The following is a 54,677-nucleotide window of genomic DNA, read 5'->3' on the forward strand; positions in this document are numbered from 1 at the left end:
TCCGGCTCTGGCGCGGTAAGCCGGGCGGGCCGTCTGATGCGGACCGCCCGAACGCACCAGCTCCCGCGTCTGACGCGGTAAGCCGGGCGGGTCGTTTGATGCGGACTGCCTGGAACGCGCCAGCTCTCGGCTCCACCGCGACAAGCCGGGCGGGTCGTCTGACCCGGACTGCTCAGAACGCACCAGCTCCCAGCTCACCACGACAAGCCGGGCGAACCGTCCGACCGGACGGCCCAAAACCACACCAGCCCCGCAGCCGAACGACACCGCCCCCGCCGCAGAACGAACCCACCCCCAAAGCCAGGTACCCCAGGCCGAAAGCAGTGGCCTGGGGTACCGGACAGGGGAACGGGATCAGACGTCGTAGCGGTCCGCGTTCATGACCTTGTTCCACGCGGACACGAAGTCCACCACGAACTTGTCGGAGGCGTCGTCACTCGCGTAGACCTCGGCGACGGCCCTGAGCTCGGAGTTCGAGCCGAACACCAGGTCGTTGCGCGTGGCGGTCCACCGGACGGTGCCGGTGGCGCGGTCGCGGCCCTCGAAGTTCTCCTGGTCCTCGGTGACCGACTTCCACTCCGTCTCCATGTCGAGCAGGTTGACGAAGAAGTCGTTGGTCAGCGTCTCGGGCTTCTCGGTGAGCACGCCCGCCTTCGAGCCGCCGTGGTTGGCGCCCAGCACGCGCAGGCCGCCGATCAGGACGGTCATCTCCGGCGCGGAGAGGCCGAGCAGGTTGGCCCTGTCGATCAGCAGGTACTCCGACGGCAGCGGGGTGGCCTTGCCGCCGAAGTTGCGGAAGCCGTCGACGACGGGCTCCAGGACCGCGAACGACTCGGCGTCGGTCTGCTCCTGGGTGGCGTCGGTGCGGCCCGCGAGGAACGGCACCTCGACGTCGTGGCCCGCGGCCTTGGCGGCCTGCTCGATCGCCGCGGCGCCGCCGAGGACGATCACGTCGGCCAGCGAGACCTTCTTGCCGCCGGTCTGGGCGTTGTTGAACGCCTCCTGGACGCCCTCCAGGGTCCGCAGGACCCCGGCGAGCTGGTCCGGCTCGTTGACCTCCCAGTTGCGCTGGGGCTCCAGGCGGATGCGGGCACCGTTGGCGCCACCGCGCTTGTCGCTCTGGCGGAACGAGGAGGCGGACGCCCACGCCGTCTTGACGAGCTGCGAGATCGAGAGACCGGTCTCGAGGATCTTGGCCTTCAGCGCGGCGACGTCGGCGGCGTCGATCAGCTCGAAGTCGCGGACGGGCAGGCGGTCCTGCCAGATCAGCTCCTCCTGCGGCACCAGCGGGCCGAGGTAGCGCTGGATCGGGCCCATGTCGCGGTGGGTCAGCTTGAACCACGCGCGGGAGAACGCCTCGGTGAACGCCTCGTGGTCCTCCGCGAACTTGCGCGAGATCGGCTCGTAGATCGGGTCGAACCGCAGCGCGAGGTCCGTGGTCAGCATCATCGGCTGGCGGTTGAGCGTGCCGTCCTCGGGGTCGGGCACCGTGTTGGCGCCCGCGTCGCCCTTCGGCTTCCACTGGTGCGCGCCGGCCGGGGACTTGGTGAGCTCCCACTCGAAGGCGAACAGGTTCTTGAAGAACAGGCTCGTCCACTCGGTGGGCTTCTGGGTCCAGGTGACCTCGAGGCCGGAGGTGATCGCGTCACGGCCCTTGCCGGTGCCGTGCGTGCTGATCCAGCCGAAGCCCTGGGCGTCCATCAGCGAGCCCTCGGGCTCGGCGCCGACCAGCGACGGGTCGCCCGCGCCGTGCGCCTTGCCGAAGGTGTGGCCGCCGGCGATGAGGGCGACGGTCTCCTCGTCGTTCATGCCCATGCGGCCGAACGTCTCGCGGATGTCGCGGGCGGAGGCCAGCGGGTCCGGGTTGCCGTTCGGGCCCTCGGGGTTGACGTAGATCAGGCCCATCTGGACGGCCGCGAGCGGGGTCTCCAGCTCGCGCTCGCCGCTGTAGCGCGAGTCGCCGCCGAGCCACTCGGTCTCCGGGCCCCAGTAGACGTCCTCGTCCGGCTCCCACACGTCGTTGCGGCCGCCGGCGAAGCCGAAGGTCTTGAGGCCCATCGTCTCCAGGGCGCGGTTGCCCGTGAAGATCATCAGGTCGGCCCAGGAGACCTTGCGGCCCCACTTCTTCTTGACCGGCCACAGCAGACGGCGGGCCTTGTCCAGGTTGCCGTTGTCCGGCCAGCTGTTCAGCGGAGCGAAACGCTGCATGCCCGCGCCGGCGCCACCGCGGCCGTCGTGGGTGCGGTACGTGCCCGCGCTGTGCCACGCCATCCGGATCATGAACGGGCCGTAGTGCCCGAAGTCCGCGGGCCACCAGTCCTTCGACTCGGTCAGCACGGCGTCGACGTCGCGCGCCAGCTCGTCGAGGTCGACGGTCAGGAATTCCTTGCCGTAGTCGAAGTCACCGCCGAAGGGGTTGGCCTGGACCGGGTGCTTGCGGAGGATCCGCAGGTTGAGCTGCTTGGGCCACCAGTCGCGGTTGCCGCCGCCCTCGGTGGGGTGACTGCGCCGGACGTGCGCGACCGGGCAACCGCCGGCCTCCTCCTCGTTCAGCTCGCTCACCTTGGCGTCAGTGCTTTCGGACACAAGAATCCTTCCGGATGTTCAAGAACTTCTCGCGGCGGTCGTGCACTCGGGGCACGTGCCCCAGTAGATGACCTCGGCCTCGTCGATGACGAACCCGTGGTCATCGGATGCGTCCAGGCAGGGCGCATGGCCGACGGCGCAGTCGACGTCGGCGATGGCGCCGCACGAACGGCACACGACGTGGTGGTGGTTGTCCCCGACGCGCGCCTCGTAGCGCGCGACCGAGCCCTGCGGCTCGATGCGGCGCAGCAGGCCGGCTCCGGTCAACGCGCGAAGCACGTCGTAGACGGCCTGGTGGGAGACGGCGCCGAGGTTCTGCCGCACGACACCGATGATCGAGTCGGTGTCGGCGTGCGGGTGGAGGTGCACCGCGGACAGCACGGCGATCCGCGGAGCCGTCACCCTGAGTGAGGCGCCGCGCAACATGCGCTCGAAGTCGGAAGCGGTGGGCACGACACCCAGCCTGCCGTCTTTTCTGGAGTCAGTCAAGTTAATGAATGATGCAATTCACCTGAACCGGTCATCGCCGCACGGCGGACAGCGCGTCGGCCAGCCGCCGCACGCCCTCGGCGAGCACGTGCTCGGGTGCCCCGCCGTAGGTCAAACGGAGAAAACCGCCCGGCGGTTCAGCGGCGAACCAGGGTCGTCCGGGGAACACCACGACGTCGCGCGCCGCGGCGGCCGTCGTGAGGTCGAGCTCGTCGACGTCGCCGGGCAGCCCCGCCCACAGGTGCAGGCCGCCCGACGACCTCGCGACCTCGAACTCGGGCAGGTGCTCGCCGATCGCGCGTGCCAGAGCGTCGCGCCGGGACCTCAAGGACCGCTGGAGCGCGCGCAGGTGCCGGCGCCAGGCCGGGGACGTCACGAAGTCGATCGCCGCCTCCTGCAGCGGTCCGGCGACGTACAGGTCCTGCCTCGACCGGGTGTTCTTCAGCCGGGTGCCCGCGGGCCCGCGGGCACCGATCGCGGCGACGCGCAGCCCCGGCGCGGCGACCTTCGTGAGCGAGCGGACGTAGACGACGTGGCCGTCGGTGTCCTGCGCGGCCAGCGCGGGCGGCGCCGTGCCGTCGACGGTGAGGCCGCGCGCCCAGTCGTCCTCGACCAGGAACGCGCCGGCGGTGCGGACGATCCGCATGACCTCGCCGCGCCGCTCGTCGGACAGCACGCCGCCGTGCGGGTTCGCGTGCAACGGCTGGCAGTAGAAGAGCTTCGCGCCGGTGCGCTCGAACGCGGCGTGGAGCAGGTCCGGCCGCACCCCGTCCTGGTCCGCCGGCACCGGCACGACCTTGAGCCCGGCGTCGCGAGCGGCCGCTGTCGCGCCGAGGTAGGTGGGCGACTCGACCAGGACGGCGTCGCCGCGGTCACCCAGGCCGCGGAACACGGTCGCGAGCGCCTCCTGGGCACCCGCGCACACCGTCATGTCGCCGCTCCTGAGCTCGCCGCCCGCCTCCTTCGCGAACCACGCGCGCAGCTCCTCCTTGCCCTCCACCGGAACGCGGCCCCACGAGGCGGGCCGGCGCGCCGCCCGGCTCAGCGCGGCGCCGAGCGCGTCCACCGGTTGCAGGTCCGGGTCGAGGTACCCGCTCGACAGCGGGATGGTCTCCGGTTTCGGCACCGCGACCAGGTTGGCCACCAGGTCCTCGCCGGGCCTGCCCTCGCCGAGCGCGACGGCCTGCCACGACAGGTCGTGGCCGCTGCTCGTCGTCCGCGGGGCGACGAAGCTGCCCCGGCCCGGCCGCACCTCGACGAGCCCCTCGGCCGCCACGCGCCCGATCGCCTGCTGCACGGTCGCGGGAGAGGCCCGGTGCCGGGCCATCAGCTCGCGCACCGACGGCATCCGGTCGCCCGCGCGTCCCGCCCGCGCCGCGGTTCGGAGGTCCTCGATAACGCGATTGGCTGCGTTATCCTCGTTCATGAGAGCCAAGAGTAACGTTACCGTGCCAGCGGGGGTAACACTCGGCGCGCTGGGCGTGCTGGGCTTCAGCTTCTCCCTGCCCGCGACCCGCTTGGCGGTGGCAGGGCTCGACCCGTGGTTCGTCGCGTTCGGACGTGCGCTCGTCGCCGGTGTCCTCGCGATCGGCTACCTGGCGTTATCGCGCGCGCCGCGCCCGTCGGTGGCGCAGGTGGGCCGGCTGGTCGTCGTCGCCGCGGGCATCGTGGTGGGCTTCCCGCTCTTCACGTCCCTGGCCCTCACCACCCAGACCTCGGCCCACGGCGCGGTGGTGATCGCGGTGCTGCCCATGTCCACCGCGATCTGGGCGGTCCTGCGCGCCTCCGAACGACCGCCCGTCGCGTTCTGGCTCTCCAGCGGCGCGGGCCTGCTCGCGGTGCTGGCGTTCGTGGCGACCGGCGGGGGCCTGTCCGGCTCGTTCGGCGTCGCCGACCTCTACCTCGTCATCGCGGTCGTGCTGTGCGGCTTGGGATACGCCGAGGGCGGCGCGCTCTCCCGCGAGCTGGGCGGCGCCAGGACCGTCTGCTGGGCGCTGGTCGTCTCGTTGCCGGTGACCATCCCGGTTTCCGTGGTCACAGCGGACTTCTCGCGCGCCACGACGGTCGTGTGGCTCAGTTTCGGCTACGTGGCGCTGATCTCGATGTTCCTTGGCTTCTTCGCCTGGTACGCGGGCCTGGCGGCGGGCGGCGTGGCCAAGATCGGCCAGCTCCAGCTCGCCCAACCGGTCCTGACCCTCCTGTGGTCGGCCCTGGTCCTGGGCGAAGACGTCGGCTGGCCCGCGCTGGCGACCGCCGCGGTCGTCGTCGTGTGCGTGGTGCTGACCCAGCGCAGCCGGGTCGCGTCGACGAGCGCCGCCACCGCCGAACCGGTGCGCACCTGAGGAGACCGTCGGCGGTGTGACCGATTTATACTCGGTTCCCTGGGTTCTGGGGCGTCTTCGGGTTCGGGGAGCCTTCGGCTTTGGGGGTCGGCAGTGGCGACATCGAACGGGCTCTTCAAGATCGTGGACGCGCTCGCGGAGGTGCGGCGCTCGTCCGGCCAGCAGTACGACACCTTTCGCGTGCGGGGCAAGGTGTTCGGGTACTACTGGCCGCGCACGCAGACCGTCGGGCTGAAGCAGACGCTGTCCGAGCAGCAGGCGCTCGTGGCCGAACGGCCCGACGTGTTCGAGGAGCAGTTCACGTCCGGCGGCTTCGGCTGGGTCGTCGTGCACCTGGAGGGTGTCGACGCCGACGAGCTGCGGGAGCTCGTCTTCGAGGCGTGGCGGCTGTCCGCGCCGGACGACCTCGTCGCGCTGGTGCCGGACCTGGCGCGATGACCAGGGTCAAGTTCGAGCTGCCCGCCGACGACCTCGCGCGCGCGACGAGGTTCTACCGCGACGTCTTCGGCTGGTCGGCGCTGGAGCTGCCGTTCGGCTACGTCCTGGTGGACGCCGACGGCGACGAGGTCGACGTGGCCGACGCGGACGGCGGGATCTCGCCGCGGACCGAGTTCGTGCGGGGGCCGGTGCTGATCATCGACGTGCCGAGCGTCGACGGGGCGGCGCGCAGGGTCGTGGAGGCGGGCGGCAAGCTGCTCAACGCCAAGGAGCGGGTGGGCGACCACGGGTTCTCGCAGTACGTCGAGGACACCGAGGGCTCGGTGCTCTGCCTGTGGGAGTCGGTGCGGGACCCCCGGGAACCGCTCGGCGAGGCCTGAGCCGCGTCGCCCGGATGCGGGCGGGTCAGCGGAAGAGGAGGCGGGTGATCTCGGTGCTCGTGGCGCGGCCCTCGTCGTAGCCGCCCTGGCCCTTGAGGTCGTTCATGATCGCGAGCGTGTACCGCTCGGCCGGCCCGACGAAGCCGACCGAGTTCACCACCCAGCCGCTGTCCTCCTCCGCCCAGCCGTTCTTCGCCCCGGAGTCCGGTCCCCAGACGCCCCACTGCTGCTCGGGGCCGACCTCGCGCATCTGCCCCACGAGGTAGGCGCGGTCCTCGGCGGGCACGGTGTCGAGGACGTGGTTGATCAGCCGGTCGAGGTCGTTCGTCGTGCACTTCTCGAAGCCCCAGTAGGGGAATGTGGCCGAATAGCCCTTCTGTGCGACTAGTTCGGTCATGCCGTAGTTGGCGAACGATGCGTTGAACGTCGTCCCGCCGTACCGCCTCCACAACGTGTCCGTCGCGTCGGCGTCGGAACTGTGCAGCATCGCGGTCATCAGCCGGCGGTCTTCGTTGCTCAGCCTGATCTTGCCCGCGCGGTGGCGCTCCAGCAGGTTCACGGCGATCGCGAGTTTGATCGTCGACGCCGTCCACGTCAGGTCGCCCGCGTTGCCGTTGCGCCACATCGCCCCGGACTCGCGGTCGCGCAGGACGATGCCGACGCTGCCCGGCCTGGTCTCGGCGTACTCCTGGACGGCCTTGATCCGCCTCTGCAGCTCGCACTCGAACCCGCTGTCGGGCATCGGGCACAGGTCGGGGGCCGAGACGAGGGGGGCGGCCGCCGGGGTGTGCCGCGGAGGTGCGACGGCGGGTGGCTCCGTGGTCGCGGCCTGCCCGCACGCGCTGAGGGCGAGCGCGCACGCGACAAGGATCGGACGGAGCATGCGCCGCACGCTAGGGGGCCGGTCGGCGGTAGTCGACCGCCAACCGGACGCGTGGGTCATTCCGCCGGTGAAGTAAAACATGTTTGACATGATGTCAGCTCCGCTTTACGTTGGCGATGTCAGGTTTCTTTGACATCAGGAGCGGACCGTGGCGTTCGAGGAGAAGCGGGCGTGGGCCTTGGCGGTCATCGCCGTGGCCGGTTATGCCGTGTACCTGGTGCTCGTGCTGAGCCGCGCGGACGGACGGCCGCTGACCGAGACGCCGTACGTCGGTGCGCTGCTGTGGACCACCGGGCTCGGCATCGTCGCCGGGATCGTGTCGGGGATCTGGTTCGGCGTCGCCTCGCGCAACGAGGGCCTCCAGGTCGACGAACGGGACCGCGAGATCGGCCGGTTCGGCGACCACGTCGGCCAGTCGTTCGGCGTGATCGGTGGCATCTCCGCGATGGCGCTCGCGATGGCGGAGGCTGCGCACTTCTGGATCGCGAACGTGCTCTACCTGGGCTTCGTGTTGTCCGCGGTGCTCGGTTCCGCGGCGAAGATCGCGGCCTACCGGCGGGGTATGCGGTGAAGCCCACGAAAGTCACGAACTCCATCCGCGCGCTGCGGTTCGCGCACGGCGAGATGAAGCAGGCCGACCTCGCCTCGGCCATCGGTGTGACGCGGCAGACGCTGATCGCCATCGAGCAGGGCAAGTACTCGCCCTCGCTGGAGGTGGCGTTCAAGATCGCCCGCGTGTTCGGGGTGTCGCTCGAAGAGGTGTTCCAGTACCCGCAGGAGGAAGACGGATGAAGGCTGTCGTGCAACGAAGATACGGATCGGCCGCGCTCGGCGAGCTGCCGGTGCCCGTCCCCGGGCGGGGTGAGGTGCTGCTGGAGGTGCGGGCCGCGGGCGTCGACATGGGCACGTGGCACCTCCTCACCGGGAAGCCGTACCTGGTGCGGGCCGTCGGGTTCGGGCTCCGCGCGCCGAAGTCGCCGGTGCTGGGCAGGGATGTGTCCGGGGTCGTGACGGAGACCGGTCCCGGTGTCACGGAGTTCGAGCCCGGCGACGAGGTGTTCGGCACGTGCGGGGGAGCGTTCGCCGAGTACGCGGTCGCGCCGGTCGCGCAACTGGCGCGCAAGCCCGCCGGGCTCTCCTTCGCGCAGGCGGCGGCGGTGCCGATCTCGGGCGGGACGGCGCTGCAAGGGCTGCGCGGAGTGCAAGCGGGACAACGGGTCGCGGTGCTCGGTGCCGGCGGCGGTGTCGGGTCGTACGGGGTGCAGATCGCGAGGGCCCTCGGCGCGCACGTGACCGGTGTGTGCAGCACGGGGAAGGTGGACCTGGTGCGGTCGTTGGGCGCCGACGAGGTCGTCGACTACACGGTCGCGGACTTCACCGGCACGTACGACCTCATCCTGGACTGCGGCGGTAACCGGCGGTTGTCCTTGCTGCGCAAGGCGTTGACCCCGCGCGGCACGCTGGTGCTGGTCGGCGCCGAGACCGGAGCACCGCTGACAGGCGGGTTCGAGCGGGCGCTGCACGCGGCGGCGTTGAACCTGTTCGTGTCGCAAAAGCTCTTGCCGCTGATGTCGGCGGAACGCGGCGACGTCTTCGACGAGCTGCGGGTGCTCATCGAGGCGGGCGCGGTGACACCAGCGGTGGAACGGGAGTTCCCGTTGTCCGAAGCGCTGGACGCGGTCGACCACGTCCACTCGCGACGGTCGCGGGGCAAGGTCGTCGTCACGATCTGACCGGAGCCCCCCTCGCCGTTGGCGATGCCGCCAACGGCCGGTGGGCGGCGGTCAGCGCGCGTGCGGCAACGGGAAGGAGTCGACCTGTGGCAGGTCGTGCCCGAGCCGGTCGCGCTTGGCCGTCAGGTACGCGATGTTGTGGGTGTTCGGCGGCATCAGCAACGGCACCCGCGAGGCGACGGTGATGCCGTTCTCCTCCAGCGCCGCGATCTTGTCGGGGTTGTTGGACATCAGCCGCACCGACTGCACCCGCAGGTGCTGGAGGATCCGCGCGGCGGGCGTGTAGTCGCGGACGTCGACGGGCAGCCCGAGGGACGTGGCCGAGTCCAGTGTGTCCATGCCGGCGTCCTGCAGCACGTGCGTGCGAACCTTTGCCACCAAACCGATTCCGCGGCCTTCGTGGCCGCGCAGGTAGATGAGGATCCCGTTGCCCTCGCGCACGATGGTGTTCAGGGCGGCGTCGAGCTGCTCGCCGCACTCGCACCGCATCGCGCCGAAGATGTCGCCGGTCATGCACTCGGAGTGGATGCGCACCAGTACGTTCTCGCGCAGTTTCGTCTTGCCGTAGACGAGGGCCATGTGCTCGTGACCGTCCGCGCGGAACGCGACTGCGCGGAAGGTGCCGCGGCGGGTCACCAGATCGGACTCCGCCACGTCCTCGTCGTTGAAGGCCTGCTCGAACATCTCGGGTCCCCTCGTCACCAGGCGCCTCCCGAACGTGGTCATCTACGCTCGGGTGGAGATCGCACCGTAACCCGACCGCACAGCGGAGGTCATCCTGTTCAGCATCACCGTCCGCGATCACGTGATGATCGCCCACAGTTTCCGCGGTGAGGTCTTCGGCCCGGCACAACGTCTGCATGGAGCAACGTTCCTGGTGGACGCAACGTTCAAACGGGCGGAGCTCGATTCCGACAACATCGTCGTCGACATCGGACTCGCGACCCAGGAGCTGGGCAAGGTCCTGGCCGCGTTCAACTACCGCAACCTGGACGAAGAACCGCAGTTCGCGGGCATCAACACCTCGACGGAGTGGCTCGCGAAGCACATCGCCGACCAGCTCGCGGACAAGATCGCCGAGGGTGCTCTGGGTGAGGGTGCTCACGGCATCAATGCGATCACCGTCACACTCCACGAGTCCCATGTGGCGTGGGCGAGCTACGAACGTGCACTTCGTCCTTCCGGCTGACGCCGGGGATCCGGGCAGTCCCAGCGGCGGCAACGTCTACGACCTGCGCGTGAGCGCGGGCCTGCACCGCCTGCCCGTCGCTGGTGACTGGCCGCGTCCGCGCGACACCGCCGCGTTGGAGCACGCGCTCGCGCGGATCCCGGACGGCGACGTCGTCCTCCTCGACGGCTTGGTCGCGTGTGGCGTGCCGGAGGTCGTCGTCCCGCACGCCCGGCGGCTGCGGCTCGCCGTCCTCGTGCACCTGCCGCTGGCCGACGAGACGGGCCTCGACCCGGCGATCGCCGTCGTCCTGGACGAGCGGGAACGGCAGGTCCTGCGGGCCGTGAGCGCGGTCATCGCGACCAGTCCGACGGCGGGCCGCGACATCAAGGCCAGGCACGGGCTCGACCACGTCCACGTCGTCGTCCCCGGCACCGATCCCGCACCGCGAGCGCGGGGCACGGACGGCGTCAGCCAGTTGCTCTGCGTTGCGTCCATCACACCGCGCAAAGGCCACGACCTGCTGATCAGCGCCTTGCGCCGGATCGGCCACGACTGGCGGCTGAGCTGCGTGGGCCCGCACCGGCCGTTCCTGGCCACCCTGCCGCGCGACGACCGCGTGAGCTTCCCCGGTCCGCTCGCCGGTGAGGCGCTGACCAGCGCGTACGCCCAGGCGGACCTGTTCGTCCTCGCCTCCCGCAACGAGACCTACGGCATGGTGGTCACCGAGGCGCTCGCGCACGGTCTGCCGGTCATCGCGAGCTCGGTTCCCGACGCGCTCGGGGACGGCGGCCTGCTCGTTCCCGCCGGCGACGAAAAGGCGTGGGAAGCTGCGCTGACGCGCTGGTTCGAAGATCGGGAGCTCCGGGCGGAACTGCGGGCCAGGGCGCTCGCGCGCCGGGCTGTTCTGTCCACTTGGGACGAGTCCACTCAGGACCTGCGGAGGGTGCTGGCTAGTCTGCGGCCATGACCTTCGCCCCGGAATGGCTGGCACTGCGCGAAAACGCCGACGCGGCCGCGCGCTCGACGGAGCTCGTGGACGTGGTCCGCGAAACTCTGGTGAACCGGAACCCCCTCACCATCCGTGACCTGGGTTGTGGCACGGGATCGATGGGACGATGGCTCGCCGGGAGGCTCGGCGGCGTGCAGCACTGGGTGCTGCACGACCGCGACCCCCGGCTGCTCGGGCTGGCGCAGGCCAGCGTGAGCGCCATCGGCAACGTCACCGCCGAGACGCGCGAGGGCGACCTCACCGCGCTCCGTGCCGCCGACCTCGCGGGCGCCGACCTGGTCACGTGCTCCGCGCTGCTCGACCTGCTCACCGCCGAAGAGATGAACGCTCTGGCCGCTGCCTGCGTAGGAGCACATGTGCCCGCACTGTTCACGCTCTCGGTGGCCGGCCGGATCGAACTCGACCCGGCCGAGCCGCTCGACGCCGCCTTCCAGGACGCGTTCAACGCCCACCAGCGCCGCGTCGTGGACGGCCGGCGTCTCCTCGGACCGGACGCCCCGGCCGCCGCCGAAGAAGCCTTCGCGGCGCTCGGCGCCTCGGTCCGTTCGGCACAGAGCCCCTGGCACCTGCACGCCGACGCCCTGCTGGGCGAGTGGCTGAAGGGCTGGACCGGCGCCGCGGCGGAGCAGGAACCCGCACTCGCCACCGAGGTGACGGAGTACCTGCGCCGCAGGTCGACGGCCTCCGCGGTGGTCCACCACGTCGACCTGCTCGCGATACCGAGGACTGCCTGATGAAGAAGTTCTGGCCGTGGCTTCGCCTGCTGCTGGCGGCGGGGATCCTGGTGGGCCTGGGCGTTCGCCTGGGCACCGGGGCGTTCCTGGACGGGCTGCGCGCGATCGACGCGTTCTCCGTCGCCGCCGCGCTGGCGATCGGGTTCGCGACGACGCTGCTCAGCGCGGGCCGCTGGGTGCTCGTCGCGCGCCGCCTCGGCCTGTCGCTGTCCGTGCGGGCCGCGGTGAGCGACTACTACCGGGCGCAGCTCGTCAACGCCGTGCTGCCCGCGGGCGTGCTCGGCGACGTGCACCGCGCGGTCAACCACGGCCGTGAGCAGGGCGATGTCGGACGCGGCGTGCGCGCCGTGTTCTTCGAGCGCTTCGCCGGCCAGGTCGTGCTGGTCGGGATCGGGCTCGCGGTGCTGCTCACGCACCCCGCACCCGGTCTCGACCTCACCGTGGACGGCACCACCGCCGCGCTCGTCGCGGCGGGGCTGGCCGGCGCGATGGTCGTCGGCTGGCAGGTCGGGCCGGTGCGCCGCATGCTCGTGCACACCCTCGCGGACGGGATCCGGCTGCTGTCGCTGAAGACCTGGCCCGCGGTCGTCGCGCTGTCGGCCGCCGCCGTCGCCGGGTACGTGGCGCTGTTCGTGGTCGCCGCCCGCGCCGCCGGCTCGGACGCCACGACCACCCAGCTCGCCCCGGTCGTCGTGCTGGCACTGCTGATCATGGCGATCCCGGTCAACATCGGCGGCTTCGGCCCGCGCGAGGCGTTCCTCGCGGTGGCGTTCGGCGCCGCCGGGCTGGGCGCCGGGCAGGGCTTCACCACCGGCATCGTCTACGGCGTGCTGGCGCTGGTCGCGGCCCTGCCCGGCGCGGTCGTGCTCTTCCTGTCACGCCGGACCGGGGCCGAGCAGAGCGGCGTAGTGGCCGAACGACTCGACGAGCCCCGCGAGCAGGAGCTCGCCCTTGCGCGCTGACGCGAGCGAAGGACGCCCGACGACGCCGGACTCCGTGTACGGCGCCAGACCCAGGGTGAGCATGTGCCGCCGGTCCTCAGCCAGGTGGTCAGCGGATTCGTAGCCGGGACGGACGAGATCGGGGTGGGCGTGCAGGAGGATCGAGGTCTCCAGCTCACCCGCGTGCATGTCGCTGTACGACGAGGTCTCGATGCCGGCCTTCTCCCGCGCGAACGCCCAGTCGTCACGTCCGGGGAACAGCGCCAGCCCCTCGCCCTCCTGCACGACGTTCGACAGCACGTAGTTGCCGCCGTGGCCGTTGACCAGGACCAGGCCGGTGATCCCGGTGCGCCGCAGGGAGTCCGCGATGTCCGTGACCACTGAGATCAGGGTGCTCGCGGAGATGCTGACCGTGCCGGGCCAGCCGGCGTGCTCCTGTGAGCACGAGAACTGGATCGGCGGCAGCAGCCGGACCGGGTGCGCCGCGGCGATCTCCGCCGCGATCGTCCACGCGATCACCGAGTCGGTGGCGAGCGGCAGGTACGGGCCGTGCTGCTCGGTGCTGCCGACCGGGAGCACGGCCACCCGGTGGTCGCGGACGTCGGCCGTGGTGTCACTCGGGAACATGGCCCTGACCGTAGTCAACGCGGTGGCACAGCGCCGGGATCGCCCCGTCGGCGAGCTTCGGCATGACGTCCGGCAGCTCCTCGAACGCGCTGGCTCCGGTGATCAGGGCGTCGAACCTGGCGTCGGCCAGGAGGTCGAGGGCGAGCGCCAGGCGTTCGGCGTAGGTGCGGTCCGGGCGGCCGACCGAGCCGACCTGGCTGCTGCGGATCGTGAGCCGGCGCGAGTGGAAGAACTCGCCGAGCGGCACCGAGATCTTCCGGTCGCCGTACCAGCTCAGCTCGACGACCCGCCCCTCCGGTGCGAGCAGGTTCAACGCCGTGGTGAGGCCCGCTTCCGACGCGCTGGCGTGGAAAACCAGGTCGCAGCCGTCGAGCGCGTTGCCCGGCGAGGAGAAACCGACGCCGAGCCGGTCAGCCGTAGTCTGCCGAGCCGGGTCGGCGTCCACGAGCTGCACGCGCGCGCCGGGGAAAGACGCGAGAACGGCCGCGATGCTCGACCCGACCATGCCACCACCGACCACCGCGATCCGGTCGCCGATCAACGGCCGCGCGTCCCACACGGCGTTCACGGCCGTCTCGACGGTGCCCGCGAGCACCGCACGCGCGGCGGGAACCCGCTCCGGCACCACGGTCACCGCGGTTTCCGGTACCACGTAACGGGTCTGGTGTGGATAGAGGCAGAACACCGTGCGTCCGCGCAGATGTCCGGGCCCGTGTTCGACCACGCCCACGTTGAGGTACCCGTACTTGACCGGCCACGGGAAGTCGCCCTCCTGGAAGGGAGCCCTCATCACCGCGTACTGGTTCTCCGGCACCCCACCGCGGAAGACGAGGGTCTCCGTGCCCCGGCTCACCCCGGAGTGCAGGGTGCGCACCTCGACCTCGCCGGGACCGGGCCCGTCCAGCGCGACCGGCCGGAGTTCCCCCTTTCCGGATTCGTTGAGCCAAAACGCACTCGCCGTACGTGTCACTGACAACACCTCCGCCGCACGAAGTCACCAGGAGCACCTGATGATCACACTTCAGCACACCAGGACACCTGTCGTAGTGCGGGAGCCCGCCGGCTGGGCCGTCGCCCAGGTGCTCGGGCTGGGTGTGGTCGCGGCCACCGCCGGTCTCGGGCCGCTCGGCTGGGCCGCCGGGCTGGCCTACGGGTTCGCCACGTGGGCGTTCCTCGGCTACGGCATGCAGCGCCACCGCGCCTCCTCGCTCGGTCCGGCCGACCGGGTCACGCTGACCCGCGGCCTGCTGGTCGGCGCGGTGACCGCGCTGGTCGCGGACCGCGCGGGCCAGGACGTGCCGGTGGCGCTGGTCGTGACGCTCGCGGCGGTGGCGTTGTCGCTCGACTGGGTGGACGGGCAGGTCGCGCGGCGCACCGGCACCTCGACGCCGCTGGGCGCGCGGTTCGACATGGAGGTCGACGCGTTCCTCATCCTCGTGCTGAGCGCGTACGTGGCCGTCCACATGGGCCCGTGGGTGCTCGCCATCGGGCTCATGCGGTACGTGTTCGTCGCTGCCTCGTGGCGGTTCCGCTGGATGAACGCGCCGCTGCCGGCCAGCTACGCGCGCAAGGTCGTCGCCGCGGTGCAGGGCATCGTCCTCGTCGTGGCGGCCTCGGGCCTGCTCCCGTTCGCGGCGGTGCTCACCGGTCTCGCGCTGGCGTCGCTGGTGTGGTCGTTCGGTCGCGATGTGCTGTGGCTGTGGACCACCGCGGCGGCGCCGGTGGGAGGATCCCGGCATGTCTGAGCAGACCTCAACCGCGGCGAAGGCAGGCAACGTCGTCGTCTGGATCCTGCAGATCGCGCTCGCCGTGCAGTTCTTCCTGAACGGCTACGCGTTGTTCACCGACCAGTTCGTCGCGAAGTTCGACGACATCGGCTTCGGCCAGTGGTTCCGCCACCTCACCGGTGTCCTGGAGATCGCCACCGCGATCGGCCTGCTCATCCCGCGCGTCTGCGGCTTCGCGGCGCTGGCGCTGGCCGGGATCATGGGCGGCGCCGCGCTGACGGAGATCTTCCTCGTCACCAACGGCGGTCTGGACGACGCGGTGATGCCGATCATCTTCATGGTGTGGGCGCTGGTGATCGCGGTCTACCGGCGCGAGCAGGTCCTCGGCGCGCTCAGGCCGGCGAGGAAGTGATTTTCGGGAAGTAGCGCAGCACGGCGACGTCCCCGACTTTCGCGACGTCCTCCAGGTGGAATCGGCGAGCCGGTCCGCCGGGGAATTCGGCTGGATTCACGAAACGCGGGGCCGTCGCCTGCCCGATCAGCATCGGGGCGACCGCGACCCTGATCTCGTCGGCGAGTCCCGCTTCGAGGAACGCCGTGTGAATGCTCGTGCCGCCTTCGACCATGAGCCTGCGCACACCGCGTGCGCCGAGATCGTCCAGAATCTCGGAGAAATCGCTGAAGGTTTTCGTTTCGGCGAGGTGGCCGACGGTCGTCGTCGCGCTTCGCGAGTAGACCAGCCGGGCACCGCCGCAGTGCCAAAAGCGCAGCTCAGGGTCCAAGTTGCCACTTCTGGTGACGGTGACCCGCAGGGGGAACTCCGGTTTGCCCTCGGCCGTTCTGCGCGCCCGTCGCTCCGCGCTGTAGACGAGCAGCCGCGCGTTGTCGCGGCGCAACGTCCCGGCTCCGGCCAGAATCGCGTCCGACTCCGCGCGCAACCGGTCGACGTGGTCGAAGTCCTCGGCGTTGGAAAGCGGAAACCTCTCGGTGCCGCGATCGTCGATGTGGCCGTCGATGCTGACGGCGACGCTCAGCAGAACGTGCGGGCGGGTCACGGGCCCGATGGTAGTGCAGTTGAACCGGACCCGGGCCTCCGCGCGTTTCCCCCATAGGTCAGGAAAGGGGAAACCGGTGAGGACGTTGTTGCGCCGAACTGGCACGGTCTTGGCGGGCCTGTTCGTGGTGGTCGTGCTCACCGCACCGAGCGACCTGGAGGAGTTCACCTTCGAGGCCTTCCTGCGGGTGCCGCTGGAAGGCCTCGTCGGCGTCATGGTGCTCGTGCTGCTGCCGGACCGGTGGCGCAAGCCCGCGGCCGTCGCCGGCGGTGTCGCGCTGGGCCTGTTCACCGTCGTGAAGATCATGGACATCGGCTTCGACATGGTGCTCTACCGGCCGTTCGACCTGGTGCTGGACTGGCCGCTGCTGGTGCCCGCCGTCGACTTCGTCGACGTCACGTTCGGCCGCTTCGCCTCGGTGCTGGCCGTGGTCCTCACGGGCGCGCTGGTCGCAGGGATCGTCTGGCTGACCGCGGTGTCCGTGCTGCGGCTCGGATCCGCCGCGGCCGGTCATCGCCCGGTCGCCGTCCGCGCCGTGGCGCTGGCGGCCGTGGCGTGCGTTTCGCTCGCCGTGCCGGGGGTTCCGGTCTACTCGGACGCCGCCGCGACCTCGTTGGTGGACCACGCGCGGCGGTTCCAGGCGGGGCTGAACGACCGGGAGGTGTTCGCGGCGGAGGCGTCGGCCGACGCGTTCCGCGGCCAGTCCGGCTTGCTGTCCTCGTTGCGGGGCAAGGACGTCGTCTTCACGTTCGTGGAGAGCTACGGCAAGTCCGCGCTCGACCTGCCGGACGTCGCCGCGAAGCTGGACGACGGCAACGCACGGCTGAGGTCCGCCGGGTACGGCGCCCGGTCGGCGTACCTGACCTCGCCGACCGCCGGTGGCGGGAGCTGGATGGCGCAGGCGACGCTGTTGTCCGGGCTGTGGATCGACAACCAGCAGCGCTACCGCAACCTCGTGGCGAGCGACCGGCTGACGCTGCCGCGGGCGTTCCGCGAGGCGTCGTGGCGATCGGTCGGCGTGGTCCCCGGCATCACGCAGGCCTGGCCGGAGGGGGACTTCTTCCACTACGACGAGATCTACGCGGCACAGGACCTCGGCTACGCCGGCCCGCGGTTCGGGTACGCGACGACGCCGGACCAGTTCACGCTGGAGTCGTTCCAGCGCAACGAACGGTCCCGGCCGCACGGCCCGGTGATGGCCGCGATCCCGATGGTGTCCTCGCACGCGCCGTGGTCACCGACGCCGGACTTCGTGGACTGGGACCGGCTGGGCGACGGCTCGGTGTACTCGGCCATGCCCGCCTCCGACGACCCGCCGGAGTCCATCTTCGGCCGCGACCCGGCGGCCGTGCGCGCCGACTACGCGCACTCCGTCTCGTACTCGCTCGAGTCGGTGATCTCCTACCTCGAGCGCTACGGCGACGAGAACCTGGTCTTCGTGTTCCTCGGCGACCACCAGCCGGCCCAGATGGTGACCGGCGAGGGGGCGTCGCGGGACGTGCCCATCACCATCGTCGCCAAGGACCCGGCGGTGCTGTCCCGCGTCGAGGCGTGGAAGTGGGACGACGGCGTGAAACCGGGAGGCTCGGCCCCGGTGTCGCGGATGAGCGAATTCCGGGACCAGTTCCTCTCGGCCTTCTCGCCGCCGAAGCTCTGATCCGGGATCTCAGCCCATCGTCTTCTGGCCGTCGATCGTCTCGCGGATGATGTCCGCGTGGCCCGCGTGCTGCGCCGTCTCGGCCACGATGTGCACGAGCACGCGCCGCGCCGACCGCGTCTTGCCCTCGGGGAACCACGGGGCGGACGGCAGCGGGTGCGACAGGTCCAGGTCGACCGTCTCGACGAGCTTGTCGGTGTAGGCTGCGACCTCGTCGTAGCGGGCGATGATGCTCGCCAGCGTCTCGCCCGGCTCCATGCGGAAGTTCGCCGCGTGGTTCTCGTAGTCCGTCGAGTCGGGGTCGAACTCCATCGCCGACGTGCCGTGCTCGATGAACTTGATCCAGTTCTCCTCGACCGACGCGACGTGCTTGATCAGGCCGCCGATGCAGAGCGAGCTCGCGGTCGGGGTCGACGCCGCCTGCTCGTCGGTCAGGCCCTGCGCCGTGAACGTGAGGAACCAGCGGTGCTGCCGGAGGGTCTCGAGAAGGTCCGCACGCTCGCCGGTGAGGATCTCGGTGGTGGTCATCGCTGTAGTCCTTCGCTCGTTTGACCCGACGTGAAGGACTGTATGACCACTTGAGGTCAGCTTGTGTCCTAGACGAGCGGCCGCTCCAGTGAAACTCGAGCGGCTTTCGAGCGATCCCGCGCTGACCTCGACGTCACGGTCGGTGATTCAGCCGAAGGTGACGTGCCCGTGCCCGGGGTCGAGCGGTCCTCGACCGCCGGTCGAGCCGGACGCCGGTGCCCGGTGGTAGAGGCGTGCCGGTGACGGCGGCGTCGTCGCGGCCCGGACCTCACCGGTGGCACCACCGGTGAGGTCGACGAACCACGACGCGGGCAACCCTGCCGCCGTCACCGCCACGTGCCGGACCTCAGCGGTCGAGGTAGCCGTCGTCGGGACGGTCGATGCGGCCACCACCCGCCTCGGTCTCCTCGATGTGCATGGCGGTCTCCTCGGAGGCGGTGACGTAGGCGCCGGCGCCCGCGTCGACGCCCACCGCGTCCGGCTCCTCGTCGACGGGCTCGCCGCCGCCTTCGGGTGTGGTGAACTGGTGTTCGGTCATGCCCCCGTGGTTTCCGGCGGACCTGGCGCGCAAACGTCGGAGGCGCGCCGGTACCCGTCCGTGCCGCCGCGTGGCCACCGCGCGGTGACGCCCGGCCATGACACCCGCCTCCGGCACAGCGCGCTCACCACGCCGTCCGGCAGGACGTGCGCGCGCCTGGACCTCCGGTGTGGAAACCGCCGTAGTCGTCGCGGCGGCGTTAGTGTCGGCGGATGATCGTCGAAGACCTCCGCCGGTACCTGCAGGACTCGCGCGACTCCGTCCTGTCCTCTTTGGACGGGTTGGGCGAGTACGACGTGCGCCGCCCGCTCGTGCCCAGCGGCACGAACCTGCTGGGGCTGGTGAAGCACCTGGTCGGCATCGAGCTCGGCTACCTCGGTGACTGCGTCGGCCGTCCCGCGCCCGTCGAGCTGCCGTGGGTCGAGGACGGCTCCATCTGGGAGGACGGCGACATGTGGGTCAAGCCCACCGAGTCCCGTGACTACGTCGTGGACCTCTACCGCACGGCCTGGCGGCACACCGACGAGTCGATCGCGGCTCTGCCGCTGGACGCGCCCGCGTCGGTGCCGTGGTGGCCGGAGGAGCGGCGTGGCACCACGTTCGGGCATCTGCTGACCCGTGTCGTGGCGGAGACCGCGCAGCACGCGGGCCACTGCGACGTCCTGCGGGAGCTGGTCGACGGCCGGTCCGGCGCCCGGAACCCCGACGGCTACTACGACCTGGTCCTGGGCATGGCGAGGGAGTCGGCCCGGTCCTGACCTGTCGAAGGTGGAGGTGCAGCGGTTCCGATCGGCAGAGGCGGCCGGGCCGGCGCCTTCGTAGGTTCGGCCGGGTGACCTGGCTGGTGATCGGCACCGACGCGGTGCTGGGTGTGTTCGCGGTGATGTTCTCGGTGCTGTGGTTCCGGTTCCGGCTCAGGGCGTTCCTCGCCGGAGCCGGTGTGGTGCTGGCCTACGCGGTCAGCGAGGTGGTCAAGCTCCTCGTGCGGGAGGACAGGCCCTGCCGCTCCAAGCCTTCGCCGGCACCCTGCCCGGAGCCGGGCGACTGGTCGTTCCCCAGCAACCACTCCGTGATCGCCGGCGCCTCGGCGATGGCGATCTGGGCGCTGCACCGGACGTTCGGCTGGGTGGCGGCGGTCTGCGCGCTCGCCGCGGCGGCGTCGAGGGTGGTCGTGGGGGTCCACTACGTGCACGACGTGCTGGCGGGACTGGCGCTCGGGGCGCTGGTGTCGTGGGGGATCGCGGCTCTGCTGGCGAAGAGGGGACGACGAGCCCACGACGACGCGCCGACGGTGGTCCTCAGCCGGCTGCGATGATGGGCGCCGTGTGGGTCCGGCTGATCCTGTGGCTGTGCGCGGCGGTGCCGGCGGTGGCCGCGGCGGCGTCCTCGCGGCCCGGCCGGCTCGCGGTGTGGGAGGTCGTGCTCTACCTGGCCCTGCTCGCCGGGGCGTTCGTGGTCGTGAGAAGACGTCCCGCGGTGGCGCTGGGCCTGGTGCTCGGCGCGTGGCTCGTCTGCTACCTCCTGCGGGTCCAGTTCGACAGCGCCGTCGGGGTGGTCGCACTGGCTCCCGCGCTCGCCATCACCAGCTTCCTCGCCGGACGGCACGCGCAGGACCCCCGCGCGACCGCCATCGCGCTGGCCGTCGCGGAGGTCGCGGGAGTCGTGGTGGCGCTGACCGAGCGCGGTGGCTCGGACACCGCGCTCGCCGTCACGTCCGGCATCGGCGTGCTCGGCGTCGTGCCGTGGGTGTTCGGCCGGTTCCGGCGCCGGTACGCGGAGCTGCAGGAGGTCGGCTGGGAGCACGCGGCGCTGCTGGAGCGGGACGCGGACAACGCCCGCAATGCCGAACGCACCCGCCTGGCCGGGGAGATGCACGACCTCGTGGGGCACGAGCTGGCGCGGGCGGCGCTGCTCGTGGGCGCGCTGGAGCTGGAGCCGACCCTGACCGCGCGGCAGCGGGAAGCGGCCGGGACCGCGCGGGCCAGCGTCACGGCGGCGGCGGAACGGCTCGCCGACGTCATGCAGGTGCTCAGGGCCGACGAGGACGAACCCGTCGCGGCGATCGAGGAGGTCGTCGCGCGCAGCGGGCTCGACGTCGAGCTCACGAACGGGCGCGGGACCGCGATCGACGGGATCATCGCGCGCACCGTGCACCGCGTGGTCGCCGAAGCGCTGACGAACGTGATCAAGCACGCCCCCGGCGCGAAGGTCACCGTCTGCCTCACCGCGGACCTCCAACTGCGGATCACCAACGGCCCAGCGCCGCGGACCAGGGCGGTGGGCAGCGGGAAGGGCCTGGTCGGCCTCGCCGAACGCGTGGCGCTCGTCGGCGGCCGGTTCGAGGCCGCGCCGACCGGCGACGGCGGGTTCGAGGTCAGGGCGAAACTCCCGGAACGGCCGCTCCCGCGTACCACGCCCACGCACGTGCGGCGCGAGCGCACGGAGGAGGAGATCCGCAGAAGCGCCCGCAAGACCGTGCTGATCACGTCCGTCGTGTGCGCGGGGATCGCGATCGGCGTGCCGGGCTACATGGTGTTCGACGCGGTGACGTCGGTGCTCACCCGCCAGCAGTTCGAGAGCGCGGAGATCGGGCGGGACGAGGACGACCTGGACCTGCCGCTGCGCACCCGCGTCGACAACCCGCTCGGCGTCACCGCGCCGCCGGGAGCCGACTGCCGCTACTACAGCACGCACGCCAACCCGTTCGACGCCGACCGGCACGACCTGCACGAGCTGTGCTTCCGGGATGATCGGCTCGTGTCGAAGCAGTGGCTCGCCAGGAGGAGCGGTTGATCAGGGTGGTGCTCGCGGACGACGAGCCGGTGGTCAGGTTCGGCGTCAGGGCCGTGCTCGGCACCGCCGGGGACATCGAGGTGGTCGCGGAGGCGGAGCACGGCGGCGACGCGCTCGACCTGGTCGCGCGGCACCGCCCCGACGTCGCCGTGCTCGACATCCGCATGCCCGTGCTCGACGGGCTGGACGCGGCGAACCGGATCCGGGAGCGCTACCCGGACACGAGGACGCTGGTGCTCACGACGTTCGCGGAGGACGCGTACATCAGCCGGGCGCTGGGGGAGGGCGCCGCCGGGTTCGTGCTGAAGACAGGCGACCCGCAGGAGATCATCTCCGGTGTGCGCGCCGTCGCGACCGGTGGCGCGTTCCTGTCACCGCTGGTGGCCAGGCGCGTGGTCGACCAGCTCTCCCGCGCGCACCCGCGACCGCTCGCGAAGCAGCGGATCGAGGTGCTCACCGCGCGGGAGCGGGAGGTGCTCGGGCTCGTCGGCGCCGGCCTGTCGAACGCCGAGATCGCGGCGCGCATCCACGTCGTCGAGGGCACGGTGAAGGTCTACGTCAGCACCATCCTGCGGCAGCTCGGCGTCCGCAACCGGGTGCAGGCCGCGATCGTCGCGCACGAGGCGGGGATCATCCCCGCCTGACCGGACCCGGCAGGCCGGAGCCGGTCGGTCAGGTGCGGGCGCCGATGCCCGAGATCGCCCTGACCTCCATCTCCGCCGCGAGGTCCGCCTTGTCCGCCTCGGGCTTCGAGAGGACCGTGGCGAGGAACCCGCAGAGGAACGAGAACGGGATGGACACGAGCCCGGGGTTGCCCAGCGGGAACCACGCGAAGTCGAGGTCCGGGAAGATCGAGGTCTTGGCGCCGGACATCACCGGCGAGAACACGATCAGCAGCAGGCACGAGCCGAGGCCGCCGTAGATGCTCCACAGCGTGCCGGTGGTGTTGAAGCGCCGCCAGAAGATCGTGTAGAGGATCGTCGACAGGTTCGCCGAGGCGGCGAGGGCCAGCGCGAGCGAGACGAGGAACGCGACGTTCTGCCCGTTCGCCGCGATGCCGCCGAGGATCGACAGCACGCCGACCACGACGGCGGTCAGCCGCGCGACCCGGATCTCCCTGCGCGGCTCGACGTTGCCGCGCTTGATCACGTTCGCGTACACGTCGTGCGCGAACGAGGCCGACGCCGCCAGCGTGAGGCCCGCGACGACCGCGAGGATCGTGGCGAACGCCACGGCGGACACGATGCCCAGCAGGACCGCGCCACCGATGCGGAACGCGAGCAGCGGCGCGGCGGAGTTCTCGCCGCCCGGTGCCGCGGCGATGGTGTCGGTGCCGACCAGCGCCATCGCGCCGAAGCCGATGACCAGCGTGCAGAGGTAGAAGATGACCATCGTCCAGGTCGCCCACACGACCGAACGACGGGCCTCGGAGGCGTTCGGCACGGTGTAGAAGCGCATCAGCACGTGCGGCAGCGACGCGATGCCGAGCACCAGCGACAGCGCCAGCGAGACGAAGTCCAGTTTGGACATCGCGCTGAACCCGTACTTCGCACCGGGGTCGAGGACGGCCTCGCCGAGCTTGTTGTTCTCGGTGGCCTGCTGCATGATCGCCGACAGGCTGAAGCCGAACTTGCCCAGCAGGAAGACGCTCATCAGCGTCACGCAGAGCAGCAGCAGGACGGCCTTGATGATCTGCACCCAGGTGGTGCCCTTCATGCCGCCCACCAGCACGTAGAGCACCATGACCATGCCGACCACCGCGATCAGCAGCGCCTGTCCCCACTTCGAGGACACGTTGAGCAGCAACGCGATCAGGCCGCCGGCGCCGGCCATCTGCGCGATCATGTAGAAGAACGAGATCACCAGCGTGGCGTTCGCCGCGGCCGCGCGGACCGGGCGCTGCTTCATCCGGAACGCCAGCACGTCGCCGACGGTGAAGCGGCCGGTGTTGCGCAGGCCCTCCGCGATCAGCAGCAGGCCGACGAGCCACGCGACGACCCAGCCGACGGAGTAGAGGAAGCCGTCGTAGCCGTGCGCCGCGATGCCGCCGGAGATGCCGAGGAACGACGCGGCGGACAGGAAGTCACCGGAGAGCGCCACACCGTTCTGGGCGCCGGTGAACGAGCTGCCGGCGGCGTAGTAGTCCGACGCCGTGACGTTGCGGCTGCTGACGCGGTAGACGATGTAGAGGGTGATCAGGACGAAGACCGCGAAGACGCTGAGGTTCAGCACCGGGTTGCCGGTGGTGGGCATGCCTTACTCCTCGACGCCCGTCTTCTCGGCGAGCAATTTGCGCTGCGGGTCCAGTCGTCGCTTTGCGTAACGGGAGTAGCCGAGCGTGATGATGATCGAAGTCACAAACTGTCCGAGGCCCAGCAGGATCCCGAGGTTGATCACACCGATCACCTTGGTGCTGACGAAGTCTTTCGCGTACGCGGACAGCAGCACGAAGGTGAGGTAGGACGACAGGAAAAGCGCCGTCATCGGGAAGATGAACGACGTGAGCCGGCGGCGGAGAGTGCGGAATTCGTCGGTCTGCCGAATCAGCTCGAAGTTCGGGTTGCCGTTCGAATCGACGTACGACAAAGCCTCGGGGTCGTCGAACGACGCGAAACCCCGGATTTCCCGGTACTCGTGCTGAGCTTCGCCAGGCGACCTCATCGCCTTGGTCATGTACCCCTGCCCCTCGTGTGCGGCGCCCACTGTAGCGCCCCCATGTGTGCAGTCAACGAGTCTCACGCGCGTGAAACGGGCCAAACCGGACCAACCCGGACCGAACTCGGGCACTGCATTCGTCTCAAATGGTGTGACCCGGGCGGTGTGGCAGTAGATCGGCTGTGAGTTGCGTCGTGTGCAACGGTGAACGCAGGTCCAGACCGTTGTCGCACGTGTACGCCTGGCCTAGGATCGGCCGGTCCGCGTTTTTGGTGACGGTTGGGGATAAAGTGGGGTTCTTAGCGCGCGAGCGTCAGGTCGCGCCTCCCGGATGGAACCGCTGGCTCGTTCCGCCCGCGGCGCTGGCGATTCATCTCTCCATTGGCCAGGCCTACGCCTGGAGCGTCTTCAAGACGCCGCTGGAGAAATCACTGGGCATCACGGGAACGCAGTCGGCGCTGCCCTTCCAGCTCGGCATCGTGATGCTCGGCCTCTCGGCCGCGGTGCTCGGCACGACCGTGGAGCGCAGGGGCCCGCGGTGGGCGATGCTCATGTCGCTCGTCTGCTTCTGCTCCGGTCTGCTGATCTCGGCGCTCGGCGTCTGGGCCGGTCAGTACTGGGTCGTCGTCCTCGGGTACGGCCTGGTCGGCGGCATCGGTCTCGGCATCGGCTACATCTCGCCGGTGTCCACGCTGATCAAGTGGTTCCCCGACCGGCCGGGCATGGCGACCGGCATCGCGATCATGGGCTTCGGCGGTGGCGCGCTGATCGCCTCCCCGTGGTCGACCTCGATGCTCAACGCGTTCGGCAGCACCTCCACCTCGGGCATCGGCAAGGCGTTCCTGGTCCACGGCATCGCCTACGCGGTCTTCATGAGCCTGGGCGTGCTGCTGATCCGCCTGCCCTCCAAGGAGTTCGAGGCGCAGAAGGCCGCGCTGGCCAAGGACCGGCCGCGCGCCTCCGTCGCGTTCAACGTCTCCGCCAACAACGCGATCAAGACGCCGCAGTTCTGGCTGCTCTGGGTCGTGCTGTGCTTCAACGTCACCGCGGGCATCGGCATCCTCGAGAAGGCCGCGCCGATGCTCGTCGACTTCTTCAAGGAGTCCTCGACGCCGGTCGCCGCGACGGCAGCCACCGGTTTCGTGGCGCTGCTCTCCGCGGCGAACATGGCCGGCCGCTTCATCTGGTCGTCCACTTCGGACCTGGTGGGCCGCAAGAACATCTACCGGCTCTACCTCGGCGTAGGCGCGCTGCTCTACCTGGTGCTGCTGACCTTCGGCGCGACCAGCACCCCGCTGTTCGTGATCGCGGCGATGGTCATCCTGTCGTTCTACGGCGCCGGCTTCGCGACCGTTCCCGCCTACCTGCGCGACCTGTTCGGCACCTACCAGGTCGGCGCGATCCACGGCCGCCTGCTGACCGCGTGGTCGGTGGCGGGCGTGCTCGGGCCGCTGATCGTCAACGCCATCGCGGACGCGGGCAAGAAGGCCGGGCACGTCGGCCCGGACTTGTACGCCACGTCGTTCTACATCATGATCTCGTTGCTGGTCGTCGGTTTCGTCGCGAACGAGTTGATCCGCCCGGTCAACCCGAAGTTCCACGAGCCGAAGGCCGCTGACGAGGTCACCGAACCCGAGCCGGACGACGAGGCGACGGTCGCCAGGTGGAACGAGGCCGAGGCGGCGGAGGCCGCAGGCAGGCAGGACTCGGCCGCGAACGAGGAGTCGGAAGGCGTGGTGCGGAAGTGAGCTCGCCCCAAGAAGGAAGTTCGTACCGCTTGTTGCTGGTCGGCGCGTGGCTGTGGGTCGGCATCCCGCTCGCCTACGGCCTGTACCGGCTGTTCCTGAACGCGGCCAAGCTCTTCGTCTGATGTTCAACGCGCTCGTCAACTGGCGCAACTGGCGCCTGCCGGTCAAGCTCGCCGCGATGCTGATCGTTCCGGTCACCATCGCGGTGGGTGCCGGCGTTCTGCAGATCCAGTCGTACGTGGACCGTGCCGAGTCGTACGCGGAGTTCCAGCGGCTGGTCAAGGTCCGCGCCGCGCTGATCCCCGTCATCGAGGGGGTGCAGGAGGAACGGCGGATCGTCGCCGAGGGCGGCGGCGCCAAGGCCCTCGCCGAACGGGCGCGTCTCACCGACGAGGCACGTGACGAGCTGCGCGGACAGATGGGCAAGACCTCGTTCAGCGACGTCATGAAGGCCCGCGTGGACGAGGTAGGCACCCAGATCGGCGGTCTGCCCTCGTTGCGCGAGCGGCCCGGCGACGTGCCGGGCGTGCTCGCCGGGTACACCGCGCTCGCCGACTCGATGCTCGACGTGGACGAGGTGCTCGCCAGCGAGTTCGGCGACGCCGTGCTCGCCCGCACGGCGATGGGCATGCACCACGCGCTGCACGTGCAGGAGGAGGTCCTGTACCAGCAGGCCGTGGTCCTGGCGGGGCTCGCCCGCGGCCAGCTCACGACGGCCGAGGTGCGCGCCCTGGTCGAGTCGAACGTCAAGCTCGGCTACATCGCGAACCAGTTCGCCGCCCTCGCGACCCCCGGCCAGCTCGACTCGTACTGGAAGACGAAGTTCAACGGCCCGGACATCGAGGCGCACCGCAAGATGCTGGCCGCCGCGATGCTGCACCCGGCCTCGGACGCCCCGGGAGCGACCAGGCCCAGGCCGCTGCCGATCACGACGGCCGAGTGGAGCGACGCCTCCGGCGCGGTCGCGACGTCGATGGACGCCGTGGTGCGCGGTCTGCAGGAGGACCTGCTCGACACCGCGAACCGCCTGCGCGACGAGACCAGCGACCAGGCGGGCACCGCGTCGGTGATCCTCTTCGCCAGCCTCATCCTGGCCGCCACCATCGGGTTCGTCGTCGGCCGCTACCTGCTGCGGTCCCTGAACGCCCTGCGCCGCTCCGCGCTCGACGTGGCGTGGGAGAAGCTGCCCGAGATGGTCGCGACCGGCCGCGGCAGCCGGGAGGTCGAGCCGGTGCCGGTCGACACGACCGAGGAGTTCGGCCAGGTGGCGCGCGCGTTCGACGCGGTGCACCAGCAGGCCGTGAAGTCGGTCATCGAGCAGGCCGCCATGCGCGCGAACATGCGCAACATCTTCGTGAACCTCTCGCGGCGCAGCCAGAGCCTCGTCGAGCGCCAGCTCAAGCTGATGGAGGACCTCGAGAAGTACGAGGAGGACCCCGACCAGCTCGCGAACCTCTTCAAGCTCGACCACCTCGCCACCCGCATGCGCCGCAACAACGAGAACCTGATGGTGCTCTCCGGCGGAGAGGTGGCGCGCCGCTTCCACAAGCCGATCCCGCTCACCGACGTGCTGCGCGCGGCGGCGGCGGAGATCGAGCAGTACCAGCGGGTGATGGTGCACACGGCACCGAACGCCGAGGTCGTCGGGTACGTGGCGAGCGACCTCGTCCGCCTGCTGGCCGAGCTGCTGGACAACGCGACGGCGTTCTCGCCGCCGCACAGCCAGGTCTCGATCAGCGCGACGATCGAGGCGGGCGACATCGTGCAGATCGACGTGGTCGACCACGGCATCGGCATCGACCCCGAGGCGCTGACCGTCGTGAACGAGCGCCTCGCGGCCGCCGGCGAGGGCGCGGACGTCCAGGTGTTCCGCGAGATGGGCCTCTTCGTCGTCGGCAGGCTCGCCGCGCGTCACCAGATCGTCGTAAGGCTTGATTCCCAGCAGGGCAAGGGGACTCGCGCGATCGTGTTGGTTCCGGCGGAACTGGCCCCACGACGGGAGGAGTCCTGGGAGTCTTTCCGGGGGGAGGCGATCGAGCAGCGGCCGACGTCGTGGTTCCAGCAGCCGGCGCCCGCCACCGCACCAGCGCCTCCCAGCGCACGTCTGACGCCGGAGTCGGCTCGGGGTTTCCTCGACGCCTTCCAGCGCGGTGTGCAGCGAGGCCTTCCCGACCACCAGGAGAGTCGATGAGCACGCAGGTGGACCAGTTCGGCTGGCTGGTCACCAACTTCGCCGAACGCACACCCGGTATCGAGCACGCCGTGGTGATCTCGGCAGACGGGTTGGTGCTGGTCTCGTCGTCGAAGTTGCCCGGCCACGTCGCCCCGCAGTTCGCGGCCATCGTGGCGGGCGTCGTCTCGCTCGCGGAGTCGGCGTCGCAGTGCTTCGCCGGCGAGGCGGTCGTGCGCACCGTGGTGCAGATGGACCGCGGTGTGATGCTGCTGTCGTCGATCAGCGACGGCTCGGTCCTCGCGGTGCTGGCGTCGTCCGCGTGCGACGTCGCGCAGGTGGCCTACGAGATGACGGTGGTCGTGCGGCAGGTGGGCCAGCTGCTCACACCCGAGCTGCGGGCAGAGCTGGCATGAGCCGGGAGTCGGACGACCAGGTCAACTTCGGCGATCTGATCAGCGGTTTCAGCTTCGACAGCGAACGGATCCGCAAGCGCGGCAAGAAGAAGCCCCAGCGCGTCGCGGAGCCGCTGCCGGAGCCGGACCCGTACGCCACGCTGTCCTTCGAACCGGTGCCGCCGCTGCCGTCCGTCGAGACGTCGATCGAGACGTCGTCGTCGATCGTCCGCGCCTACGCGTGGACCGGTGGCCGCACCACCTCCGAGGTGCACCTGGAGATCGAGACCCTGGTGTCGGTGAACGAGCGCTCGGCCACCGCCGTGCGTCCGGAGCACCGGGACGTGCTGGCGCTGTGCCACTCGCCGCGCTCGGTGGCGGAGGTCGCCGCCCTGCGCGGGCTGCCGCTGGGCGTCACCAAGGTGCTCCTCGGTGACATGGCGGCGCACGGGCTGATCGACGTGCACCGGACCGCGTCGTCCTACGGCGCGGACCGGCCGGACGAGGCGTTGCTGGAGCGGGTGCTGGCGGGACTTCGCCGACTCTGAGTGCGCATCCCCGGACGCTGCTACGGTCGAGATCACATCCGGGGAGGTGCACGTGGAGTTCCAGGACGTCGTCCGCCGCAGGCGCATGGTGCGCAAGTTCACCGGCGAGCCGGTCAGCGACGAGAGCATCCAGCGGATCATGCGCAACGCCGTGCGGGGCCCGTCCGCCGGGTTCTCGCAGGGGCAGGGTTTCCTCGTGCTGCAGGGCGAGTCGCTCCGGCGGCTCACCGAGATGTTCGAGTGGTGGGGCGGGGAGGACGCCAAGACCGCGCCGGTCGTGGTCATCCCGTTCTCCGCCAAGGAGGTCTACCTCGACCGGTACGCGCAGGCCGACAAGGGCTGGACGGATCGCAGCGAGGACCACTGGCCCGTGCCGTACTGGGACATCGACACCGGCATGGCGGCGTTGCTGATCCTGCAGACGGCGGTGGACGAGGGCCTCGGCGCGGTGTTCTTCGGCACGGACAAGGACAGGTGGCCCGAGCTGCGCGCGGCGTTCGGCGTGCCGGACATGTACGTGCCGATCGGCATGATCGCGATCGGGCACCCCGCGGAGGAGGGCATCTCCGAGGGCGCCTCACCGCGCACGCGCAAGCGCTTGCCGTTCGACGAGGTGGTGCACTGGGGTCAGTGGAGGTGAGGTCGTTCGGCCTGCTCGGGCCGTTGGACGTGGTGCTCGACGGGCGCCGCGTCCACATCCCGCCGGGCAAGCGGAGGGTGGTGCTCGCCGCCCTGCTGCTGCGGCCGGGCCAGGTCGTCGGCGTCGACGAGCTGGTGGAGCTGGCCGGCGGGTCGCGCAACGCCCTGCAGACCACGGTCGGGCGGTTGCGCGACGTCCTGCCGGGGCTGGTGCGGACGGAGCCGGGCGGCTACCTGCTCGACGTGCGGCCCGACGAGGTCGACGTGCACCGGTTCGGCCGGCTGGAACCGCGCGAGGCGCTGGCCCTCTGGCGCGGCCGCCCGTTCGCGGACATCGGCAGCGACGCGCTCGAACGCGACCACGTGCCGGCGTTGACCGAGAAGTACCTCACAACCCTGGAAGCGCGGATCGAGAACGACCTCCGCGCCGGCCGGCACGAGCAGCTCGTCGCGGAGCTGCGCTCGCTCACCCGGCAGCACCCGGTCCGGGAACGGATGTGGGCGCAGCTCGTCGTGGCGCTGCACCGCTGCGGCCGGCAGGCGGAGGCGCTGCGGGCCTACGACGACATCCGCGGCCGGCTCGCCGAGGAGCTGGGCATCGATCCCGGCAAGGACCTCCAGCAGGCGCACCGGCAGGTGCTGACGGCCGACAACCGCCCGCGGGCGCGCAACGACCTCCCCGGTGACATCCCCGACTTCGCGGGCCGGGCCGGTGACCTGGACGAGGTCCTCGCCGCCGTGCCGTCCGGCTGCGTCGCGATCACCGCGATCGACGGCATGGCGGGCATCGGCAAGACCACCCTCGCCGTCCGCGCCGCGCACCGGCTCGCGGCCCGCTTCCCGGACGCGCAACTGTTCGTGGACCTGCACTCGCACACCGCGGGCGTCGAACCGCGCACCCCCGCGGACGCGCTGCTCGCGTTGCTGACCGCGCTCGGCGTGCCCGCGCAGGACGTCCCGGACGGCCTGGACGCCCGCGCGGCGAGGTGGCGGGCGGAGATGGCCCACCGCAGGGCGCTCGTGGTGCTCGACAACGCGGGCAGCGCCGCCCAGGTCCGGCCGCTGCTGCCCGGAACGGGACTGGTGCTGGTCACCAGCAGGCGCCGGCTCGTCGACCTCGACGCCGCGCACACGATCTCGCTCGACGTGCTGTCCGAAGCGGACGCGCTGGAACTGCTCGCGAGCACCGCCGGTCCCGCGAAGGTGGACCGGGACCGCGAGTCCGCGCGCGAGGTGGTGCGGCTCTGCGGCTACCTGCCGCTGGCCGTCCGCATCGTCGGCGCCCGCTGGCGCACCCGCCCGGCCTGGTCCGCGCGGGAGGTGGCCCGCCGCCTCACCGAGCAGCGGCTGACGGAGCTGACCGCGGGAGAACGCAGCGTGGCGGGCGCGTTCGCGTTGTCCTACCGGCAGCTCACGCCCGGCCAGCAACGCCTGTTCCGCCGGCTCGGCCCGCACACCGGCGAGGACTGGGACGCCCACCTCGCGGCGGCGGTGATCGGCTCCACGCGGGCGGAGGCGGAACGGCTCCTGGACGAGCTGCTCGACGTGCACCTGGTGCAGCAGAAGGAGAACGGCCGCTACCGGTGCCACGACCTCCTGGCCGAGCACGCGAAAGCGAGCGTCGAGCCGGAGGAGGCGGAGGAGGCCGTGCTGCGCATCCTCGACTTCTACCTGCACACCGCGAGCACCGCGGAGTCGCGGATGGCGCCGGGCGGGCCGCCGCTCACCTCGGCCGTGCGGTACCCGCCGCCCGACCCGCCACCGCTCGCGAACGTCCGGCAGGCGATGGCGTGGTTCGACGCCGAACGCGCCAACCTCAGGGCCGCCGTGTACCTGGCGGCCTACCGCGGCCACTACGCGCACGCCTGGCAGCTACCGCACCGCCTGGCGGCGTTCCACCTGCTGCGCGGCTTCGGCCGCGAACGCATCGAGCTGCAGAACGTCGCGCTCGCCGCCACGCACCAGCTCGGTGACCTGAAGGCCCGCGCGGAAGCGTTGCGGGGACTGGGTTCGGCGTACCTGTCCCGGCGGGACGCCGAGCCGGTCGGGCACCTGCGGGAAGCACTCGACCTGATGCGGCAGATCGGCGACGTGCGGGGAGAAGCGTCCGTCCTCTCGCTGTTCGGCATCATCGCGCGGGAAGGCGGCCGCCTGGACGAGGCGCAGCGGTACTTCGAACGAGCCGTCGAGCTGGTCCGGAGCGTGGGAGCGCCGACCCAGGAGGCGTACGCGCTGCACCACCTCGGTCTCACGCACGTGCTGCGAGGGCAGAACGACGAAGCGTTGGCACATCTCACCTCGGCGCTCGCACTCGGCGAGGAGCACGACGACATCGCGCGGATCGCACTCGCGTTGCAGGACCTCGGATTCGTGCACTTCTTCCTGTTCAACGACGACGAGTGCGCCGACCACCTGGAGCGGTCGCTGCCGGTCTTCCGGGAGCGCGGCGACTGGCGCGGTGAGGCGCTCGCGCGAGCGGACTTCACCTACGCGGCCCTCGAGGCCGGCAGGCCGGACAAGGCGCTGGAGCTCGCGTGCGTGGCGGTGGAGCTGTGCCGGACCGGCATGGGGCTCGAGGACGACGACGAGGTGCTCAGGGCGATGGAGGCGGTCGAGGACCACGTCGGGGAACTGGAGCTGTCGTCGACGCTGGCCATCCGCGCGGAGCTGGAGGGGCGGCTCACCGAGGCCGTGCGGTACGCCGAGTGGTGCCTGCGGGCGATCAAGCGCGCCAGGCGCGACTGGATGGGCGACCGCGTGCTGGGCCAGCTCTGCCGGCTGCACCTGGCGCTGGGCGACCGCGAGACCGCCGTGCGGTGCGGCGAGGAGGCGGTGCGCGTCGCCGAGCGCCTGAACCAGCCCAGGGCCGTGGCCGTGGCGGAGCGCAACCTCGCTAGAGCGACAGCCCCAGCACCACGAGCGTGACCACCCCCGCCGCCAGCACGGCGAAGGCCACCCACTGCGCGATCCTGTCCCCGGTCCTGCGCATCTCCTGCTCCCCTCGGTGGTGGTGCCACCGAGGGTCCCGAGGACCACCCACACGTCGTCCCCACCGCGATCACACGATTCACGGGAAAGCCGGTCCGTATCTTGCGCGGGTATTGCTCCAAGCGAGTGCTTGGCGGGTTCGCAAGATTCCGTTAGGGTCGCATTCGCGAGCAATTGGCGGGGCGGGTGTCGTTACCGGAAAACACCCGAAAATTGATCGAAAATTAGCCGCTCGTTCGATTATCGCGACAATGCTGCGCTGTCCGGGTGACGCCTTCCACGGCAGGACCAGCCGTCGCTCACCCAGCGGGACGGTGGTGACCGGGGCGTGTGCGCGCAGTGGTGCGGTGGCGGCCAAAAGGGGCTTGCGAGTCGTGCGAGGCGGACCAGTCTTGTCTAATGGCATCGCCGGGGCCCGCCCGGCGGGCGGTGGCCTCGACCAGGGGGTGGAACGCACCATGGGTGGTGTCCCGACATTTCCCCGCGGCAGGCCACTGACGTGGGCGGACCTGGAGGCGATGCCTGATGACGGGCACCGTTTCGAACTCGTCGACGGGGTGCTGGTCGTGAGCCCCTCGCCCCGTCCCGTCCACCAGCGCGTCGTCGCCCGGCTCCTGGTGGCGCTGACGGCTGCCTGCCCGCCGGAGCTCGAGGTCCTCCCCGCTCCGGTCGACGTGGTGCTCGCCGACGACACGGTCTTCATCCCCGATCTGGTGGTGGGCCGGCGCGAGCAGTTCACGAGGCAGGCGCACATGGGGCCGCCGGTGCTGGCGGTCGAGGTCCTGTCGCCGCGGACGCGGCACGTGGACCTGGAGCTCAAACGGGCGAAGTTCCAGGAAGTCGGCTGCGAGAACTACTGGATGATCGACTACGACGGACCCTGGCTGCGCTGCCTGCACCTCGAGAACGGGGCGTACGCGGAGCAGGCGCGGTCCGACGCCGACGAGATCATCGAACTGCAATTCCCGTTTCCGGTGAAGCTCAGCGCGCAGTCGCTGGTGCGCTGAGTGCTCGCCGGCCAAGGCGGACTGATCCGATCGGGCGACACCGCTGCACCCCGGTGTAGATCGGGTGCCGCCGTCTGGCGCCCCCGTGCGGCGGGCTGGTTGCGTGCACCGAGTCACGTCCACCGCGCGGAGGTCCCACACCCATGCAGCCGTTCCAGCTGCCGGAGTTCTACACGCCCCACCCGGCCCGGCTGAACCCGGACCTCGACCGCGCCCGCGTCCACACCCGCGCCTGGGCGCGCGAGATGGACATGGTCGACGTGCCGCAGCACGGCACGGTGATCTGGACCGGGGACGACCTCGAGTCGCACGACTACGCGCTGCTCTGCGCGTACACCCATCCCGACTGCGACGGCGCGACGCTCGACCTGGTCACCGACTGGTACGTGTGGGTCTTCTACTTCGACGACCACTTCGTCGAGCTGTACAAGCGCGACCCGGACATCAGGGGCGCGCAGGCCTACCTCGACCGGTTGCCGCTGTTCATGCCGGTCGACGGCGTCATCACGGCGAAGCCGGCGAACCCGGTCGAGAAGGGTCTCGCCGACCTCTGGCGCCGCACGGTGCCCGCGCACTCGCACGACTGGCGGCAGCGGTTCGCCGCCAACACCCGGCACCTGCTCGACGAGTCGATGTGGGAGCTGCACAACATCAGTGCGAAGAGGCTCGCCAATCCGATCGAGTACGTCGAGATGCGCCGCAAGGTCGGTGGCGCGCCCTGGTCGGCGAACCTGGTCGAGCACGCCGTGGGCCTCGAGGTGCCGGCCTCGATCGCGCTCAGCAGGCCGATCGGCGTGCTGCGCGACACCTTCAGCGACGCCGTGCACCTGCGCAACGACCTGTTCTCCTACGAGCGCGAGGTGCTCGACGAGGGCGAGTTGTCCAACAGCGTCCTCGTGTTCGAGGAGTTCCTGGGCATCGGCACCCAGGAGGCCGCCGAGACGGTCAACGACCTGCTGACGTCCCGGCTGCACCAGTTCGAGCACACGGCCCTCACCGAGGTTCCGGTCCTGCTCGACGAGCACACCGTCGACCCCACGGGCCGCGCGGCCGTGCTGGGCTACGTCAAGGGCCTGCAGGACTGGCAGGCGGGCGGGCACGAGTGGCACCTGCGGTCGTCGCGCTACATGAACAAGGGCGCCCCGCTCGGCATGTCCGCGGCGAACGTCCTCGGTTCCCCCGCGAGGACCATGCCGCAACGGCTCAGGCAGTTCTCCGGCACGCCGAAGGTCGTCGAGCCGTACGCGCTGCCGGACTTCGCCACGCCGTTCCGGCTGACCCTGAGCCCGCACCTGGACCGGGCCAGGGACGAGGTCGTCGCGTGGAGCGTCGAGCAGGGCCTCACCGCCGAGGGCGTCTGGGACGAGCGGAAGGTGCGCGGGTTCGACCTCCCGCTCTGCTCGGCCGGCATCGACCCGGACGCGACGCCGCAGGAGCTGTTCCTGTCCGGCTGCTGGCTCGCGTGGGGCACGTACGCCGACGACGTCTACCCGCTCTGGTACGGCCACACCCGCAACCTCGCCGGGGTGAAGGCGCAGACGGCCCGGCTCAAGGCCTGCATGCCGCTGGACCTGGTGCGGACCGTCGTGCCGGTCAACGCCACCGAGCGCGCGCTGGCCGACCTGTGGCAGCGGACGGCGGCGCCCATGACGCCTGCTTTCCGCGCCACCTTCCGGGAAACCGTCGACGCGATGCTCGACGCGTGGGTCTGGGAGGTGGTCAACATGCACTTCAACCGGATCCCGGACCCGGTCGACTACATCGAGATGCGGCGCAGCACGTTCGGTTCCGAGCTCACGATGTCCCTGTCGCGCTTCTCGCACTCCGCGACGGTGCCGCCGGAGCTGTGGGGAACAAGGGTCGTGCAGGTCATGGAGAGGTCGGCCATGGACTACTGCACGATGCTCAACGACGTGGTCTCCTACAAGAAGGAGATCCAGCACGAGGGCGAAGTGCACAACGTGGTCCGGGTGGTCGAGAACTTCCTCGGCGTCCCGCAGGCCCGCGCTTTCGAGATCACCCTCGCGTTGATGGACGCCCGCCTCGGCCAGTTCACCAGGGCGGTGGCGACCGACCTGCCGAAGCTCTTCGACGACCTCTCCCTGGACGCCGGGGCGCGGGCGGGGCTCACCCGCTACGCCGCGGAGCTGGAGGACTGGATCGCCGGGATCGCCCACTGGCACGTGGAAACCAGCCGCTACCGGGAACTACCGGCGTTCAGCCCGGGCCCGTCGGGGATCGGCACGTCGGCGCTGCGGCTCACATCCCGAGCTTCGCGCTGAGCCACGCGCGGGTCGCGTCCCGGTAGTCCTCCGCGTTCCGGTGCAGGGCGAGGGAATGCCCCGCACCGGGCAGGACGTAGGTCTCCAGTTGCGCCTCCGGCCCGTAGTACGGGGCCTCCTGGGAGCGCAGGCTCGAGGCGTTCGAGCAGTCGCGCACCGCGAGCAGGCCGCAGAACAGGACGTCGTCCGTGCCGACGGCCTGGAACACCGGCACGTCGATGCCGCGCGTCGTCGGCAGCACGATGCCGAACACGGCCACGGTTCCCATGCCCGGCACGGAAACCTGGTCCTTGGCCGCCTCGTCCGCGGCCACCACGGCCTGCTCGGCGCCGTCCGGGGAGTAGAACAACCCGGCCCGCGCGCCCGGCCGCGTCGTGAAGTAGAGCGGGTCGCTGCCGAGCCTCGCCAGCGCGTCGTCGAGGAACACCGGCTGGAGTCCCAGTGCGGCACCGAGAGCGAGCACCGGGACGGCGGGCAGGTGCGTGATGCCGGACAGGACCACGCCGTCCACGTCGCGGTAGGTCGCGGCCTCCGCCGCCACGATGCCCGACCCGACGGAGTGCCCGACGGTGACGACCTTCTCGTACGCCGTGCCGCCGATCCGTCCGGCGCGCAGGTGCTGCACCACCTCGTGCAGCGACCGCGCCTCCGCGGAGATCAGCAGCGGCAGGCTGGGCGGGCGGGTCGACGCTCCGGCGCCGAGCCGGTCCACGGCGAACGTCGCCCGGCCCTCGCGCGCCATGTTCCGCTGGTAGGAATAGGACTCCGGCACGCCGGGCAGGTCCCAGTACGCGCGGTTGTACGTGCCGCCGTGCACCAGCAGCTGGATCGACCCCGGGTTCGCGCCCACCGGTGTGCAGAGCTGGCCCGAGACGGTCGCCGGGCCGGTCGGCCCGGACACCGGGACCGCGGTGATCGCGCAGTCGGCGCCGGAGGCGTGCGCGGCGGGCGCCGTGGCCGAGAACGCCAGCACCGCGACGAGGACGGGGAGCAGTTTCACGCTGGTGGCTTCCTACTCGTGGCGCGGTCTTCGCGCCCCGTGCGGTGAGCGGGTGGCCGCCAGCAGGTGTGCCGGTGGGGGACCGAGGAAGACTCCGGCCGCGTCGTCACCGGCGGACGACGAGGACGAGAGCTCGACCGGCGACCGGGCATCGCGACGGCCGACACTCGCACCACCCTCTCCTGACCCCGGACAACTTAGGGGCGCCACGCCGGTGGGGCGAGCAGGAACACTCGATCGGATGTCGATCCGTTCGGCTGTTGCGGTGATCACAAGTACTCTCGGTGCGTGAGCAGCGGCGTCGATGGGGTGCCACCCGGTGTCGACACGTCGGTGCCCTCACCGGCGCGGGTGTACGACTACTGGCTCGGTGGCGGTCACAACTTCGCCTCCAACCGCGCGCTGGGCGAGCGGATCCTGCGGATCATGCCCGGGGTGCGGGACGCGGCGCGGCTCAACAGGTCGTTCCTGCGCAGGGCCGCGCTGTTCATGGTGGAGCGCGGCGTGCGGCAGTTCCTCGACATCGGCTCCGGCATCCCCACGGTCGGCAACCTGCACGAGGTCGTGCAGGCGGAGGCGCCCGGCTGCCGGGTCGTCTACGTCGACCGGGACGCGGTGGCGGTCGCGCACAGGGAGCTGCTGCTGGCGGGCAACCGCGACACCGCCGTGGTGCAGGCGGACCTGCGCGACCTCGACGCGATCTTCGCCGGCCCGGCCGGCGGCCTCCTCGACCTCGACCGGCCCGTCGGGCTGTTCATGCTGCTGGTGCTGCACTTCGTCCCGGACGGGTGGGACCCGGCGGCGATCGTCGCCGGGTACCGGGACAGGCTCGCTCCCGGCAGCTACCTCGCGGTGTCGCACACGTCGGCCGAGGCGAAGCCCGCCGGCATGGCCGAGGCGGTGCGGGCCTACAACGACAGCAGCGCCGGGAACCAGGCCTTCCCGCGCACCCGCGACGAGGTGCTGGCGTTCTTCGACGGGTTCGACCTGGTGGAGCCCGGCCTGGTCGGCTGCCCGTCGTGGCGGCCGGACGACGCGGGCGACTTCGCGGCGAACCCGGAGATCAACGAGGTCCCGTTCGCGGGGGTCGCCGTCAAACCCTGACGGCGCGTGGTCAGCGGACGGTCAGCACCGGCGAGCACCTTGTGGTCACCGACTCACAAGGGGGAACGACCTCATGAAGAACGTCCTGATCTCCGGTGCCGGCATCGGCGGCCTCGCACTCGCGCACTGGTTGCGCCGCAACGGCTTCGCCGTGACCGTGGTGGAGTGGGCGCGCGGTCTGCGGCCCGGCGGCCAAGCCGTCGACGTGCGCGGTCCCGCGCTGGAGGTCGTCGAGCGCATGGGGCTCGGCGACCGGCTGCGGTCGCTCAGCACGAACATGCGCGGCATGACCGTGGTCGACGCCGACGGCAACGAGCTGTTCAGCTCCACCACGCACACCCTCAGCGGCGGTGACCTCGCCAGTCCCGACGTCGAGCTGTTGCGCGACGACCTCGCCCGGCTGCTCTTCGACGCCACCGACGGCGTGGAGCACCTGTTCGACGACACGATCACGTCGATCGACGGCACCCGTGTCACGTTCGGGAAGGCGGCGCCGCGCGACTTCGACGTCATCGTCGGCGCGGACGGCCTGCACTCGAACGTCCGCGAGCTCGTCTTCGGGCCGGAGTCGCGGTTCCTGCACCACCTCGGCACGAACCTCGCCGTCTTCACCGCGCCGAACTTCCTGGGGCTGGACCACTGGCAGACCTTCCAGCAGGGCGGGCTCGTCGGCGGCGGTGTCATGAGCGCCCGCGCGAACTCGGAATGCCGCGTCTACCTGGGTTTCACCGGCGAGGTCGCGGTCGGCCACCGCGACGTCGACGCCCAAAGGCGGCTGGTCGCCGAGAAGTTCGCCGACGCCGGGTGGGTGTGGCCGACCGCGCTCGAGCACATGTGGGAGGCGCCGGACTTCCACTTCGACTCGATGAGCCAGATCCGGATGGACGGCTGGTCGCGCGGCAACGTGGTGCTGCTGGGCGACGCGGGCTACTGCGGTTCGCCGTTGTCCGGCCAGGGCACCAGCGTGGCGCTGGTCGGCGCGTACGTGCTGGCCGGTGAGCTGGCGGCGAACCCAGGCACCGCTTTCGCGCGCTACGAGGAGGTCCTGCGGCCGTACGTGACGGCCAACCAGGACCTGGCGCTGCGGAACCAGGAGAACGGCGGGCAGCCGACCGAGGAGTTCGCGAACGTCGTGAGCTCCCTGCCGCTCCCCGCCTACTGACGCAGCTCCCCGACCGCGTCGAGGACCTCGTCCTGGTCGATCACGGCGCCGGTGAACCGCACCACCGCCGTGATCCCCTTGGCGTCGAGGTGCCGCCAGTCGGTGAAGCTCAGCCCTTCCAGCGCTGCTCCGACCTCGGGGTCGACGTCGTGCCACGGCTCGTCCAGGACCTCCCGAGCGTCGACCAGGTGACCGTCGCGGGCGAACGACAGGCGCGTCAGCCGGTTGACGTTCCAGAAGTGGCTGGCCGCCCTCCCGCCGCGCGACAGGCGTTCCAGGACCTCCGGCTGGGATCCCCGGTAGTCGTTCAGCTCCACGACGAGCACGCCGCCGTCGGCCTCCAGGGCGATGGCGTCCTCGTCGAACTCGTCCACCACGTCGTCCACGGCGGCGTTCGTGACGACCGTGACGGTCGCCGCCACCCCGAGCTCGGCGGCGAGCCGGCGGTGCGGTGCCTCCGGCCGCACGACCACCGGCGGCGCGGGCTCGCCGCGCAGCAGGTGGCCGACGCGGTCGGTCTTCTTGAGCACCGACGCCTCCGCGGCGGGGGCCGGCCAGATCGTGAGCTCGTAGCGTTCGTCGTCCTCGTCCCGGCCGCTCGCGCAGACCCGCGCCCGGAACTCGCCGGGCCAGGGCGCGGTGGCGCCGTGGCCGAGCCTCGCGTCGCCGTTCACCGCCGTGTAGCTGATCTCGACGACCTCGTCCCACATCTCCGGCCGCAGTTCCCGTGGTGCCTCCAGCAGGACGTTCACCGCCACCGGGACCTGCCCCGAGGCGATCCCCGTGCGCACCGCGAACCCGGTGCCGACCGGGGCGGCCAGGCCGGTCGCGGTGAAGTCGGGCCTGGTCAGGCTGAGCTCCTCCACCAGCAGGAACTCGTGGTCGAACACGGGCACGTGCGTGTGCCAGGAGCCGCCGCGGTACTCCGCGCGCCGCTTCTCCAGCAACGCCCGCTCGTACGCGGGTGGCATCGGGACCTCCGGCAGGACCTCCGCCGTCACGCCGAGCGCGATCCCGATGACCGCGGCCACGTCCTTCGCCACCGGCGTGCCGACGGCGTTCAGGACGGCCCTGCTCACCGCGACCGCGACGGCGAGGTGTGCCGCGCCGCGCCGGGCGGCGATGGCGGCCTCGTCGCCCGTGACGGCAGTGAGGTCGGGGAGGTCGGGGAGCAACGCGCGCACGTGGCCGAGGACCAGGTCGGAGACACCTCGGTGCGTCGCTTCCACGAGGGTCATCGGCGTCGTCATCGCGCTTTGGCCGCTGGCTTCGAGGTAGGAGAAGAAACCGCTCTGACCCGTCCGCGGCAGTGGCGCGACGAGCTCGTCCGGCGCGGTCAGGTCGAGACGCGCCACACCGAGTTCCAGTGCGCCGAGCAACCGTTCCGCGGTCAGACCCGGCAGCTCGCGCAGCGCCTGCTGCGCGACCGGCCCGCTCCGGAAGTCGTCCTGCCTCCTGCGCGCGACGTGCCTGCCCAGCACCGCCGCCGGTTCCGCGGGGACGAGCGCCTCGATCGACGGCGCGGCGTCCCTGATCATCTTCGTGAATTCCCCCATCGCGCCATTCTGCCCGGCCGGGCGCGGCGGGTGCTCCGCCACCGTTTTCACACGTCGGGGGAGCGGTGAATTGGCTCAGACCATTGACGTGACTGGGAGGGGTGGCCACGCTGGGGGGCAGGGTCGCCGCCCCGAGCTGTGAGGAGGAGTCGTGAGAGCTCGTGTTCTCGCCGCGGTCATCGCTGTCACAGCGGCCTTGTCCGTGAGCGCGCAGTCGCAAGCCGCGGAACCGCTGCGGAGCCTGGTGCCCGCCCCGGTGTCGGCTCAGGCCAGAACCGGTGTGACGCACACGCTGACGGCCACCACGAAGATCTACGCGGCCCCCGCCGCGAAGGACGTCGGCACCTTCCTGGCCGGCGTCCTGCGACCCTCCACCGGCTACCCGCTGCCGGTCCTGGACGCGACCGGCACCCCCGCCGACGGCATCTCGTTGCTGCTCTCGGGCGCGCCGGCTTCTGCCGGTCAGCAGGGCTACCAGCTCGACGTGGCCGCCAACGCCGTCGTGCTGCGCGCCGCCACGCCGGAAGGCCTGTTCGCGGGCGTGCAGACGCTGCGGCAGTTGCTGCCCGCCGCGGTCGAGAGCACGACCGTGCAGCCCGGCCCGTGGACCGTGCCCGGTGCCCTGATCGTCGACCACCCGCGGTTCGCCTACCGCGGCGCGATGCTCGACGTGGCCCGCCACTTCCACCCGGTCTCCGCGGTCAAGCGCTACATCGACCAGCTGGCGCTCTACAAGATCAACTACTTCCACCTGCACCTGACCGACGACCAGGGCTGGCGGATCGTGATCGACAGCTGGCCGCGCCTCGCGACCCACGGCGGCAGCACGCAGGTCGGCGGTGGTCCCGGTGGCTACTACACCAAGGCGCAGTACAGCGAGATCGTGCAGTACGCGGCGGCCCGCAAGATCACGGTGGTCCCCGAGGTCGACCTGCCCGGCCACACCAACGCCGCGCTGGCCTCGTACGCGGAGCTCAACTGCGACGGGCAGGCCCCGCCGCTGCGCACGGACATCGAGGTCGGCTACTCCTCGCTGTGCGTGAACAAGGAGATCACCTACCGGTTCGTCGACGACGTGGTGCGCGAGATCGCGGCGCTCACCCCCGGCCCGTACTTCCACATCGGCGGCGACGAGGCCCATTCGACCTCCGACGCCGACTACCAGACGTTCATGGACCGCACCCTGCCGATCGTGAAGAAGTACGGCAAGACCGTGCTCGGCTGGCACGAGTTCGTGAAGACCACGACCGACACCACCGCCATCCCGCAGTACTGGGGCACCGCGACGTCCAACGCGACGGTGCAGGCGGCGGCGGCGCGCGGCGGCAAGGTCATCATGTCGCCCGCGAACAAGGCGTACCTGGACCAGAAGTACGACGCCAGCACGCCGCTCGGCCTGTCGTGGGCCGGGTTCATCGAGGTGCAGGACGCCTACAACTGGAACCCCGGCACGCACCTGAGCGGTGTCCCGGAGTCCGCGGTCCTCGGCCTCGAAGCTCCACTGTGGACTGAGACGCTGGTGACCTCGCGCGACATCGAGTTCATGGCGTTCCCGAGGCTCGCCGTGCACGCCGAGCTCGGCTGGTCGCCCTGGTCGGCCCACAACTGGGATGAGTTCAAGGTGCGGCTGGGCGACCAGGCCCCGCGCTGGACGACCATGGGCATCAACTTCTACAGGTCGCCGCAGGTCCCGTGGAACTCGGGCGGCCCGGCACCCGGCCCGTGCCCGCAGCCGGCGTGGGAGCGCTCGAAGGTCTACACCGGCGGCAACGTGGTCTCGCACAACGGCCACAAGTGGAGCGCGCAGTGGTGGACGCAGGGTGAGGAGCCCGGCACCACCGGTCAGTGGGGCGTCTGGCGCGACGGCGGAGTTTGCTGAGTTCTTCTGGGTACTCCGTGCGCATGACAGATCCGGAAGTAGCCGAGGAGTTCGCCGAAGAGGCGGGTGTCGACCCGACACCCCAGGAGGTCGACCAGTACCGCGAGATGACGCAACCGGGCCAGTGGCGCGCCGACGAGAAGATGGAGCCGGGTGGCGCGCCCGCACCGCAGGACGGGGAGGACCCGACCGGCGGTTCCGGCGCATGATCGGTGCGGGCGAGTAACCCTCGCCCGCGCCGGGTACCACGATGTGGTGAATGCCCGAGTTGCCGTGTTTGCCCCGTCCCCCCAGCTGACCGTCACCGTCGAAGAGCTCGACGGAGAGCCCGACGTGCACCTGCACGCGGGTGGCCAGGGTTTCTGGCAGTCCAGGATGATCGCCGCGCTCGGTGTCGAAGCGGTCGTGTGCGCGACGTTCGGCGGCGAGACCGGCCGCGTCCTGCGCACGCTGCTGGAAGGAGAGCACGTCGACCTGCGCGCGCGGGACGTCGCCGCACGCAATGGCGCCTACGTGCACGACCGCCGTGACGGCAGCCGTTCCGAGATGGTCGAGATGCTGCCGGACGCGTTGTCCCGCCACGAGCTCGACGACGTGTACGAGATGGCGCTGGTCGAAGGCATCCGCGCGGGCACAGCCGTGCTCAGCGGACCGTCCGACGACCGGGTTCTGCCCCATGACACCTACTTCCGCCTCACGTCCGACCTGACCGGCAACGGCTGCCGCGTGATCGTCGACCTCGCCGGTGACCGGCTCGCCGAAGCGGTCAGGGGTGGCCCGCACGTCGTGAAGGTGAGCCACGAGGAACTGGGCGAGGAAGAGGTGCCCAAGCTCGTGGAGAAGTGCCGGGAAATCGCGGAATCGGCCGTGCACGGCGTGGTGGTCTCACGTGCCGATGAGCCCGCATTGGCGCTGATCGAGGACAAGTTGTACTTCGTTCGAATGCCCCAGTTGCAGCCCGTCGACACGCGCGGCGCCGGCGACTCGATGACCGCGGGGATTTCAGCGGGCCTCGCGCTGGGTATGTCGTTGGAGGACGCGGTGAAGCTCGGCGCGGCCGCCGGTGCGGTCAACGTGACGCGGCACGGCCTCGGCAGTGGCGGGGGAGATGCCGTGCGCGAGCTGAGCAAACGCGTGGAACTGGAGCCGATCGAGGAATGAGCGGATGCGCGCGCTGATCACGAACGACGACGGAATCGACTCACCCGGCCTCGCCACCCTGGCGCGCGCCGCTCTCGACAGCGGGCTCGACGTGGTGATCGCGGCGCCGTCCACGCAGGCCAGCGGCACCAGCGCCTCGGTGGCGGCGGTCGGTGACACCGGCCGGGTGGTCAGCGAGCGCCGCTCGCTGCCGGGGCTCGACGTGGAGGCCTACGCGGTGGCCGCGCATCCGGGCCTGATCTCGCTGATCGCGTGCCGCGGCGGCTTCGGCGGCAAGCCGGACGTCCTGCTGTCCGGCATCAACCTCGGTGCGAACGTGGGCCGCGCCGTCCTGCACTCCGGCACCGTCGGTGCCGCGCTGACCGCGCACCTCAACGACATCACGTCCATGGCGGTCTCGCTCGACGTGGGGTTGGACGGCCCCGAACCGCTGTGGGACAAGGCGGGCGAGGCGGTGCGCGTCGTGCTGCCGGTGCTGCAGGAGATGCCGGCGGCCTCGGTGCTGTCGCTGAACGTGCCCAACCGCGCCGAGGTGCGCGGCCTCCGCTGGGCCGAGCTCGCGCGCTTCGGCACCGTGCAGAGCCGCGTGGACGAGGTCGGCGAGAACGAGGTCGAGCTCGTCGCCGTGTACTCGGAGGACTCCCCGGCCCCCGGCACGGACGCGGCGCTGCTGGCCGACGGCTACGCGACGCTGACGGCGTTGCGCTCGGTCGACCGCGACACTAGCGCCGAACGGCCTTTGCCGGCTTGGTCAGCGTGATCACCAGGCCCATCACCGCCATCCGCACCCCGAGGAACGCCTCGGTCGTCATGTCGTTGAGCGAGCACACGACCGTGCCGAAGCAGATCAGGAGGAGAAGGCCGTACATGCGCGCGTGGTCGAGCCGCCACGCCATCAGCACGCCGAGCGCGCCTACGCCGATCTGGACGACGTGGTAGTGGGGGTCGAGCCCGAACACGTCGAACCAGCCGAACGCGAGCTGCACCACGCCGACGGTGAGGGTCAGGAACTGCGGCCTCGTGAACTGCACCCGGTTGTCCAACGTGGCCATGATCGTTCCTACCCTTCGTCTCGCCGCCAGACGGAGTCGTACTTCGCTTGGCGTTCGCGGTCTCGCGCGGCGTTGCGCTCCCGTCGTCCTTGAGTTGCTGTCCCTCTCGGATACCCGTATTTCGTCAGGCGGTAATCCACGCTTTCGGGTGCGTAGGACAGCGCGAAGTAAAGCCCCACAACGAATCCGAGCCCACCGCACGCGACAGCCAGCGGCCACGGCGACCCGAGCCCGAACACGAGCGCGAGAACGATGACCGCGACAAGCGGTGTGACCTGCACAAGACTGCGCACGGTGAAGCGCAGCAACCACTTCGGACCGGTCACGTCCTCGTAGACGAATTCGCGGTACTTCTGCGGTACGCGACCGCCCGCGTAGTACCAAACCTTCAACGCGGGGTTCACCGTGTCGCCTTCGCGATCACCTTGTGCAGCACCGCGTTCAACTGTGCGAGCTCTTCGAACGTCATGTCCAGCCGCTCCACGACCTTGGCGGGGATCTTCAGTGCTTCCTCCCGCAGCTCCTGACCCGCCGCGGTCAGCGTGAGCGCCAGCGCGCGCTCGTCGGCCTTGTCCCTCTGGCGCTCGACGTAGCCGATCGCCTCCAGCCGCTTCAGCAACGGGCTGAGGGTGCCGGGGTCGAGCTGCAGGACGGCGCTCAGGTCCTTGACCGTGCGCGGTGACCTCTCCCAGAGGGCCAGCATCACCAGGTACTGGGGGTGGGTGAGGTTCAGCGGCTCCAGGATCGGGCGGTACACCGCGATGACCGTGCGGGACGCCACGGCCAAGGCGAAGCAAACCTGCCGCTCCAGCTCGAGCGGGTTCTCCGGGATACTTGGTGTACTAATCATTGGTGTACACGGTATCTCCTGGGCGTGCCCGGCTCCAAGGGGTGTGAGGCGGTCTACTCGAGGGCGTCGGCGAGCACCTCGGCGACGACGGCCGCGCCGGTCGGGGTCGTCACAGTCCCGCCGTGGTCGGCCTACGGGATGAACACGGGTTCGCGCAGCACCGGGAGCTCGGCGCGCAAGCGGGCGGCGTCCTCGTCGCTGTAGGCGGGCGGCGTGTCCGGGCCGGTGCTCCACCCGGCGTGCACGAACCACGGTCAGCTCACGCCAGCGCGACGTGCCCATGATGACGTCGATGGCATCGTGAGCAGCGTGTCGGCGTTCAGCCGGAGGCGGCCGTCGGGGCCGACGTCGCTGCCGGGGTAGTCGCGCAGCAGCGGGTCCTCGGCGTCGACCAGGGGCTTGCAGCGCGATGTGCTCGTCGGCGGTCCGGGTGTGTTCCAGCGCGGCCAGTTGCGGGGCGACGGTGGCCCCGGCCAGGTCCGGGGGAGCCCGCGCCAAGGTTCGCGGGCGCGCCTGCGGGTAGACGTCTGACATGGCCCGTACCACCGTCGTCATCGCCTCGCGGAACCGTTCGAGCAGTCTGCTGAGGACGCTCAGCCACCTCAGCGAGCTCGCGGTTCCGGTCGTCCTGGTCGACAACGCGTCCACGGACGACACGGTTTCCCGTGTGCGCGACGAGTTCCCGCACGTCCTCCTGCTGGAGTCGGCGGTGAACCGGGGCGCGGTGGCGCGCAACCTCGGCGTGCGGGCGGCGCGGACGCCGTTCGTGGCCTTCGCCGACGACGACTCGTGGTGGGCGCCCGACGCGCTGGAACGGGCGGAGCCGATCTTCGACGAGCACCCGGACCTGGCGGTGATCGCCGCGCGCACGCTCGTGGGGCCGTCCGGGAGACCCGACCCGATCACGCCGCTGCTGCGCGACAGCCCGCTGGGCGAGGGCGTCGCCGGACCGGCGGTGCTCGGGTTCATGGCCTGCTCGGCGATCGTGCGGCGGCAGGCGTTCCTGGACGTCGGCGGCTTCAGCCCGGTGTTGTTCTTCCGCGGCGAGGAGACGTTGCTGTCGTGGGACCTCGCGGCGGCGGGGTGGGCGCTCTGCTACGTCGAGGACGTGGTGGCGCACCACCACCCGGCGCCGGTCGGCCGGGCGTCCGGCGAGGACGTGGTCGAGCGCCGCAACGCGGTGCTGACCACGTGGATGCGCCGCCCGGTGAGCAGCGCGCTCGCGGCGTCGCTGAAGGACCCGCGGGCGTTCCGGGCGGCCCTTCCCCTGCTGGGCCAGGCGCTCCGGCAGCGGCGTGAGCTGCCGGAGCACCTGGAGGCGCAGATCAGGAAATTGACCGCACGGCCGCGGCGAGGCGCGTGACGCCTTCGTCGATCTGCTCCGGCGTGACGCCGGAGAACGCGAGGCGCAGGGCGTTGTCGCCGCCCTCCAGCAGGAAGTCCGAGCCCTTCACGAACTCGACGCCGTGCTCCTTGGCGACCCCGAACAGCTTCTCGACCGACACGCCCGGCAGCTCGACCCACATGAAGTAGCCGCCCTGCGGCGCCGTGAAGACGGCTTCCGGCAGTTCGCGCTGCAACGCCGTCACAAGAGCGTCCTTGCGCGCACGCAGCGCGGTGCGGACGTTCGCGACCGACTCCTCGAGGCGACCGGAGCGGCAGTACGAGTTCACGATCGACTGCGCCACCATGTTCGGCGAGATGTACGTGGTGGTGGCGATGTCCTGGATCTTCTTGATGATGGCCTTCGGGCCGACCAGGTAGCCGCAGCGGATGCCGGGCGCCATGGTCTTCGAGAACGACGACGCGTAGACGACCTTGTCGTTCTTGTCCTGCGACAGCATCGTCGGCAGCGGCTCGCCCTCGAACCGGACCTTGATGTACGGGTCGTCCTCGAACAGCACGAAGTCGAACTTCGCCGCCAGCTCCAGCAAACGCGCGCGCTTGGCCTCGGACAGCGTGTAGCCGGCCGGGTTCTGGAAGTTCGGGATGATGTGCGCGAGCGACGGGCGCACGCCGCTGTCGAGCAGCTCCTCGAGCGCGTCGACGTCGATGCCGTCGGTCTGCAGCTCGATCGCGTGGATCTTCGCGCCGCGCTGGCGCAGGTTCAGCAGCGTGCGGTCGTAGGTCGGCGCCTCGACCACCACGTCGTCACCGGGCTGGACCAGCAGCTCGAACAGGAACGCGTCGGCCTGCATGGAACCGTTGGTCACGAGCACCTGCTCCGGCTCGACGCCGTGCTGCTCGGCGATCCACGCGCGCAACGGCACGTAGCCGACGCTCGTGCCGTACGCGAACGTGCCGCCCGGGTCGTCCGTGAAGGCTTTCTGCGCCGCTTCGCGCAGACCCTCCTGGTCGATGATGTCGAGAGAGGGCGCTCCGCGCGTGAACAGAATCGAGGCCATGCGCGGAGCGTACAACTCCCAGGATTTGGGCTACGGCCTGTACACGTATGAGTTCAGCAGGCCGACCGCCTGAGCGGTGTTGCCGAGGTGGTAGAGGTCGACGGCCAGGAAGTTCGGCTTCTTGCGGGCCGCGGGCTGGCAGAGCTGCTGCGCCCGGTTCGCGAGCTTGCCGTTGTCGGTCGTGGCCGTGCTGCTGAACGGGACGTCCCGGAAGTGGTTCATCACGAACAACGGCTGGAAGCTGCCCGTCGCGGTGAGCGGCTTTTCATCCCATCGGCTGTAACAGGACCAGTCCGAGGCGCCGACGCCCGGTCCCATCGACCAGTGGTTCTCGACCGTCCAGTCCTTTTGGTACAGCACGCCCGAGTCCTCGCGGCCGTCCTTGCCGTGGTCGGTGAAGATGATCAGCCGCTTGTTCGAGGCCTGCATCTGACCGCGCGTCGGCCACCCGTTCTGCGACACGCCTTCCGCCCGGTACAGGACGTCGTTGAGGCCCCGCACCTTGCGCAGCTCGGCGCGCAGCGTGTTCGCGTCGACGTAGTCCTCCAGGAACACCGTGACGATCTCGCTGCGGTTGTTCCCGAGGAAGTCGACGATGCGCTGGAGGTCGACGTTGAGGGCCACCGGCCGGCTCACCAGCGTGCAGCTGTTGTGGCAGAGGATCGCGCCGTCCGCGGTCTGGTGGATGTCGAGCATGAAGCCCCGCACGCCGTCGGCGAGCTGCTGCACGATGCCGCGCGTCTGGTTCTTGGCGAGGTCGACGAACGGCGGCGCGAACCCACCGTCCACCCCGTTCGCGTAGGCGTTGTGGGCGGTCAGGAACGTCATCTGGTCGAGCCGCGGATCCGCGGGCATCGGCTCGGTCCTGGCGCTGACCGGCGTCAGGTACCAGCGGGACTCGCCGCCGAGGCCGAAGAACTCCCACTGGTCACCGAACTGGCGCAGCTCGTGAACCGCGTCCGCCTGCGCGCACGAACCCATGGTGAGCTGACGGGTGATGCACTGGCCGGGCGAGTCGGTGTTCTCGAACCTCCCGTCGCTCAGCCGCCACTGCTGGTGGTCTTCGTTGCCCTTCGGCCGGTGCAGGGCGAGCCCGGTGCCGCTCTGGGCGACGTTGAGGCCGGTCCGGACACCGGTGACGTAGTACGTGCCCGACGGCGCCGCGTGGGCGGCCGTGGGCACCAGGGGGAGGAGCAGCAGGGCCGCGATGGCAGGGAGGATTCGCACGTAACCAGAGTCACCCAAGGAGGTGAAACATGAAACGCTTTCAAGCGTGTGGACGTTTAACACTGCGGGTATCCCGCACAACGTCGAACGCTCTACACGGGTGGAACAACTGCACGGCAGCCGTCGCCCAGCCGAAGGGCTCGGGCCGGTTCTGAGCGCCGCCTTCACACGCCGCGCAGGGTTCGACTCCCTCGGTTGCCACTCGCCTCATCGCCGATCCCGCGGCGGAGAAGCGGAGGCGTCGCGGCCGACGGGTCGCGACGCCCGCTTCGACCGGGCGCGTCATCGCCGTCCAGGACCACGAGCCGCCTGCCCCCGCTGCGGCCGCCGGTCCGCCGGGGCACAACGAGCCTCACGAGTGGTGAGCGGCACGTCCAGAGCGCGAACAGAGCGACCTGAGCGTTCAACGCCGAACGATGCGACAACGCGCACGGCAGTCCCAGCCTTTCGATCATCGTGGGTCTCGGACGAGCGATGTGATCACGATGGCAGACGGGTCTGACAATTTCGGGAACCCCAGCTCAGGCCCGCTTTCGGGAGCACCGGCCGGGCACAGAACAGGCCCGCCCGGTGCACCACCGGACGGGCCTGGGGGAAGCTCAATCAGATGGCGCGGACGGCCTGCGCCTGCGGTCCCTTCTGACCCTGGCCGATCTCGAACTCCACGCGCTGCTTCTCCTCCAGCGACTTGAAGCCGTTGCCCTGGATCTGCGAGTAGTGCACGAAGACGTCCGGGCCACCGCCGTCCTGCGCGATGAATCCGAAGCCCTTCTCGCCGTTGAACCACTTGACGATGCCCTGCGCCATACCGATTGCTCCCTAGATGTTCGGTGCCCCGCTGAAGGGGTCCGCGGGAAGTCTGCCAGCGGACGGTCCCTCCCACATCGTGGTTAGCCCGGTGGGGTGACGAAGTAAGTTGGACCGGGTACCACCGAGAGGAGCAGGGATGACGAACTGGCTGGACGTCGCGCGCGACGTGGCGGCGACGCTCAGGTCCGACGCGGCGGACAGGGACCGGGCCAACCAGCCACCCGCCAAAGAGGTCGAACTGCTCCGGCACAGCGGCTTGCTCGACGTCGCGGACTGGGACCTGCAGCAGCGGATCGGCCGGATCGTCGGAGCCGCCGACGCCAACGTCGGCCACCTGCTCGGGTACCACTACCTGCAGATCTGGCGCAGCGGTCTCTTCGACGCGCCGTTCAGCGCCCGGCCCGGCCAGTTCTGGGCCGGCGTCAGCAACCCGCTCGACGCGGCGCTCGAGCTGACGCCCGCCGGGGACGGGTACGTCCTCAACGGCCGCAAGACGTTCGCCACCGGTGCCGCCGTCGCCGACCGGCTCGTGGTCAGCGCCACCCGCACGGACAACGGCGAGAAGCTCACCTTCCTGCTCGACGGCAAGGCAGACGGGATCACCTACCTGGACGACTGGGACAACATCGGCCAGCGCCTCACCGCGTCCGGTGGCGTGAGCTTCGAGGACGTCCACGTGACCGAGGTCCTCGGCGTGCAGCCCGCGGGGGAGGACCCGCGCATCAGCCTCGCCGCGATCGGCTTCCAGCTCGTGCTCGCCCAGCTCTACGTGGCGATCGCCGAAGGCGCGTTGCAGGAGGCCGCCGACTACACCCGCACCAAGACCCGCCCGTGGTTCGTGAGCGGCGTCGAGGCGGCCACCGAGGACCCCTACATCGTCGTGGCCTACGGCGAGATGATGTCCCAGACGAAGGCCGCCGGGCTGCTCGTGGACGAAGCGTCGAGGCAGCTCCGCGACGCCTCCGAGCTCGGCAGGAAGCTCACGGCGGCGAAGCGGGCGGAGGTCGCGGTGACGATCTCCGCGGCCAAGGTTGTCAGCACCAAGCTCGTCAACGAGATCACCAGCCGGATCTTCGAGCAGGTGGGTGCGCGCGGCACGGCCGCCAAGCACGGCGTGGACCGCTTCTGGCGCAACGCCCGCACGCTCACGCTGCACGACCCGGTGGTCTACAAGGCGCGCGAGGTCGGCGAGCACTTCCTCACCGGCGCGCGTCCCGCCCACACCGGGTACAGCTGATGCAGCCGATGCTGGCCGACTCGGTGCGGCTCACCGACGACGGCGTGCTGATCCTCGACCGCCGCCGGTTCCCGTTCGAACGCGAGTGGGTGCTGTGCCGCACGGCCGAGGACGTCGCGCGGGCCGTCGAGGACATGGTCACCCAGTCCTCCGGCCCGTACTTCGCCGTGCTGTACGGCATGGTGCTCAAGGCGAGGACGCTGGAGGACCTGCCGCACGAGCAGGCCCGCGCGGAACTGGCCAAGACCGCGCACCTGCTGGAGAACACCAGGCGCACCAACAACGCCCTGCGCAAGGCGACCGAGGTCGTCCTCGAGCACGTCGACGCCGCCGGGGACGTCCGGCACGCCCTCCACGGCGCCGCCGAGGGCGACCGGAGGTACCGCGCCAAGAGCCAGGCGCTCGGCGAGCACACGGCGAACCTGCTGCCGGACGACGCCACGGTCCTGACCCACTGCTGGGCCGACCTCTACCTCACCGAGACGGTCAGGGCCGCGCAGGCGCGGGGCAAGCGGCTGAGGTTCTTCTGCACCGAGACCCGGCCCTACCTGCAGGGGGCCCGGCTCACGGCGGAGACGTTGATCGAGATGGGCGTCGACACCACGCTCATCACGGACGGCATGGGCGCCGCGGTCCTGCAAAGCGGCGAGATCGACGCGTTGGTCACGGCGGCCGATCGCGTCACCATGGACGGGCACGTCGTCAACAAGGTGGGCACACTGGGTCTGGCCGTGGCCGCGCACGCGTTCGGCGTACCGTTCCACGCCCAGGTGCAGGCACCCGACCTGCTGGCGCCGACCACGGACCACGTCGAGATCGAGTACCGCGACGGCGCCGAGGTGCTGCAGGTGCTCGGCAGGCCCAGTGCCACACCGAGGGTCAAGGGGCTGTACCCGGCGTTCGACGTGACGCCGCCGCGGTTCGTCACGGACGTGGTGACCGACCGCGGGGTGTTCGGCGCAGGGGCGCTGGACGAGTACTACGAGGGAGAACAGCGGTGAGCAAGTGGGTCGTGCTCGACATCGAGGGCACGCTGAGCGCGACGGACCAGGTGCTGGTCGTGCTGTACGACTACGCCCGGCCGAGGCTCGGGCCGTGGATCGAGCAGCACGGTGACGACCCCGTGGTCGCCGACGCCGTGAAGCAGGTCAAGGAGCTCGCGGGGCACGACGACGTCGTCAAGGCGCTGCACGACTGGATGGACGCCGACCAGAAGGTCACGCCCCTCAAGACGTTGCAGGGCCTCATCTGGCAGCAGGGCTACGCGCAGGGTGACCTGGTGGCGGAGTTCTTCCCGGACGTCGTCCCCGCGCTGCGCAAGTGGCACGGCGACGGCGTGAAGCTCGCGATCTTCAGCTCCGGCTCGGTGGCCGGTCAGATCGCGTTCTTCCGGCACACCACCGACGGCGACCTGACCCCGTTGCTGGAGCACCACTTCGACACGGTCAACGCCGGCCCGAAGCGCGAGGCCGCGTCGTACCGCAAGATCGCCGAAGTCCTGGGGAGCGACGACATCACCTTCTACAGCGACGTCCCGGCCGAGCTGCACGCCGCGCAGGAGGCGGGCTGGAAGACGGTCGGCGTCGCGCGGGCCGGGGAGCCGTACGGCAACGCCGACTTCACGCCCCACCCGACGGTCTGGGAGCTCTCGTGACCGCGGAGCTCGCCCGCGAGTGCGCCCGGTACGCGCAGATGGGCTGGATGCGCGGCACGAGCGGCAACCTCTCGGTTGTCCTGCAACGGGATCCGCTCCGCCTCGCGGTCACCGTCAGCGGCGTCGACAAGGGTGAGATCACCGCCGCGGACAGCGTGGTGATTGACGAGAACGGCGACGCGGTCGGCAGCGACAAGGTCCCGTCCGCCGAGGCGGGCCTGCACGCCAGGATCGCGCGGGTCGCGGGAGCGGGCGCGGTCGTGCACGTCCACGCGCTGGCACCGGTCGTGGCGGCCGAGCACTGGCCGAACGGCGTGGTGCTCCAGGACCTCGAAATGCTCAAGGGGTTCGGCCGCCAGGACCACGAGGAGGTCGTGATCCCGGTCGTGCGGAACTCGCAGGACATGGCCGAGCTGGGCGACGCCTTCGAGAAGGGCTTCGACCCGCGGACCCCCGCACTGCTCGTGGCACGGCACGGCGTGTACGTGTGGGGTGCGGACCTGGTGCAGGCCCGGCACCGCCTGGAATGCCTGGAGTGGTTGCTGCGCTTCAAGGTGGAGACGCGAGACATCTTTACGGGGAGGCACGCATGACGCTGCTGACGGTGTGGCCGGACTCCGGTCCTGAGGAGACGGTCCTGCGCACCACCGACGCCGAGGAGATCGCCACCGCGCTCAAGGAGCACGGCGTGCGCTTCCACCGGTGGTCCGTTGTGGACGGTGTGACCGCCGAGAACGCGTTGCAGGTCTACGCGGAGGACGTCGCCCGCGTCAGCGAGACGGAGGGCTACACCTACGTCGACGCGATGGAGATGACTCCGGCGGACACCGACGAGTACCGCGCGAAGGCCGTCGAGTTCCGCAACAAGTTCCTCGCCGAGCACACGCACGACGACGACGAGGACCGCTACTTCGCCCGTGGTGCGGGTGTTTTCTACCTGCACATCGGCGACAAGGTGTACGCGGTGTTCTGCACGGCGGGCGACCTGCTGAGCGTGCCGGCGAACACGACGCACTGGTTCGACATGGGCACCGAACCCGACTACGTGTCGATCCGGTTCTTCCACGACGACGACGGCTGGGTCGGCAACTTCACCGGCAGCGACATCGCCACGAAGTTCCCGACCTTCGACGAGCTGCGTTCAGGGATGTGAGCTCCTCGCGGTGAGAGACGAGCAGGCAGGATCTGGCAAGCATCTGGCGACGCCGGACATTCACGCCTGGCAATTCGCCGCATACCGTTGCCGACCGTGAACACAGAAGAACTCGACACGGTCCTCGACTCCTTTGCGACGGGGCTCGCGTATTCCTCGCGCTCTCCTCTGTTGCGCGATCCGGCCGGCGAGGGGCTCTTCTACGAGGACATCTCCTACCCGTCGTCGGACGGCACCCCGCTCGAGGCGTGGTTCATTCCGAGGGAGGGATCGACGAAGCTGATCGTGGCGATGCACGCCTTCGGTTTCAACCGCTACGGGTTTCCGAGCCACGTCGAGCCCTGGAAGTCCGCGTTCGGGCCGC

Annotated in this window: 59 protein-coding genes and 1 pseudogene (1 of these 60 running past the window's edge); 39 read left to right on the forward strand and 21 right to left on the reverse strand. The window is 70.6% G+C overall.

All coding sequences use genetic code 11. The features are described 5' to 3' along the window. Window positions 1-354 precede the first annotated feature (354 nt). The 3 genes from katG to BMW88_RS33355 all read right to left on the reverse strand — a co-directional run bounded on the left by katG (window position 355) and on the right by BMW88_RS33355 (window position 4,501). Window positions 355-2,586: a catalase/peroxidase HPI gene (katG, locus tag BMW88_RS33345; protein WP_089958767.1), complete on the reverse strand. Its 2,232-nt coding sequence runs from the start codon at window positions 2,584-2,586 to the stop codon at window positions 355-357. A gap of 18 nt (window positions 2,587-2,604) precedes the next feature. Continuing rightward, entirely contained in the window at window positions 2,605-3,039 is a 435-nt protein-coding gene (locus tag BMW88_RS33350) for a Fur family transcriptional regulator (RefSeq protein ID WP_089958769.1), read from the reverse strand. Between the two features lie 67 nt (window positions 3,040-3,106). After that, window positions 3,107-4,501 (reverse strand): aminotransferase-like domain-containing protein, encoded by a 1,395-nt coding sequence (locus BMW88_RS33355; protein ID WP_089958771.1) that lies wholly within the window; start codon window positions 4,499-4,501, stop codon window positions 3,107-3,109. Window positions 4,502-4,523: 22 nt separating this feature from the next. On the opposite strand from BMW88_RS33355, the gene BMW88_RS33360 reads away from it, so the two are divergent. From BMW88_RS33360 to BMW88_RS33370, 3 genes are all read left to right on the forward strand, one after another. Then, window positions 4,524-5,417, forward strand: coding sequence for a DMT family transporter (locus tag BMW88_RS33360; RefSeq protein ID WP_218148301.1), 894 nt, complete (start codon window positions 4,524-4,526; stop codon window positions 5,415-5,417). 93 nt (window positions 5,418-5,510) lie between these two features. Continuing rightward, on the forward strand, window positions 5,511-5,855 hold the full coding sequence (locus BMW88_RS33365) for an MmcQ/YjbR family DNA-binding protein (RefSeq protein ID WP_089958775.1): 345 nt from the start codon (window positions 5,511-5,513) through the stop codon (window positions 5,853-5,855). Continuing rightward, a complete protein-coding gene (locus tag BMW88_RS33370; protein ID WP_089958777.1) occupies window positions 5,852-6,235 on the forward strand; it encodes a VOC family protein in 384 nt (127 codons plus the stop codon). Before BMW88_RS33365 ends, BMW88_RS33370 begins: the two co-directional genes overlap by 4 nt. Window positions 6,236-6,260: 25 nt before the next feature. Here BMW88_RS33370 and BMW88_RS33375 read toward each other — a convergent pair whose 3' ends face one another. Beyond that, a complete protein-coding gene (locus tag BMW88_RS33375) occupies window positions 6,261-7,118 on the reverse strand; it encodes a serine hydrolase (RefSeq protein ID WP_089958779.1) in 858 nt (285 codons plus the stop codon). A gap of 148 nt (window positions 7,119-7,266) precedes the next feature. Here BMW88_RS33375 and BMW88_RS33380 point away from each other — a divergent pair, with 148 nt between their 5' ends. The 3 genes from BMW88_RS33380 to BMW88_RS33390 are packed head-to-tail and all read left to right on the forward strand — an operon-like array spanning window position 7,267 to window position 8,851. After that, window positions 7,267-7,689, forward strand: a complete 423-nt coding sequence (locus BMW88_RS33380; protein WP_089958782.1) for a hypothetical protein — start codon at window positions 7,267-7,269, stop codon at window positions 7,687-7,689. A gap of 53 nt (window positions 7,690-7,742) precedes the next feature. Further along, entirely contained in the window at window positions 7,743-7,910 is a 168-nt protein-coding gene (locus BMW88_RS33385; RefSeq protein ID WP_089959056.1) for a helix-turn-helix transcriptional regulator, read from the forward strand. After that, window positions 7,907-8,851, forward strand: coding sequence for an NAD(P)-dependent alcohol dehydrogenase (locus tag BMW88_RS33390; RefSeq protein WP_089958784.1), 945 nt, complete (start codon window positions 7,907-7,909; stop codon window positions 8,849-8,851). The genes BMW88_RS33385 and BMW88_RS33390 overlap by 4 nt, the downstream gene beginning before the upstream one ends. A gap of 51 nt (window positions 8,852-8,902) precedes the next feature. Here BMW88_RS33390 and ribA read toward each other — a convergent pair whose 3' ends face one another. Further along, the gene (gene ribA, locus BMW88_RS33395) at window positions 8,903-9,553 is read right to left on the reverse strand and encodes a GTP cyclohydrolase II (RefSeq protein ID WP_245778225.1); all 651 of its coding nucleotides are present in this window, start codon (window positions 9,551-9,553) and stop codon (window positions 8,903-8,905) included. A 76-nt stretch (window positions 9,554-9,629) separates the two neighbouring features. On the opposite strand from ribA, the gene BMW88_RS33400 reads away from it, so the two are divergent. The 4 genes from BMW88_RS33400 to BMW88_RS33415 are packed head-to-tail and all read left to right on the forward strand — an operon-like array spanning window position 9,630 to window position 12,727. Continuing rightward, entirely contained in the window at window positions 9,630-10,040 is a 411-nt protein-coding gene (locus BMW88_RS33400) for a 6-pyruvoyl trahydropterin synthase family protein (protein WP_089958785.1), read from the forward strand. After that, entirely contained in the window at window positions 9,994-10,989 is a 996-nt protein-coding gene (locus BMW88_RS33405; RefSeq protein ID WP_218148302.1) for a glycosyltransferase family 4 protein, read from the forward strand. Before BMW88_RS33400 ends, BMW88_RS33405 begins: the two co-directional genes overlap by 47 nt. Then, on the forward strand, window positions 10,986-11,765 hold the full coding sequence (locus BMW88_RS33410; RefSeq protein ID WP_089958790.1) for a class I SAM-dependent methyltransferase: 780 nt from the start codon (window positions 10,986-10,988) through the stop codon (window positions 11,763-11,765). The genes BMW88_RS33405 and BMW88_RS33410 overlap by 4 nt, the downstream gene beginning before the upstream one ends. Next, window positions 11,765-12,727: a lysylphosphatidylglycerol synthase transmembrane domain-containing protein gene (locus tag BMW88_RS33415; protein ID WP_089958792.1), complete on the forward strand. Its 963-nt coding sequence runs from the start codon at window positions 11,765-11,767 to the stop codon at window positions 12,725-12,727. The genes BMW88_RS33410 and BMW88_RS33415 overlap by 1 nt, the downstream gene beginning before the upstream one ends. Here the strand turns inward: BMW88_RS33415 and BMW88_RS33420 are convergent. Beyond that, the gene (locus BMW88_RS33420; RefSeq protein WP_089958795.1) at window positions 12,641-13,333 is read right to left on the reverse strand and encodes a creatininase family protein; all 693 of its coding nucleotides are present in this window, start codon (window positions 13,331-13,333) and stop codon (window positions 12,641-12,643) included. The two genes, BMW88_RS33415 and BMW88_RS33420, sit on opposite strands and share 87 nt — an antisense overlap. After that, the gene (locus BMW88_RS33425) at window positions 13,320-14,303 is read right to left on the reverse strand and encodes a zinc-dependent alcohol dehydrogenase (protein ID WP_089958797.1); all 984 of its coding nucleotides are present in this window, start codon (window positions 14,301-14,303) and stop codon (window positions 13,320-13,322) included. Before BMW88_RS33425 ends, BMW88_RS33420 begins: the two co-directional genes overlap by 14 nt. 40 nt (window positions 14,304-14,343) lie before the next feature. On the opposite strand from BMW88_RS33425, the gene BMW88_RS33430 reads away from it, so the two are divergent. Both BMW88_RS33430 and BMW88_RS33435 read left to right on the forward strand, forming a co-directional pair. Further along, window positions 14,344-15,078 (forward strand): CDP-alcohol phosphatidyltransferase family protein, encoded by a 735-nt coding sequence (locus BMW88_RS33430; protein WP_089958798.1) that lies wholly within the window; start codon window positions 14,344-14,346, stop codon window positions 15,076-15,078. Next, window positions 15,071-15,472: a DoxX family protein gene (locus BMW88_RS33435; RefSeq protein ID WP_089958801.1), complete on the forward strand. Its 402-nt coding sequence runs from the start codon at window positions 15,071-15,073 to the stop codon at window positions 15,470-15,472. Before BMW88_RS33430 ends, BMW88_RS33435 begins: the two co-directional genes overlap by 8 nt. Here BMW88_RS33435 and BMW88_RS33440 read toward each other — a convergent pair. Continuing rightward, on the reverse strand, window positions 15,453-16,115 hold the full coding sequence (locus tag BMW88_RS33440) for a RibD family protein (protein WP_089958802.1): 663 nt from the start codon (window positions 16,113-16,115) through the stop codon (window positions 15,453-15,455). The two genes, BMW88_RS33435 and BMW88_RS33440, sit on opposite strands and share 20 nt — an antisense overlap. A 76-nt stretch (window positions 16,116-16,191) precedes the next feature. Here BMW88_RS33440 and BMW88_RS33445 point away from each other — a divergent pair, with 76 nt between their 5' ends. Further along, complete coding sequence (locus tag BMW88_RS33445) at window positions 16,192-17,772, forward strand: sulfatase-like hydrolase/transferase (RefSeq protein WP_089958805.1); 1,581 nt, start codon at window positions 16,192-16,194, stop codon at window positions 17,770-17,772. 9 nt (window positions 17,773-17,781) lie between these two features. Here the strand turns inward: BMW88_RS33445 and BMW88_RS33450 are convergent, their stop codons facing one another. The 3 genes from BMW88_RS33450 to BMW88_RS33460 all read right to left on the reverse strand — a co-directional run bounded on the left by BMW88_RS33450 (window position 17,782) and on the right by BMW88_RS33460 (window position 18,838). Then, complete coding sequence (locus tag BMW88_RS33450; RefSeq protein WP_089958808.1) at window positions 17,782-18,300, reverse strand: DinB family protein; 519 nt, start codon at window positions 18,298-18,300, stop codon at window positions 17,782-17,784. Window positions 18,301-18,447: 147 nt separating this feature from the next. Next, the gene (locus BMW88_RS33455; RefSeq protein WP_089958810.1) at window positions 18,448-18,636 is read right to left on the reverse strand and encodes a hypothetical protein; all 189 of its coding nucleotides are present in this window, start codon (window positions 18,634-18,636) and stop codon (window positions 18,448-18,450) included. 10 nt (window positions 18,637-18,646) lie between these two features. After that, entirely contained in the window at window positions 18,647-18,838 is a 192-nt protein-coding gene (locus tag BMW88_RS33460; RefSeq protein WP_089958812.1) for a hypothetical protein, read from the reverse strand. Between the two features lie 212 nt (window positions 18,839-19,050). Here BMW88_RS33460 and BMW88_RS33465 point away from each other — a divergent pair, with 212 nt between their 5' ends. From BMW88_RS33465 to BMW88_RS33480, 4 genes are all read left to right on the forward strand, one after another. Beyond that, window positions 19,051-19,596: a DinB family protein gene (locus tag BMW88_RS33465; protein ID WP_089958814.1), complete on the forward strand. Its 546-nt coding sequence runs from the start codon at window positions 19,051-19,053 to the stop codon at window positions 19,594-19,596. A gap of 74 nt (window positions 19,597-19,670) precedes the next feature. Beyond that, window positions 19,671-20,153: a phosphatase PAP2 family protein gene (locus BMW88_RS33470; protein ID WP_218148303.1), complete on the forward strand. Its 483-nt coding sequence runs from the start codon at window positions 19,671-19,673 to the stop codon at window positions 20,151-20,153. A gap of 8 nt (window positions 20,154-20,161) precedes the next feature. Then, a complete protein-coding gene (locus BMW88_RS33475) occupies window positions 20,162-21,631 on the forward strand; it encodes a sensor histidine kinase (protein ID WP_177221542.1) in 1,470 nt (489 codons plus the stop codon). Further along, window positions 21,628-22,275 carry a response regulator gene (locus BMW88_RS33480; RefSeq protein WP_089959063.1) on the forward strand — a complete coding sequence of 216 codons (648 nt, stop codon included), beginning with the start codon at window positions 21,628-21,630 and terminating at the stop codon, window positions 22,273-22,275. Before BMW88_RS33475 ends, BMW88_RS33480 begins: the two co-directional genes overlap by 4 nt. Window positions 22,276-22,303: 28 nt before the next feature. On the opposite strand, the gene BMW88_RS33485 is transcribed toward BMW88_RS33480, so the two are convergent. After that, window positions 22,304-23,884, reverse strand: coding sequence for a solute symporter family protein (locus BMW88_RS33485; protein WP_089958818.1), 1,581 nt, complete (start codon window positions 23,882-23,884; stop codon window positions 22,304-22,306). Window positions 23,885-23,887: 3 nt separating this feature from the next. After that, on the reverse strand, window positions 23,888-24,304 hold the full coding sequence (locus BMW88_RS33490; RefSeq protein ID WP_089958821.1) for a DUF485 domain-containing protein: 417 nt from the start codon (window positions 24,302-24,304) through the stop codon (window positions 23,888-23,890). A 272-nt stretch (window positions 24,305-24,576) separates the two neighbouring features. On the opposite strand from BMW88_RS33490, the pseudogene BMW88_RS33495 reads away from it, so the two are divergent. The 9 genes and pseudogenes from BMW88_RS33495 to BMW88_RS33530 all read left to right on the forward strand — a co-directional run. Then, a pseudogene (locus BMW88_RS33495) lies at window positions 24,577-25,896 on the forward strand (OFA family MFS transporter); the annotation flags it as partial. Window positions 25,897-26,030: 134 nt separating this feature from the next. Then, window positions 26,031-26,156 (forward strand): MFS transporter small subunit, encoded by a 126-nt coding sequence (locus BMW88_RS44160; protein WP_281249485.1) that lies wholly within the window; start codon window positions 26,031-26,033, stop codon window positions 26,154-26,156. Next, window positions 26,156-28,225, forward strand: a complete 2,070-nt coding sequence (locus tag BMW88_RS33500) for a sensor histidine kinase (RefSeq protein WP_089958825.1) — start codon at window positions 26,156-26,158, stop codon at window positions 28,223-28,225. Before BMW88_RS44160 ends, BMW88_RS33500 begins: the two co-directional genes overlap by 1 nt. Next, entirely contained in the window at window positions 28,222-28,620 is a 399-nt protein-coding gene (locus BMW88_RS33505) for a roadblock/LC7 domain-containing protein (RefSeq protein WP_089958827.1), read from the forward strand. The genes BMW88_RS33500 and BMW88_RS33505 overlap by 4 nt, the downstream gene beginning before the upstream one ends. Then, a complete protein-coding gene (locus BMW88_RS33510) occupies window positions 28,617-29,147 on the forward strand; it encodes a DUF742 domain-containing protein (RefSeq protein ID WP_089958830.1) in 531 nt (176 codons plus the stop codon). The genes BMW88_RS33505 and BMW88_RS33510 overlap by 4 nt, the downstream gene beginning before the upstream one ends. 52 nt (window positions 29,148-29,199) lie before the next feature. Beyond that, window positions 29,200-29,787 carry a nitroreductase family protein gene (locus BMW88_RS33515; protein WP_089958833.1) on the forward strand — a complete coding sequence of 196 codons (588 nt, stop codon included), beginning with the start codon at window positions 29,200-29,202 and terminating at the stop codon, window positions 29,785-29,787. Further along, window positions 29,784-32,711: an AfsR/SARP family transcriptional regulator gene (locus tag BMW88_RS33520; RefSeq protein ID WP_177221543.1), complete on the forward strand. Its 2,928-nt coding sequence runs from the start codon at window positions 29,784-29,786 to the stop codon at window positions 32,709-32,711. The genes BMW88_RS33515 and BMW88_RS33520 overlap by 4 nt, the downstream gene beginning before the upstream one ends. 455 nt (window positions 32,712-33,166) lie before the next feature. After that, window positions 33,167-33,781, forward strand: a complete 615-nt coding sequence (locus tag BMW88_RS33525; protein WP_342715296.1) for a Uma2 family endonuclease — start codon at window positions 33,167-33,169, stop codon at window positions 33,779-33,781. A 143-nt stretch (window positions 33,782-33,924) separates the two neighbouring features. Further along, the gene (locus tag BMW88_RS33530) at window positions 33,925-36,063 is read left to right on the forward strand and encodes a terpene synthase family protein (RefSeq protein WP_089958839.1); all 2,139 of its coding nucleotides are present in this window, start codon (window positions 33,925-33,927) and stop codon (window positions 36,061-36,063) included. On the opposite strand, the gene BMW88_RS33535 is transcribed toward BMW88_RS33530, so the two are convergent. Beyond that, on the reverse strand, window positions 36,041-37,063 hold the full coding sequence (locus BMW88_RS33535) for an alpha/beta fold hydrolase (protein WP_089958840.1): 1,023 nt from the start codon (window positions 37,061-37,063) through the stop codon (window positions 36,041-36,043). The two genes, BMW88_RS33530 and BMW88_RS33535, sit on opposite strands and share 23 nt — an antisense overlap. 288 nt (window positions 37,064-37,351) lie before the next feature. Between BMW88_RS33535 and BMW88_RS33540 the strand changes: the two genes are divergently transcribed. Together BMW88_RS33540 and BMW88_RS33545 are read left to right on the forward strand one after the other, a co-directional pair. Further along, window positions 37,352-38,167, forward strand: a complete 816-nt coding sequence (locus BMW88_RS33540; RefSeq protein WP_089958843.1) for an SAM-dependent methyltransferase — start codon at window positions 37,352-37,354, stop codon at window positions 38,165-38,167. A 73-nt stretch (window positions 38,168-38,240) separates the two neighbouring features. Continuing rightward, window positions 38,241-39,329, forward strand: a complete 1,089-nt coding sequence (locus BMW88_RS33545; protein ID WP_089958844.1) for an FAD-dependent monooxygenase — start codon at window positions 38,241-38,243, stop codon at window positions 39,327-39,329. Here BMW88_RS33545 and BMW88_RS33550 read toward each other — a convergent pair. Next, a complete protein-coding gene (locus BMW88_RS33550; RefSeq protein ID WP_089958846.1) occupies window positions 39,323-40,885 on the reverse strand; it encodes a DUF6461 domain-containing protein in 1,563 nt (520 codons plus the stop codon). The two genes, BMW88_RS33545 and BMW88_RS33550, sit on opposite strands and share 7 nt — an antisense overlap. Window positions 40,886-41,036: 151 nt before the next feature. Between BMW88_RS33550 and BMW88_RS33555 the strand changes: the two genes are divergently transcribed. The 4 genes from BMW88_RS33555 to surE all read left to right on the forward strand — a co-directional run bounded on the left by BMW88_RS33555 (window position 41,037) and on the right by surE (window position 44,685). Then, window positions 41,037-42,764: a family 20 glycosylhydrolase gene (locus BMW88_RS33555; RefSeq protein WP_089958848.1), complete on the forward strand. Its 1,728-nt coding sequence runs from the start codon at window positions 41,037-41,039 to the stop codon at window positions 42,762-42,764. 23 nt (window positions 42,765-42,787) lie between these two features. Continuing rightward, window positions 42,788-42,973, forward strand: a complete 186-nt coding sequence (locus BMW88_RS33560) for a hypothetical protein (RefSeq protein ID WP_089958850.1) — start codon at window positions 42,788-42,790, stop codon at window positions 42,971-42,973. 64 nt (window positions 42,974-43,037) lie between these two features. Next, window positions 43,038-43,925, forward strand: coding sequence for a 1-phosphofructokinase family hexose kinase (locus BMW88_RS33565; RefSeq protein WP_245778226.1), 888 nt, complete (start codon window positions 43,038-43,040; stop codon window positions 43,923-43,925). Window positions 43,926-43,929: 4 nt separating this feature from the next. Next, window positions 43,930-44,685, forward strand: coding sequence for a 5'/3'-nucleotidase SurE (gene surE, locus BMW88_RS33570; protein ID WP_089958853.1), 756 nt, complete (start codon window positions 43,930-43,932; stop codon window positions 44,683-44,685). Here the strand turns inward: surE and BMW88_RS33575 are convergent. Genes BMW88_RS33575 through BMW88_RS33585 form a run of 3 tightly spaced genes read right to left on the reverse strand, consistent with a single transcriptional unit; the run spans window position 44,648 to window position 45,827 of the window. Beyond that, on the reverse strand, window positions 44,648-44,977 hold the full coding sequence (locus BMW88_RS33575) for a hypothetical protein (protein WP_089958855.1): 330 nt from the start codon (window positions 44,975-44,977) through the stop codon (window positions 44,648-44,650). The two genes, surE and BMW88_RS33575, sit on opposite strands and share 38 nt — an antisense overlap. A gap of 8 nt (window positions 44,978-44,985) precedes the next feature. Continuing rightward, window positions 44,986-45,381 (reverse strand): DUF5313 family protein, encoded by a 396-nt coding sequence (locus BMW88_RS33580; RefSeq protein ID WP_089958857.1) that lies wholly within the window; start codon window positions 45,379-45,381, stop codon window positions 44,986-44,988. Further along, window positions 45,378-45,827, reverse strand: coding sequence for a MarR family winged helix-turn-helix transcriptional regulator (locus BMW88_RS33585; protein WP_177221544.1), 450 nt, complete (start codon window positions 45,825-45,827; stop codon window positions 45,378-45,380). Before BMW88_RS33585 ends, BMW88_RS33580 begins: the two co-directional genes overlap by 4 nt. A gap of 532 nt (window positions 45,828-46,359) precedes the next feature. Between BMW88_RS33585 and BMW88_RS33590 the strand changes: the two genes are divergently transcribed. Continuing rightward, the gene (locus BMW88_RS33590) at window positions 46,360-47,190 is read left to right on the forward strand and encodes a glycosyltransferase family 2 protein (protein ID WP_089958858.1); all 831 of its coding nucleotides are present in this window, start codon (window positions 46,360-46,362) and stop codon (window positions 47,188-47,190) included. On the opposite strand, the gene BMW88_RS33595 is transcribed toward BMW88_RS33590, so the two are convergent. The 3 genes from BMW88_RS33595 to BMW88_RS33605 all read right to left on the reverse strand — a co-directional run bounded on the left by BMW88_RS33595 (window position 47,153) and on the right by BMW88_RS33605 (window position 50,266). After that, entirely contained in the window at window positions 47,153-48,232 is a 1,080-nt protein-coding gene (locus BMW88_RS33595) for an aminotransferase-like domain-containing protein (protein ID WP_218148304.1), read from the reverse strand. The two genes, BMW88_RS33590 and BMW88_RS33595, sit on opposite strands and share 38 nt — an antisense overlap. A 30-nt stretch (window positions 48,233-48,262) precedes the next feature. Continuing rightward, window positions 48,263-49,459, reverse strand: coding sequence for a PI-PLC domain-containing protein (locus tag BMW88_RS33600; protein WP_245778227.1), 1,197 nt, complete (start codon window positions 49,457-49,459; stop codon window positions 48,263-48,265). Window positions 49,460-50,062: 603 nt separating this feature from the next. Next, a complete protein-coding gene (locus BMW88_RS33605) occupies window positions 50,063-50,266 on the reverse strand; it encodes a cold-shock protein (protein WP_089958867.1) in 204 nt (67 codons plus the stop codon). 139 nt (window positions 50,267-50,405) lie between these two features. Between BMW88_RS33605 and BMW88_RS33610 the strand changes: the two genes are divergently transcribed. The 6 genes from BMW88_RS33610 to BMW88_RS33635 form a co-directional block, all read left to right on the forward strand. Continuing rightward, window positions 50,406-51,506 carry an acyl-CoA dehydrogenase family protein gene (locus tag BMW88_RS33610; RefSeq protein WP_089958870.1) on the forward strand — a complete coding sequence of 367 codons (1,101 nt, stop codon included), beginning with the start codon at window positions 50,406-50,408 and terminating at the stop codon, window positions 51,504-51,506. Beyond that, window positions 51,506-52,507, forward strand: coding sequence for a s-methyl-5-thioribose-1-phosphate isomerase (locus BMW88_RS33615; RefSeq protein WP_089958873.1), 1,002 nt, complete (start codon window positions 51,506-51,508; stop codon window positions 52,505-52,507). Before BMW88_RS33610 ends, BMW88_RS33615 begins: the two co-directional genes overlap by 1 nt. Next, entirely contained in the window at window positions 52,504-53,160 is a 657-nt protein-coding gene (gene mtnC, locus BMW88_RS33620; protein WP_089958876.1) for an acireductone synthase, read from the forward strand. The genes BMW88_RS33615 and mtnC overlap by 4 nt, the downstream gene beginning before the upstream one ends. Further along, complete coding sequence (mtnB, locus tag BMW88_RS33625) at window positions 53,157-53,753, forward strand: methylthioribulose 1-phosphate dehydratase (protein WP_281249488.1); 597 nt, start codon at window positions 53,157-53,159, stop codon at window positions 53,751-53,753. Before mtnC ends, mtnB begins: the two co-directional genes overlap by 4 nt. Further along, complete coding sequence (locus BMW88_RS33630) at window positions 53,750-54,313, forward strand: 1,2-dihydroxy-3-keto-5-methylthiopentene dioxygenase (protein WP_089958878.1); 564 nt, start codon at window positions 53,750-53,752, stop codon at window positions 54,311-54,313. The genes mtnB and BMW88_RS33630 overlap by 4 nt, the downstream gene beginning before the upstream one ends. 96 nt (window positions 54,314-54,409) lie before the next feature. Then, window positions 54,410-54,677, forward strand: the 5' portion of a protein-coding gene (locus BMW88_RS33635) for an alpha/beta hydrolase family protein (protein WP_089959071.1). 650 nt of this gene lie beyond the right edge of the window; the window shows 268 of its 918 coding nt (coding positions 1-268); its start codon is at window positions 54,410-54,412; its stop codon lies off the right edge, out of view.

Origin of the sequence: Lentzea xinjiangensis, assembly GCF_900110955.1 — a bacterium.
Lineage (GTDB): Bacteria > Actinomycetota > Actinomycetes > Mycobacteriales > Pseudonocardiaceae > Lentzea > Lentzea xinjiangensis.

What these genes read in the sequence shown, in the direction of transcription:
- BMW88_RS33500 (WP_089958825.1), top strand. Translation starts at nt 26,156, where the DNA reads ATGTTCAACGCGCTCGTCAACTGGCGCAACTGGCGCCTGCCGGTCAAG.
- BMW88_RS33390 (WP_089958784.1), top strand. Translation starts at nt 7,907, where the DNA reads ATGAAGGCTGTCGTGCAACGAAGATACGGATCGGCCGCGCTCGGCGAG.
- BMW88_RS33585 (WP_177221544.1), bottom strand. Translation starts at nt 45,827, where the DNA reads ATGATTAGTACACCAAGTATCCCGGAGAACCCGCTCGAGCTGGAGCGG.
- BMW88_RS33430 (WP_089958798.1), top strand. Translation starts at nt 14,344, where the DNA reads ATGATCACACTTCAGCACACCAGGACACCTGTCGTAGTGCGGGAGCCC.
- BMW88_RS33510 (WP_089958830.1), top strand. Translation starts at nt 28,617, where the DNA reads ATGAGCCGGGAGTCGGACGACCAGGTCAACTTCGGCGATCTGATCAGC.
- BMW88_RS33560 (WP_089958850.1), top strand. Translation starts at nt 42,788, where the DNA reads ATGACAGATCCGGAAGTAGCCGAGGAGTTCGCCGAAGAGGCGGGTGTC.
- BMW88_RS33355 (WP_089958771.1), bottom strand. Translation starts at nt 4,501, where the DNA reads ATGAACGAGGATAACGCAGCCAATCGCGTTATCGAGGACCTCCGAACC.
- surE (WP_089958853.1), top strand. Translation starts at nt 43,930, where the DNA reads ATGCGCGCGCTGATCACGAACGACGACGGAATCGACTCACCCGGCCTC.
- BMW88_RS33435 (WP_089958801.1), top strand. Translation starts at nt 15,071, where the DNA reads ATGTCTGAGCAGACCTCAACCGCGGCGAAGGCAGGCAACGTCGTCGTC.
- BMW88_RS33450 (WP_089958808.1), bottom strand. Translation starts at nt 18,300, where the DNA reads ATGACCACCACCGAGATCCTCACCGGCGAGCGTGCGGACCTTCTCGAG.
- BMW88_RS33465 (WP_089958814.1), top strand. Translation starts at nt 19,051, where the DNA reads ATGATCGTCGAAGACCTCCGCCGGTACCTGCAGGACTCGCGCGACTCC.
- BMW88_RS33590 (WP_089958858.1), top strand. Translation starts at nt 46,360, where the DNA reads ATGGCCCGTACCACCGTCGTCATCGCCTCGCGGAACCGTTCGAGCAGT.
- BMW88_RS33550 (WP_089958846.1), bottom strand. Translation starts at nt 40,885, where the DNA reads ATGGGGGAATTCACGAAGATGATCAGGGACGCCGCGCCGTCGATCGAG.
- BMW88_RS33595 (WP_218148304.1), bottom strand. Translation starts at nt 48,232, where the DNA reads ATGGCCTCGATTCTGTTCACGCGCGGAGCGCCCTCTCTCGACATCATC.
- BMW88_RS33485 (WP_089958818.1), bottom strand. Translation starts at nt 23,884, where the DNA reads ATGCCCACCACCGGCAACCCGGTGCTGAACCTCAGCGTCTTCGCGGTC.
- BMW88_RS33575 (WP_089958855.1), bottom strand. Translation starts at nt 44,977, where the DNA reads ATGGCCACGTTGGACAACCGGGTGCAGTTCACGAGGCCGCAGTTCCTG.
- BMW88_RS33545 (WP_089958844.1), top strand. Translation starts at nt 38,241, where the DNA reads ATGAAGAACGTCCTGATCTCCGGTGCCGGCATCGGCGGCCTCGCACTC.
- BMW88_RS33405 (WP_218148302.1), top strand. Translation starts at nt 9,994, where the DNA reads ATGTGGCGTGGGCGAGCTACGAACGTGCACTTCGTCCTTCCGGCTGAC.
- BMW88_RS33615 (WP_089958873.1), top strand. Translation starts at nt 51,506, where the DNA reads ATGCAGCCGATGCTGGCCGACTCGGTGCGGCTCACCGACGACGGCGTG.
- BMW88_RS33375 (WP_089958779.1), bottom strand. Translation starts at nt 7,118, where the DNA reads ATGCTCCGTCCGATCCTTGTCGCGTGCGCGCTCGCCCTCAGCGCGTGC.
- BMW88_RS33460 (WP_089958812.1), bottom strand. Translation starts at nt 18,838, where the DNA reads ATGACCGAACACCAGTTCACCACACCCGAAGGCGGCGGCGAGCCCGTC.
- BMW88_RS33385 (WP_089959056.1), top strand. Translation starts at nt 7,743, where the DNA reads ATGAAGCAGGCCGACCTCGCCTCGGCCATCGGTGTGACGCGGCAGACG.
- BMW88_RS33505 (WP_089958827.1), top strand. Translation starts at nt 28,222, where the DNA reads ATGAGCACGCAGGTGGACCAGTTCGGCTGGCTGGTCACCAACTTCGCC.
- BMW88_RS33530 (WP_089958839.1), top strand. Translation starts at nt 33,925, where the DNA reads ATGCAGCCGTTCCAGCTGCCGGAGTTCTACACGCCCCACCCGGCCCGG.
- BMW88_RS33490 (WP_089958821.1), bottom strand. Translation starts at nt 24,304, where the DNA reads ATGACCAAGGCGATGAGGTCGCCTGGCGAAGCTCAGCACGAGTACCGG.
- BMW88_RS33610 (WP_089958870.1), top strand. Translation starts at nt 50,406, where the DNA reads ATGACGAACTGGCTGGACGTCGCGCGCGACGTGGCGGCGACGCTCAGG.
- BMW88_RS33420 (WP_089958795.1), bottom strand. Translation starts at nt 13,333, where the DNA reads ATGTTCCCGAGTGACACCACGGCCGACGTCCGCGACCACCGGGTGGCC.
- BMW88_RS33605 (WP_089958867.1), bottom strand. Translation starts at nt 50,266, where the DNA reads ATGGCGCAGGGCATCGTCAAGTGGTTCAACGGCGAGAAGGGCTTCGGA.
- BMW88_RS33410 (WP_089958790.1), top strand. Translation starts at nt 10,986, where the DNA reads ATGACCTTCGCCCCGGAATGGCTGGCACTGCGCGAAAACGCCGACGCG.
- BMW88_RS33415 (WP_089958792.1), top strand. Translation starts at nt 11,765, where the DNA reads ATGAAGAAGTTCTGGCCGTGGCTTCGCCTGCTGCTGGCGGCGGGGATC.
- BMW88_RS33630 (WP_089958878.1), top strand. Translation starts at nt 53,750, where the DNA reads ATGACGCTGCTGACGGTGTGGCCGGACTCCGGTCCTGAGGAGACGGTC.
- BMW88_RS33370 (WP_089958777.1), top strand. Translation starts at nt 5,852, where the DNA reads ATGACCAGGGTCAAGTTCGAGCTGCCCGCCGACGACCTCGCGCGCGCG.